Annotated in this window: 48 protein-coding genes, 1 tRNA gene and 1 pseudogene (1 of these 50 running past the window's edge); 23 read left to right on the top strand and 27 right to left on the bottom strand. The window is 60.5% G+C overall.

Translation table 11 applies throughout. The annotated features are described in order from the left end of the window. The 3 genes from B3547_RS09370 to B3547_RS09360 form a co-directional block, all read left to right on the top strand. Nucleotides 1-404 carry the 3' portion of an amino acid ABC transporter ATP-binding protein gene (locus tag B3547_RS09370; protein ID WP_292962407.1) on the top strand. Its footprint begins 322 nt before the window's first position, so only the last 404 of its 726 coding nucleotides appear in the window; its start codon lies off the left edge, out of view; the stop codon is at nucleotides 402-404. A 102-nt stretch (nucleotides 405-506) separates the two neighbouring features. Then, nucleotides 507-869: a cupin domain-containing protein gene (locus tag B3547_RS09365; protein WP_292962405.1), complete on the top strand. Its 363-nt coding sequence runs from the start codon at nucleotides 507-509 to the stop codon at nucleotides 867-869. Beyond that, nucleotides 866-2,281: an NAD(P)/FAD-dependent oxidoreductase gene (locus tag B3547_RS09360; protein ID WP_292962403.1), complete on the top strand. Its 1,416-nt coding sequence runs from the start codon at nucleotides 866-868 to the stop codon at nucleotides 2,279-2,281. The genes B3547_RS09365 and B3547_RS09360 overlap by 4 nt, the downstream gene beginning before the upstream one ends. 125 nt (nucleotides 2,282-2,406) lie before the next feature. On the opposite strand, the gene B3547_RS09355 is transcribed toward B3547_RS09360, so the two are convergent. Beyond that, nucleotides 2,407-4,518: a PQQ-dependent dehydrogenase, methanol/ethanol family gene (locus tag B3547_RS09355; RefSeq protein ID WP_292962401.1), complete on the bottom strand. Its 2,112-nt coding sequence runs from the start codon at nucleotides 4,516-4,518 to the stop codon at nucleotides 2,407-2,409. Nucleotides 4,519-4,859: 341 nt separating this feature from the next. Here B3547_RS09355 and B3547_RS09350 point away from each other — a divergent pair, with 341 nt between their 5' ends. Continuing rightward, on the top strand, nucleotides 4,860-6,524 hold the full coding sequence (locus B3547_RS09350) for an amidohydrolase (protein ID WP_292962399.1): 1,665 nt from the start codon (nucleotides 4,860-4,862) through the stop codon (nucleotides 6,522-6,524). After that, nucleotides 6,521-7,030 (top strand): hypothetical protein, encoded by a 510-nt coding sequence (locus tag B3547_RS09345; RefSeq protein ID WP_292962397.1) that lies wholly within the window; start codon nucleotides 6,521-6,523, stop codon nucleotides 7,028-7,030. Before B3547_RS09350 ends, B3547_RS09345 begins: the two co-directional genes overlap by 4 nt. 141 nt (nucleotides 7,031-7,171) lie before the next feature. Here the strand turns inward: B3547_RS09345 and B3547_RS09340 are convergent, their stop codons facing one another. Both B3547_RS09340 and B3547_RS09335 read right to left on the bottom strand, forming a co-directional pair. Then, on the bottom strand, nucleotides 7,172-9,505 hold the full coding sequence (locus B3547_RS09340) for a TonB-dependent receptor (protein WP_292962395.1): 2,334 nt from the start codon (nucleotides 9,503-9,505) through the stop codon (nucleotides 7,172-7,174). Between the two features lie 353 nt (nucleotides 9,506-9,858). After that, a complete protein-coding gene (locus B3547_RS09335; protein WP_125956787.1) occupies nucleotides 9,859-10,227 on the bottom strand; it encodes a hypothetical protein in 369 nt (122 codons plus the stop codon). A 223-nt stretch (nucleotides 10,228-10,450) separates the two neighbouring features. On the opposite strand from B3547_RS09335, the gene B3547_RS09330 reads away from it, so the two are divergent. Next, nucleotides 10,451-10,915 carry a DUF983 domain-containing protein gene (locus B3547_RS09330; protein ID WP_233497848.1) on the top strand — a complete coding sequence of 155 codons (465 nt, stop codon included), beginning with the start codon at nucleotides 10,451-10,453 and terminating at the stop codon, nucleotides 10,913-10,915. A gap of 81 nt (nucleotides 10,916-10,996) precedes the next feature. On the opposite strand, the gene B3547_RS09325 is transcribed toward B3547_RS09330, so the two are convergent. The 3 genes from B3547_RS09325 to B3547_RS09315 all read right to left on the bottom strand — a co-directional run bounded on the left by B3547_RS09325 (nucleotide 10,997) and on the right by B3547_RS09315 (nucleotide 13,446). After that, a complete protein-coding gene (locus B3547_RS09325) occupies nucleotides 10,997-11,650 on the bottom strand; it encodes a Crp/Fnr family transcriptional regulator (RefSeq protein ID WP_124811331.1) in 654 nt (217 codons plus the stop codon). A gap of 136 nt (nucleotides 11,651-11,786) precedes the next feature. Next, on the bottom strand, nucleotides 11,787-12,500 hold the full coding sequence (locus B3547_RS09320; RefSeq protein WP_292962390.1) for a Crp/Fnr family transcriptional regulator: 714 nt from the start codon (nucleotides 12,498-12,500) through the stop codon (nucleotides 11,787-11,789). Between the two features lie 97 nt (nucleotides 12,501-12,597). Then, entirely contained in the window at nucleotides 12,598-13,446 is an 849-nt protein-coding gene (locus tag B3547_RS09315) for an SDR family oxidoreductase (protein WP_370449729.1), read from the bottom strand. Nucleotides 13,447-13,983: 537 nt separating this feature from the next. Here B3547_RS09315 and B3547_RS09310 point away from each other — a divergent pair. After that, on the top strand, nucleotides 13,984-16,125 hold the full coding sequence (locus B3547_RS09310; protein WP_292962384.1) for a glycosyltransferase family 4 protein: 2,142 nt from the start codon (nucleotides 13,984-13,986) through the stop codon (nucleotides 16,123-16,125). Nucleotides 16,126-16,153: 28 nt separating this feature from the next. After that, nucleotides 16,154-17,395 carry a glycoside hydrolase family 130 protein gene (locus B3547_RS09305; protein ID WP_223806867.1) on the top strand — a complete coding sequence of 414 codons (1,242 nt, stop codon included), beginning with the start codon at nucleotides 16,154-16,156 and terminating at the stop codon, nucleotides 17,393-17,395. 44 nt (nucleotides 17,396-17,439) lie between these two features. Here B3547_RS09305 and B3547_RS09300 read toward each other — a convergent pair whose 3' ends face one another. Further along, nucleotides 17,440-17,709, bottom strand: a complete 270-nt coding sequence (locus B3547_RS09300) for a hypothetical protein (protein ID WP_255504612.1) — start codon at nucleotides 17,707-17,709, stop codon at nucleotides 17,440-17,442. A 172-nt stretch (nucleotides 17,710-17,881) separates the two neighbouring features. Here B3547_RS09300 and B3547_RS09295 point away from each other — a divergent pair, with 172 nt between their 5' ends. From B3547_RS09295 to B3547_RS09270, 6 genes and pseudogenes are all read left to right on the top strand, one after another. Further along, on the top strand, nucleotides 17,882-18,514 hold the full coding sequence (locus B3547_RS09295; RefSeq protein ID WP_292962380.1) for a PRC-barrel domain-containing protein: 633 nt from the start codon (nucleotides 17,882-17,884) through the stop codon (nucleotides 18,512-18,514). Further along, on the top strand, nucleotides 18,511-18,921 hold the full coding sequence (locus B3547_RS09290) for a low affinity iron permease family protein (protein ID WP_124811325.1): 411 nt from the start codon (nucleotides 18,511-18,513) through the stop codon (nucleotides 18,919-18,921). Before B3547_RS09295 ends, B3547_RS09290 begins: the two co-directional genes overlap by 4 nt. A gap of 221 nt (nucleotides 18,922-19,142) precedes the next feature. Then, the gene (locus tag B3547_RS09285) at nucleotides 19,143-19,754 is read left to right on the top strand and encodes a DUF4142 domain-containing protein (protein WP_292962377.1); all 612 of its coding nucleotides are present in this window, start codon (nucleotides 19,143-19,145) and stop codon (nucleotides 19,752-19,754) included. A 39-nt stretch (nucleotides 19,755-19,793) separates the two neighbouring features. After that, nucleotides 19,794-19,949: pseudogene (locus B3547_RS09280) on the top strand (plasmid stabilization protein); the annotation flags it as partial. 767 nt (nucleotides 19,950-20,716) lie between these two features. After that, nucleotides 20,717-21,085 carry a PRC-barrel domain-containing protein gene (locus B3547_RS09275; RefSeq protein ID WP_124811141.1) on the top strand — a complete coding sequence of 123 codons (369 nt, stop codon included), beginning with the start codon at nucleotides 20,717-20,719 and terminating at the stop codon, nucleotides 21,083-21,085. Between the two features lie 740 nt (nucleotides 21,086-21,825). Continuing rightward, nucleotides 21,826-22,242 carry a hypothetical protein gene (locus tag B3547_RS09270; RefSeq protein WP_292962372.1) on the top strand — a complete coding sequence of 139 codons (417 nt, stop codon included), beginning with the start codon at nucleotides 21,826-21,828 and terminating at the stop codon, nucleotides 22,240-22,242. Between the two features lie 149 nt (nucleotides 22,243-22,391). Here B3547_RS09270 and B3547_RS09265 read toward each other — a convergent pair whose 3' ends face one another. Together B3547_RS09265 and B3547_RS09260 are read right to left on the bottom strand one after the other, a co-directional pair. Beyond that, nucleotides 22,392-23,294, bottom strand: a complete 903-nt coding sequence (locus B3547_RS09265) for a hypothetical protein (RefSeq protein ID WP_292962370.1) — start codon at nucleotides 23,292-23,294, stop codon at nucleotides 22,392-22,394. A 375-nt stretch (nucleotides 23,295-23,669) separates the two neighbouring features. After that, nucleotides 23,670-24,863 carry an HNH endonuclease gene (locus B3547_RS09260; protein ID WP_292962367.1) on the bottom strand — a complete coding sequence of 398 codons (1,194 nt, stop codon included), beginning with the start codon at nucleotides 24,861-24,863 and terminating at the stop codon, nucleotides 23,670-23,672. 417 nt (nucleotides 24,864-25,280) lie between these two features. On the opposite strand from B3547_RS09260, the gene B3547_RS09255 reads away from it, so the two are divergent. Further along, on the top strand, nucleotides 25,281-29,285 hold the full coding sequence (locus tag B3547_RS09255; protein ID WP_292962363.1) for a helix-turn-helix transcriptional regulator: 4,005 nt from the start codon (nucleotides 25,281-25,283) through the stop codon (nucleotides 29,283-29,285). A 100-nt stretch (nucleotides 29,286-29,385) separates the two neighbouring features. On the opposite strand, the gene B3547_RS09250 is transcribed toward B3547_RS09255, so the two are convergent. Next, nucleotides 29,386-29,961 (bottom strand): recombinase family protein, encoded by a 576-nt coding sequence (locus B3547_RS09250; RefSeq protein ID WP_292962360.1) that lies wholly within the window; start codon nucleotides 29,959-29,961, stop codon nucleotides 29,386-29,388. Nucleotides 29,962-30,537: 576 nt separating this feature from the next. Here B3547_RS09250 and B3547_RS09245 point away from each other — a divergent pair. After that, complete coding sequence (locus B3547_RS09245) at nucleotides 30,538-31,383, top strand: hypothetical protein (RefSeq protein WP_292962358.1); 846 nt, start codon at nucleotides 30,538-30,540, stop codon at nucleotides 31,381-31,383. Between the two features lie 466 nt (nucleotides 31,384-31,849). On the opposite strand, the gene B3547_RS09240 is transcribed toward B3547_RS09245, so the two are convergent. The 12 genes from B3547_RS09240 to B3547_RS09185 form a co-directional block, all read right to left on the bottom strand. After that, a complete protein-coding gene (locus B3547_RS09240; RefSeq protein WP_292962356.1) occupies nucleotides 31,850-33,580 on the bottom strand; it encodes a UvrD-helicase domain-containing protein in 1,731 nt (576 codons plus the stop codon). Continuing rightward, complete coding sequence (locus tag B3547_RS09235; protein WP_292962354.1) at nucleotides 33,577-35,658, bottom strand: ATP-dependent nuclease; 2,082 nt, start codon at nucleotides 35,656-35,658, stop codon at nucleotides 33,577-33,579. The genes B3547_RS09240 and B3547_RS09235 overlap by 4 nt, the downstream gene beginning before the upstream one ends. A gap of 812 nt (nucleotides 35,659-36,470) precedes the next feature. Continuing rightward, nucleotides 36,471-37,421 (bottom strand): hypothetical protein, encoded by a 951-nt coding sequence (locus B3547_RS09230; protein ID WP_292962352.1) that lies wholly within the window; start codon nucleotides 37,419-37,421, stop codon nucleotides 36,471-36,473. 146 nt (nucleotides 37,422-37,567) lie between these two features. Beyond that, the gene (locus tag B3547_RS09225; RefSeq protein ID WP_292962350.1) at nucleotides 37,568-38,521 is read right to left on the bottom strand and encodes a hypothetical protein; all 954 of its coding nucleotides are present in this window, start codon (nucleotides 38,519-38,521) and stop codon (nucleotides 37,568-37,570) included. Between the two features lie 109 nt (nucleotides 38,522-38,630). Then, on the bottom strand, nucleotides 38,631-38,897 hold the full coding sequence (locus B3547_RS09220; RefSeq protein ID WP_292962348.1) for a hypothetical protein: 267 nt from the start codon (nucleotides 38,895-38,897) through the stop codon (nucleotides 38,631-38,633). Continuing rightward, nucleotides 38,897-39,076 (bottom strand): DNA-binding protein, encoded by a 180-nt coding sequence (locus B3547_RS09215; protein WP_292962346.1) that lies wholly within the window; start codon nucleotides 39,074-39,076, stop codon nucleotides 38,897-38,899. Before B3547_RS09215 ends, B3547_RS09220 begins: the two co-directional genes overlap by 1 nt. Nucleotides 39,077-39,215: 139 nt before the next feature. Next, on the bottom strand, nucleotides 39,216-40,076 hold the full coding sequence (locus B3547_RS09210) for a hypothetical protein (protein WP_292962344.1): 861 nt from the start codon (nucleotides 40,074-40,076) through the stop codon (nucleotides 39,216-39,218). A 158-nt stretch (nucleotides 40,077-40,234) separates the two neighbouring features. After that, the gene (locus B3547_RS09205) at nucleotides 40,235-40,627 is read right to left on the bottom strand and encodes a hypothetical protein (protein WP_292962342.1); all 393 of its coding nucleotides are present in this window, start codon (nucleotides 40,625-40,627) and stop codon (nucleotides 40,235-40,237) included. A gap of 79 nt (nucleotides 40,628-40,706) precedes the next feature. Continuing rightward, the gene (locus tag B3547_RS09200; RefSeq protein WP_292962340.1) at nucleotides 40,707-41,192 is read right to left on the bottom strand and encodes a hypothetical protein; all 486 of its coding nucleotides are present in this window, start codon (nucleotides 41,190-41,192) and stop codon (nucleotides 40,707-40,709) included. Nucleotides 41,193-41,213: 21 nt separating this feature from the next. Beyond that, the gene (locus B3547_RS09195) at nucleotides 41,214-42,494 is read right to left on the bottom strand and encodes a hypothetical protein (protein ID WP_292962338.1); all 1,281 of its coding nucleotides are present in this window, start codon (nucleotides 42,492-42,494) and stop codon (nucleotides 41,214-41,216) included. Between the two features lie 340 nt (nucleotides 42,495-42,834). Beyond that, nucleotides 42,835-43,188, bottom strand: a complete 354-nt coding sequence (locus tag B3547_RS09190) for a DUF3768 domain-containing protein (protein ID WP_292962335.1) — start codon at nucleotides 43,186-43,188, stop codon at nucleotides 42,835-42,837. Between the two features lie 103 nt (nucleotides 43,189-43,291). After that, nucleotides 43,292-43,930: a hypothetical protein gene (locus B3547_RS09185; protein WP_292962333.1), complete on the bottom strand. Its 639-nt coding sequence runs from the start codon at nucleotides 43,928-43,930 to the stop codon at nucleotides 43,292-43,294. 1,067 nt (nucleotides 43,931-44,997) lie between these two features. Here B3547_RS09185 and B3547_RS09180 point away from each other — a divergent pair. After that, nucleotides 44,998-46,851: an ATP-dependent nuclease gene (locus B3547_RS09180; RefSeq protein WP_292962331.1), complete on the top strand. Its 1,854-nt coding sequence runs from the start codon at nucleotides 44,998-45,000 to the stop codon at nucleotides 46,849-46,851. On the opposite strand, the gene B3547_RS09175 is transcribed toward B3547_RS09180, so the two are convergent. The 3 genes from B3547_RS09175 to B3547_RS09165 form a co-directional block, all read right to left on the bottom strand. Further along, complete coding sequence (locus tag B3547_RS09175) at nucleotides 46,844-47,194, bottom strand: tyrosine-type recombinase/integrase (protein WP_292962513.1); 351 nt, start codon at nucleotides 47,192-47,194, stop codon at nucleotides 46,844-46,846. The two genes, B3547_RS09180 and B3547_RS09175, sit on opposite strands and share 8 nt — an antisense overlap. Before the next feature lie 64 nt (nucleotides 47,195-47,258). Next, on the bottom strand, nucleotides 47,259-48,434 hold the full coding sequence (locus tag B3547_RS09170) for a tyrosine-type recombinase/integrase (protein WP_292962328.1): 1,176 nt from the start codon (nucleotides 48,432-48,434) through the stop codon (nucleotides 47,259-47,261). Between the two features lie 183 nt (nucleotides 48,435-48,617). After that, nucleotides 48,618-48,710: transfer RNA gene (locus tag B3547_RS09165), tRNA-Ser, on the bottom strand. 252 nt (nucleotides 48,711-48,962) lie between these two features. On the opposite strand from B3547_RS09165, the gene B3547_RS09160 reads away from it, so the two are divergent. The 6 genes from B3547_RS09160 to B3547_RS09135 all read left to right on the top strand — a co-directional run bounded on the left by B3547_RS09160 (nucleotide 48,963) and on the right by B3547_RS09135 (nucleotide 55,903). Further along, nucleotides 48,963-49,766: a DUF1134 domain-containing protein gene (locus tag B3547_RS09160; RefSeq protein WP_124808378.1), complete on the top strand. Its 804-nt coding sequence runs from the start codon at nucleotides 48,963-48,965 to the stop codon at nucleotides 49,764-49,766. 158 nt (nucleotides 49,767-49,924) lie between these two features. Further along, entirely contained in the window at nucleotides 49,925-51,097 is a 1,173-nt protein-coding gene (locus tag B3547_RS09155) for an aromatic amino acid transaminase (protein WP_124808379.1), read from the top strand. Next, nucleotides 51,084-51,653 (top strand): GNAT family N-acetyltransferase, encoded by a 570-nt coding sequence (locus B3547_RS09150; RefSeq protein WP_292962324.1) that lies wholly within the window; start codon nucleotides 51,084-51,086, stop codon nucleotides 51,651-51,653. The genes B3547_RS09155 and B3547_RS09150 overlap by 14 nt, the downstream gene beginning before the upstream one ends. A 15-nt stretch (nucleotides 51,654-51,668) precedes the next feature. Continuing rightward, a complete protein-coding gene (locus B3547_RS09145; protein ID WP_292962322.1) occupies nucleotides 51,669-52,748 on the top strand; it encodes a glycoside hydrolase family 76 protein in 1,080 nt (359 codons plus the stop codon). A 95-nt stretch (nucleotides 52,749-52,843) separates the two neighbouring features. After that, nucleotides 52,844-53,329, top strand: a complete 486-nt coding sequence (locus tag B3547_RS09140) for a MarR family winged helix-turn-helix transcriptional regulator (protein ID WP_124808382.1) — start codon at nucleotides 52,844-52,846, stop codon at nucleotides 53,327-53,329. Nucleotides 53,330-53,488: 159 nt separating this feature from the next. After that, complete coding sequence (locus B3547_RS09135; RefSeq protein ID WP_292962319.1) at nucleotides 53,489-55,903, top strand: TonB-dependent receptor; 2,415 nt, start codon at nucleotides 53,489-53,491, stop codon at nucleotides 55,901-55,903. Between the two features lie 46 nt (nucleotides 55,904-55,949). Here B3547_RS09135 and B3547_RS09130 read toward each other — a convergent pair whose 3' ends face one another. Next, complete coding sequence (locus B3547_RS09130) at nucleotides 55,950-56,465, bottom strand: hypothetical protein (RefSeq protein ID WP_292962317.1); 516 nt, start codon at nucleotides 56,463-56,465, stop codon at nucleotides 55,950-55,952. Continuing rightward, the coding region (locus tag B3547_RS09125; protein WP_292962315.1) for an aminomethyltransferase family protein at nucleotides 56,458-57,671 on the bottom strand (1,214 nt) is incomplete at its 5' end. The genes B3547_RS09125 and B3547_RS09130, both read right to left, overlap by 8 nt.

Below are 57,671 nucleotides of genomic sequence, written 5' to 3'. Positions count from 1 at the left end.
GCGATGCGGCCGAGGCCCATGCGATGACGCTGCTTTCCCGCGTCGGCCTAGAGGACCGGGCAAGCGCGCTGCCATCGGAATTGTCGGGCGGACAGCAGCAGCGGGTCGGCATCGCGCGGGCGCTGGCAATGCGGCCGCAGGCGATCCTGTTCGACGAACCCACGTCCGCGCTCGATCCCGAACGCGTGGGCGAGGTGTTGCAGGTGATGCGATCGCTCGCCGAAAGCGGCATGACGATGATCGTCGTGACGCACGAGATCGCGTTCGCGCGCGAGGTGGGCGATCGCGCGATCTTCATGGCGGACGGTGTCGTGGTCGAGGACGGGCCGGCGCGCGATGTGTTGACCGCGCCGCGCGCGCCGCGCACGCAGCAGTTTCTCGACCGCGTCCTCAACCCGCTCTGAACCGCGGTGATCGGGGCACACCGCCAGAGCATTGCAACACAACTATTTCCGGGCCCTGCCAACGCGCAACGTCGCGCCAGTAACGAGGAGACCCGCAATCCCATGAAGCCAGTAATCTTCCAGCCCGATGCGTTGATTGCCACAGCGACGGGAAATCCGGTGCCGGCCCCGCTGGGTGAGCCGATCTCGATCGTGCGTTCGGCATCCCTGACATCCAGCGCGCGCGCCACAAACAGGGTTGGTGTATGGGAATGCAGCCCCGGCCGGTGGCGGCGCCAGATCGTACAGGCCGAGTTCTGTTACTTTCTCGAAGGCCGCGCGACATTCACCCCCGACGTCGGCGAACCTATCGAAATCACCGCTGGCGATGTCGTCCATTTCCCGGAACGCAGCCTTGGCGTGTGGGATATTCACGAAGCCAGTCGCAAGATATTCATGGTGTTTGACGAGGAGCCAAGCGCGTGAACCATATCGGGGGGGTGGCCGCCGACCGGATCGAGACGATCTCCGGCGACCACTGGATAACGAGTTCGCAGGATGACCTGCGCTTGCGCCGACCGCTGGAAGGCGACGTGGCGGTCGACGTTGCCATCCTGGGGGGCGGCTTCTCGGGGCTTTGGACCGCGTTTCACCTTCTGTCCGGCGATCCTTCGTTGCGGGTGGCGATCGTCGAGCGGCGATTCTGCGGCTATGGCGCGTCAGGGCGCAATGGCGGCTGGTGCTCCCCCCGGTTCCCGGTCGATCCCGCGCCGCTGATCCGCCGATATGGCGTGCATGTGGCCCGGCGGGTTATGGAAGCACAACAGAACACCGTCGGAAATTTCGGCGAAATGCTGGCGAAAGCCGGCATCGACGCGGAATTCCGGCATACCGGCCTGCTCAGCATCGCCCGGGGCGAACAGCAGCTCGCGTCGCTTCAAAAGACCTTCGCCACGTATGAAGCCCTTGGCCTGAACGAAGGCAATCGCCTGATGGGAGCGCAGGAAGCCTTCGAACAGGTGCATGTCACCAAGATTTCCGGCGCGCTGCATTCGGTACGAGGCGCCACGGTCCATCCCGGAAAGCTGGTGCGCGGATTGGCCCATGCCGTAGAGGCCCTTGGCGCGCGCATCTTCGAAGGGACCGACGCGCTATCGGTCCGCCGCGGTCAGGACGCCGCGATCTGCTGCGAGACCGGCATCGTCCGTGCGTCGCGCGCCGTCGTCGTCGCGGGGGAGGCTTATCTTCCCGGCCTTTCCGGTTTCCGCCGCGACCTGCTGCCGATGTCATCGATGATCGTGCTGACCGAACCCCTGAGCGACGCGCAATGGGAGGCTGTCGGATGGCGCGGCGGCGAGTGCCTGAGTTCGCAGGTCCATACGAAAAACTATCTGACCCGCACCGGCGATGGCCGCATTCTTTATGGCAGCCGGGGGGCGCCCTATCATTTCGGTTCGGCCACGCGGGATGATGCGCTGCAGGACGATGCGGTCTTCGAAACCATGCGCGACACCGTCCGTGAATGGTGGCCCGCCTTGTCCGACATCACCTTCACCAACGCCTGGGGCGGCTATCTGGGCGTGCCACGCGACTGGATGCCCACGGTCCATTTCGATCCCGACAGCAAGCTGGCCGTGCTCTACGGCTATACGGGCCGGGGCGTATCGACCAGCGCGATGTGCGCGCGCTTGACGGCGGGTCTGGTCGGCGGATGGCAGACAGGGCTGGAAGGCTTGCCGTTCCACCGTGCCCGGCCGCGCAAGTGGGAACTCGAACCGTTCCGCTGGGGCGGCGTGCGCTATGTCCAGAACGCGCTGGCGCGGATCGATGCTGCCGAGGAGCAGAGCCGGACCCGGCCGATCGACGCGCCGCTGGCCGAATACCTGAGCGCACAGTAAAAGCGGCGCCTACGGGAGCGCCGCCTCGGGCACGAGGCCGGCCGCTTCCCGTGGTGCGCGGTCGGCGGAAAGAACGTGGCGATCCAGCCATGCCCGCCATCGCTGGCCAAGATCGCCGGCCACGATCAGCTGGCGTGCATCACCGGCTCATCGGCGCCCTTCTGCTCCTTCGTGCCCTTTTCGCCCTTGATCCGCGTGCGCTGCTCCTGCGCCTTCGCGATCAGATACTGGCGGATGGCTTCCGCCTGGTCATGGTCGAGCACCTTGGAAAAGCTGACCATGCCCGCGTTCGCCAGCAGCCCGTCAAGCACCACGGAGCGCCAGTTGTCCGGATCGGCGATGAACGGACTGTAGCGCAGATCCGGCTGATTGCCGGTGCTGACGGCACGATAGCCATGGCATACGGCGCACCGGAGGGCGTACTGCCGTTCGCCCTCCGCGATCGTGGCGGCATTTGCCGTGACCGCCGGCGGATCGAGCACCATCGCCTGCGCCGCTGGGGCATCTGGCAGTTTCGCGCGGCCATCGAGAGCAAAGACGAGCACCCGGTCGAGATTGGCGTGTCGGCCATCCTTGCCATAGAGGTTGCAAGCCGAACCATAGACGCCGCCGCAACCGGCGAGCACCGCGACATATTGCTTTCCGCGGACCATATAGGTCATCGGCGCGGCAAGAATGCCGGTCTGTCCCCATAGGGAAAACAGTTCCTTGCCGTCGGTGGCCCGGACAGCTTTGAAGAAGCCGGTGCCGGTGCCCTGAAACACCACGTTACCCGCCGTGGCCAGGATACCCCCGTTGCCGAACGTGTCGCGCGGCGCGCGCCATACTTCGCGCTGGTTGACCGGGTCCCAGGCCATCAGATAGCCCTTCGCCTCCTTCAGCGGCGAAGTCAGTTGCGGAACAGAAGCGCCCAGCCGGTTGCCCGTGTTGTAGCCGAGCGGAGCCTTTTTGTAGGCCGGGTCCGACACGTAGGGCAGGGCCAGTTCCTGGGTGGGAATGTAGACGAGGCCGGTCCGTGGGCTGAAGGCCATCGGCGGCCAGTTGTGCCCGCCGAGTGAACTGGGCGTGCCATAAAAGGGTTTACCCAGTTCACTATAGCGCGCCTCCGGGTTTTCCACGGGACGGCCGGTGGCGAGATCGATCTTCGAGGCCCAGTTGACGGGCACGTACTTTTCGGCGGAAATGACTTTTCCGGTCTCGCGGTCGAGGATGTAGAAAAAGCCGTTCTTCGGCGCCTGCATCAGGACTTTGCGCTGCTTCCCGTCGATGACCAGATCGGCCAGCACGATGGACTGGGTGGCGGTATAGTCCCATTCGTCGCCAGGCACCTCCTGATAGTGCCACACGTATTCGCCCGTCTCCGGCCGAACCGCGACGATCGAGGAAAGATAGAGATTGTCGCCCTTGCCCTCGCTGCGCGCCATGCGGTTCCACGGTGAACCGTTCCCCGTGCCGATGTAGAGCAGATCGAGTTCGGGATCGTAGGCGAAGGCGTCCCAGGCGTTGCCGCCCCCGGCCTTCTGCTTCCACCAGGCGTCCCCGGACCAGGTTTCCCGCGCCATCGCCATTTGCGGATCGGATACCTCGCCATCGGGTTTGCCGGGTTCACCGGGTACGACATAGAAGCGCCAGACCTTTCGGCCGGACATGGCGTCATAGGCCGTCACGAAACCGCGTGCGCCCAGCTCCGCGCCGCCATTGCCGATAATCACGCGCCCTTTGATCACGCGCGGGGCGCCGGTAATGGTATAAGGCAGATCCTTGGGCGTGGTCTGCACGCTCCACGCCTGCTTGCCGGTGCGGGCATCGATGGCGATCAGCCGCCCATCCAGCGTGCCCACGTAGAGGCGCCCCCGCCACCAGGCGACGCCGCGATTGACCGCATCGCAACAGGCGTTGACCAGCTGCGAACGCGGCACGGCCGGATCGAATGTCCACAGCGGCTTGCCGTTGGTCGCGTCGAAGGCCCTGACCACGCTCCACGCCGTGGAAACGTACATGACGCCGTCAACCACCAGCGGCGTCGCTTCCTCGCCGCGCGACATGTTGAGATCGGCATACCAGGCGAGGCCAAGCCGCGACGCGTTGGAATCGTCGATTTGCGACAGGGGGCTGAAGCGCTGCTCGTCATAGCTCCTCCCCGTGGTCACCCAGTTCGCATCGTCGGCGGCAATGCGCGCATCCCCGCCCGGAAACGGACCCGTCGGCGCGGTTTTCGTGTTCGCCAGCAGAAGCACGGCGCATGCGGCCGCAAGCGCTCCGCGAGAAACCAGGCTGCCCTTGGGTGAGCGACCAGAAGCCATTGAAACCCCCATCTCTATCGAACCGCCGCGCCCGCTTGAGAGCGATGGACGCTCACCGGCGAAAACCCCTTATGGCACATGCGGTCACCCCTTGGGCCAGCCGACTTTTTGCCGGTGTCATGTTGTCTTGCCATCACCACGTCGCACCAATTTTCCGCTTTCTATCCAGCGCGTCAGGCGCGACCATCGCCGGACGCTCTGTGCGGCAGCTTATGATGTTGGAGCCAAGGATGAATCTACTGCGAACATCGGCACTTTGCTCAAGCCTGATCGTGATGGCGGGTCTTGCCGCGCCCGTCACGGCGGGAGTGCCTCATCGGGAGGCCGACCTGGTGCTCACCAACGCGAACGTCATTACGGTCGATCCGCAAGAGCGTGTCGCGCATTCGGTCGCGGTGCGCGATGGCCGTATCGTTGCCGTCGACGATACCAAAGACTGGATCGGGCCGGAGACGCGCGTGGTCGACCTGCAGGGGCGCACCGTGCTGCCGGGCTTCATCGACAGCCACACGCATGTCGATGGCATGGCGGATGTGGAAGCGCATACGGTCAATATCCAGGTTCCCCCGCTGGCGGGACCGGATGCCATCATCGCCCGGCTGAAGGAGTTGCAGAAGAAGCTGGGGCCTGGAGCCTGGCTCCACGGCAACGGCACTTACAACCAGGTCATGCCAACGCGCGAGCAACTGGACGCCGCCTTCCCGGACAACCCGGTCCGGCTCGACTGGAGCGTCCACGACAATGTGATCAACCACGCTGCGGCGGTGGCGCTGAAGCTGGACAGCACCTATCCCGATCCGCCTGCCGGATCGACCGGCCGCCTGGAGCGCACGGCCGATGGCGAGGTGAAGATCATCCGCGACTATCACGTTCCCTTTCCCGTCGAGACTTTCACCCATGCGGAGAAGAAGCAGGCGCTGGAAGACATTCTCCAGAAATTCTATCTGGAACGCGGCGTCACGACCGTTTCCGACATGGCCATTACCGGGCCGGACACGTTCCAAGCCTATCAGGAACTTCGGGACGAGGGCAAATTGCCTGCCCGGGTCAGAATGAACCCGCTGTTCAACAAGCCCGGCCAGACCGGCGGCATGCTCTCCACGGGCTGGCACACCGGGCTGGGCAACGACATGCTGTCGATCGGGGCCATCAAATTCGTCCTCGATGGCGTCTGGGGAACGACCGCGGCGGTCTACAAACCGTTCTGGAACGGTTCCGGCACCACATGGATCGCGAACAACAGGGGCGGCACGTCGTTCACGCAGGACCAACTCACCAGCGAGGTCGTCGCCGCTCACAAGGCCGGATGGCAGGTGCAGATCCACGCCAACGGCGATCGCGCGCAGGATATGGCGCTCACCGCTTTCGAAGCGGCGCAGGCGGCGGCCCCCCGGCCCGACGCCCGGGACCGCATCGAACATTTCGGCCATTTCCTGGTGCAGGACGAACGCACGGGACAGCGTCTGGCGCGGATGAAGGCGGATGGCGTGATTCCGTCGATGCAGCCGGCGTTCCTGTGGCGTCTGACGAACGTCAATGTGAAGGAACCGGGCGTGAAGTTCTTCGCGCTGCGGACGCTGATCGATGCCGGGATGCACCCGCCGGGCGGCGTCGACACGATCGGCACCCAGAATTTCGCGACCTACCCTTTGTTCTCCATCCAGCGCGCCGTGGTGCGTGACACCAAATATGGCACGATAACCCAGCCCGAAGAGGCGATTACCGTGATGGAAGGCATCAAGATGTTCACGATCTGGGGCGCGGAAGCCAATTTCATGGAAAAGACGCGTGGCAGCATCGAAACGGGGAAGCTCGCCGATTTCGTCGTTCTCGATGCCGATCCGCTCAAGACGCCGAAGACCCGGCTGAGCGAGATCAAGGTCGATATGACCATTCTGGGCGGTCGCATCGCCTATGACCGCAAGGAGGCCGTACAATGAGCCTGTTCCGGCAACGCGCGCCACGCGCGGCCCGCACCGGTGCGCTGCTTTCCCTGGGAGCCGCGGCCCTGGCGCTTGCGGTTCCCGCCGGCGCGGCGTCAGCGCAGGCCGCCTCCGGCTTCGACGGCCGCTGGGTCTACGACAAGTCCAGTTCCGGTCCTCACCGCGAACTGGAGGAAATCGTGACGATGAGCGATCACGATGGCAAGCGTGCCTACAGCGCTGAGGTCGTGGTCAATGGCGTGCATTCGGGCGGGCGCTTCGAAGCGCCTCTCGATGGCACTTCCGCTCCGCTCTACGATTTGATCAGCGGCCGGGAAGTGGGCACCGCGACGCTGGAAAGAAAGGGGCCGCAGGTGGAGCATATCCGCATGCTCTTTTCCGGCAACGCCCGCCCGCCGATCAACATCGAACATTGGCTTACCAATGACGGTACCGCGTTCATCGCCGTTCTGAAGGACGAGGATGGGCGGGTGACCTCGCTGATGACGTTCGTCCGGCGTTAGCCGGGGGAGGGCGCAGCCCCTAAATGACCAGAGGCCGGGCAACGCGTGCTGCGTGCCCGGCCTCTTTTTTTGCTTCAAACTGTTCCGGCTGCATTTCGGGCAACCGATGGCGGCACGCGCGGCGCCGCCATCGGTCAACCATCACATCGTCAGCGTGGCCATCAGACCGATCGTCCGGGGCCGGATCGTGCGTTCGGTGAAGAACGGCGCATAGGCATAGAGGTTGGCCTTGTTGAGAATCGGATGCGCGTTCAGCAGGTTCTCGCTGAACAACGTCCAGTTCACCCCACCCGCCTTGAGCCCGAGACGCACGTCGAGCTTGTTCATGGCCTCGTTCGTGACGCGGGTGGGATCATAGACCGACGAGATCGGGTTCTGGAATCCGAACGGGCCTTGCGGACGCGAATTGTACGTGTCCTGAACCCGGATGTAGGCATCGTGACCGCCATAGACGAAGCTGTATTCGAAGAAGCCGTTCAGGGTCCACGGCGTGCCGTCGATCTTCTGCCCGGCGAAGACCGTGGCCTTCGTGCCCGACTTCAGCGTATCGAGGTATTTCGCGTTGTTGTAGCCTACCGTCATCCCCAGACGCAGATTGTTCGTCGGGCGCATGTTGAGGTTGATGTCGAAACCGCGGCTGCGGGCGCGGCCGGTGTTGAGCGTCACCGGATAGGCGCAGGTCAGCCGGATGCTCTGCTGGATGTTGTTCCAGTTGATCTGGTAAACGCTGGCCTCGAAGCTGAGAAGGCCGCCGCCGATGCGCCCCTTGCTTCCCAGTTCATAGCTGTCGGTCGTGTCCGAATTGTAGGTCGGCGGCGTGCCGTTGAGGCCAAGCGCGGCGAGGCCGGCCGAGCAGGCGGGCATGGGCACGGCCTTGTTCACGCCACCCGTGCGGAAGCCGCGCGCATACGTGGAATAGAACATGAGATTTTCGCCGGCATCGTAGGACAGCGAAACCTTCGGCGTGAACGGCGTTTCCTTGATCGAACCGGCATTGTGCGAAACGCCGGTAACATAAGTCGGGCTTCGTTCGGTGATGTCGTAAACCAGCTTGTTGCTGGAGTAACGGCCACCCACGGTGAGCTTGAGGTTTTTGACGAACTCCCAGTCGACATTGACGAAGGCAGCGAACTGCTCTTCCGTCGTATTCTCGACACCGGTGTAGCGATAGAGCCCGTCCACCAGGCCGGTGCCGAAATATTGGGCGACGGTCTTCCCGAAATATTGCTGAGTGAAATCGTTCAGATAGGCGCTGTTGAGCACCGGATCGGAAAATATCTTGCTGTGGGAATAGTATCCGCCGACCAGCCAGTTGAAGCGAGACGGATTGGAGTTTTGAATTCGGATTTCCTGAACGTAATCACGCTGCTTGGTATGGGAATACCAGGTATCGATGACCTGATTATAGCCGTTCACCGTCGTGAAGAGATACTTCGGGCCGAACGTGGTGAGGTTGTTGGTCTGGCTCTGGTCGCGTATTTCGTTCACGTCGCGGGCGTAATGGGACGTAACCGACGTGATGTTGATCCCGCCCGTATCCGCGACGATTTTCAGCGAGGGCAACCAGAAGCGATCGTGCGAAGGCTGGGGGATCGATGAGCCGCTGCGGAATACGCCGGCATGCGTGTCGGACAGCGAACTCCAGTAGTAGGAGGTATCGTTGATCTTCTGGTCCTGGAAATAGATCGAAGGCGTGATTGTCAGCCATTCGGCCGGCTTCAGGGCCAGTGCCGCGCGCAACACGTAGGTGTTGCTGCTGTCCGCGTTGTCCTGGACGCTGTTCTTGTCCTGATAGCTGGCGCGATCGACGTAGCCGCCTTCGTGCTGGTACCACGCGCTGATGCGGAAGCCGATCTTGTCTTCCACGATCGGCGCGCCGATCGCCAGGCCGACTTCGCCGCCCGGGCTGCCGCCGTCGGTCGTGACAAAGGATGCGCGGCCATAGACGCTGGTGCCGGAGAGACTGGGCGCGGGCGTGATGAAACGGATCGCGCCGCCCATCGAGCTGGCGCCGAACAGCGTGCCCTGCGGTCCGCGCAGCACTTCCACGCGGTCAAGATCGAACACCCGCGGGAAGGTGGACAGGGAGTAGTTGAGCGCCGAGTTGCGCGACTGCACCGGCGTATCGTCGATATAGGTGGCGGTGGTGGAAGCGCCTGCCGTGGAATTGATGCCACGGATCGAAGCGCGCATGCCGCCGACGCTGCCCGCGCTTGCCGCGATGTTCAGGCCGGGTGTCTGTGCCGCGATGTCCTGAATGGTGCGGATGCCGCGATCATCGAGATTCTGCTGGCTGAGCGCGGCGACGCTGACCGGCACTTTCAGGACCGATTCCGAGCGCCGCGTTGCGGTGACGACGATCGTATCCGATTGCGCTGTCTCGGAAGCGTCGTCGGCTGCGGCTTGCGCCATCGCGCTCGTCCCGCTGGTCAATGCCGCCAACGCGATGGCCAGGCTGCCCGCCGACGCCGCCAATCTCATTTTCCCTGAACTCATCGGTTTCACCCCCTTGTTTTGGCTGTTATCTCGGCCCGAACTGGTCCGATCCGCATGGGAAGCTGACACAGCTGCCCATGCTCAAGGAGGTGCCAAAGCCCGAATATCTGTTGCAGTGGAGTCACCGGTGATCGCGGTTGAGAATGGCGTGTCCGGGCGCACTTGGCATTGGCGCGATCATGAACGCGGGTGCTCCGATCAAGCACCAAGGCGAGGCGTCCAGCGACAGCCCGTTGCGTGATTTCGCCAAGACCCTGTGCTCAAGGGCGGCGTCATCGTCCGGCTGTGGCTCTGAATGGTTTGCCCCGGAAAGTCAGCGCCGCATATGCGGATCAGACCGCGGCACGGGTCGCGATAACGTCCTCGTAGCGGGCATCCGCCAGGTCGAGTTCCGGCCATGGCGCCGCCGTTTCGGTGGTCAGCACCAGCTTGCCAAGTCCGGACAGGCGGAAGCTGCCGAGTTTCGGTTCCTGCACGGCCGCGCCATCCTGCTCCATGGCGACGGCGTCGCAGTAGAACTTGCCATTGCGGCGATAAAGCAACTGGGGCGCCACCTGTGTCGCCGTGCGATTGTAGGTCCAGCGCAGGCACAGGCCAAGGTGCAGGGCCTGCAGGATCATGTGCAGCGCCTCGGCTTCCCGATCATCGGCGACGGGGAGATCCTGTGGATTAAGCGGGGGCGTCTGGCTCGGCTTTGTCATGTCCGTCCCTCTTGCCGCTCCGCTCGCGATCCGCAACACCTTCTTTGATGGGGAATGTTTCCATTCCCGTCCATAGCCGGCAAGCGATGCTACCGTATCCTGCCGCAGAGATCGAATCCGGCGCGCGGCGTTGCCATTGTCAGGTCCGGGACGTACAGCGCGAGCATTCTCCCCTGTTGCGCAAGGTTGCCCGGCTTGGGGAGACGAGAAGGGGAGCGCTGACTTGACAGGTTCTTCGTTGGATCATGCCTCCGCAGACGGCAGCGGCATGCCGGGGCTGGTCCGCCCGTCGCTGGCGCAGGCGATCAAGCGCGGATTTATCGGTCGCTGCCCCCGCTGTGCGCGTGCGAAACTGTTTCGGGCTTTCCTCAAACCCGTGGACCGCTGCCCCGATTGCCAGCAGGATTGGTCGTGCCAGCGTGCGGATGATTTTCCCGCCTATCTCGCGATCCTGTTGACGGGCCATCTCGTCGCGCCGCTGATCATCGCGGTGGAACTCGATTTCGCGCCGCCGGCTTGGGTGCAGATGACGTTGTGGCCCGCGATCGTGGCGGCGATGGTGATTGCGCTGATCCAGCCAGCCAAGGGCGCGGTGATCGCGGCCCAATGGCGACTGGGCCTGCACGGTTTCTCGACATCCGACATGCCGGCTGCGGATGCCGACGCCAGCGGTGGCGCCAGCAACTGAGGTCTTGCGCCATCGGAAGCCCCATCCAGTAGGCGACGGCCAGGATACCGATACAGGCGCCGTGCGCCGCAAGCCGATCCGTCAAGCAGTGGCGCGCTGCGAATTGGGCATGACGGCCAGCCGGCGCAGTCCGTCGATGTTGAGAACGGTCAGCCTTTTGCCATGCAATTCGATAAGTCTTTCTGCCCGCAACATCTGCAGCACACGATTGACGTGAACGGCTGACAGGCCAACGATATCAGCCAGATCATATTGGGTTAGGGGCATGACGTAGCGATTTTCTATGACGTGGCATGTGCGTTTCAGCCGCTCGAACAGTTCGCACAGCAGGCTGCACAGGCGCTCGGTGGCCGATAGGCGGCCAAGATTGAAGATCCACTGTTCGCGGCGGTTCAGGACCGTGAGCAGCGATTCCAGTATGCTGGTCATTCCATCGGCCTCTTGCGAGGTTCTGCGGTGAATACCCGTCAGGGACAGCGATCGAGCGCGTAGCCGCGTCAGAGCGACAACGGGCAGCGTCGCCGTTCCTTGGAAAAGCCATTGTGGTTCGCAGTATTCACCGGGAAGAAACAGCGTAATGATTTGCCGGCGTCCATCGATCAGCAACCGGTACTGACAAGCCCATCCTTCCTCAATCTTGAAAATATGGTCCGTTTTCTGGGCATGACGCGCGAGATATTCGTGCCTGTGAAAGACACGATTGCCGTCGCGCGTGGATAAAGCTTCTTCTATCATCAATACTATCCCGGATTTTTCTGATTTGCACAGTGCGCCACCGGGATGTTGGGGGATTCACATAAGTTTATTGGCGCGATAAAGTCCGACCAAGCGTTCCGGGAAGTCGACGGACGCCCTGCGGGCCGCTTGCCTGTCAGCGCCCGAACTGCAGATAGCTTGGCCGGAAATGACAGTAGGCCTCCAGCGCGGCCGGGTCCGGCATGGTGATGCGCCCTCCCTGCCAATGGATGAGGTCACGCGCGCGCAGATCCTGGATCACGCGATTCACATGCACTGTGGAAAGGCCTGTGGCTTCTGCGAGGTGGATCTGCGTGAGTGGCGAGTCGAACCCGTCGGATGTAGCGCCCCCTATCGCCCGCAGACGGTGCGCGAGCTCGCAAAACAGATGGCCGATGCGCTGGCGTGCGCTGCGCGCTGCGACGTTGCGCGTCCATTCGCGCTGAATGGCGAGCGTGGCGGTTCCTTCGATGCCAAGGGCCAGACGGATTCTGGGTGACTGGGTCCGGACGAGTTCGACGGCATCGGACAGAACCAGGGCGCAGTGCATCTTGTCGATGGCGCCAATGGAATGATCGATCGTTCCAGCCACCGGGAAAACCGGATTGCACAGGTCGCCGGGCAGGAGAAAGGCCACTATCTGGCGGCTTCCGTTTTCCAGCAGTTTGTACCGGCATCCCCACCCATCAAGCACGATCTTGAGGAAATGGATGTGATCGCCTTCGCGCACGAGATCGCCGCCGGCTTTCACCGTGCGGATTTCGGTGTCTACGAGATCATCCACCAGCGCCATGTCCGTCGAGGACAGGTCGGCATATTGCAGGAGTTTCAGGGCAAGTGGGCCTGACATGCTTGCTGGTCCCTTCAGCTGTTCCTTGAGCGTCGCGCCGATGCAACGCCGACGGCGTCGGCTGGTTTCCGGTTGCGATCATGCAAGGCCTTTCGGATCACCCGTTGACGATCGTTCCCCCGTTGGGATGAAGCACCTGACCGCTCATGTAGCTGGAATCCGCGCAGGCGAGGAACAGGAACGAGGGCGCCACCTCGTTGGGTTCGCCCGGCCTTCGCATCGGCGTGTCTTCTCCGAAAGACCTGACCTGTTCCGGTTCAGCGCCGCCGCCGGGGTTCAGAGGAGTCCAGATCGGGCCTGGCGCCACGGCGTTGACCCGTATGCCCTTTTCCACGAGGTTTTCGCTCAGTGACCGGGTGAAGGCCGTGATCGCGCCTTTGGTCGCGCTGTAGTCGAGCAGGTGGCGCGAGCCTTTGTAGGCCGTCACGCTGGTGCAGTTGATGATCGCCGATCCAGGTTCCAGATGATCCACGACGGCCTGCACCATATGAAACATCCCGAAGATGTTGCTGCGGAATGTCTGCTCCATTTGCGCGGAGGAGATATCGCGGATGTCGGTTGCTGGGTGCTGTTCGCCGGCGTTGTTGACGAGAATGTCGATCCTGCCAAAGCGGTTGACGATTTCGGCCACGCATTGTTCGCAGAATTGCGCGTCGCCGACATCGCCCTGCAAGGCGACGCCCCGCCGGCCTTCCGCCACAACCATTTCAATCGTGTTGCTGGCGTCGGTGCTATCGTGACGGTAGACGATCGCCACGTCCGCTCCCTCGCGCGCGAACAGGGCGGCAACCGCGCGGCCGATGCCGCTATCCCCGCCGGTCACCAAGGCCACCTTTCCCGCAAGGCGATCCGATCCCGCAAAGACGGGCTGCCACCGCGGCGCCCGCGCGAGCGCTTCCTCCTGGCCCAGTCGTCCCGTCGCACGTGCTCCCTGATTTTCGGCCATGTGGGCCGCCGATGCCTTGCCCTGTTGTTCGGCAGTGCTTTCGCCGACCTTGCCTTCGTTGCTCGTGGTATGCCGTTGCATGATCCTGCTCCAAGGTTTCGCCGGACCGGAAGGCAGATCCGGGTCGACCATCAATCACAACGGAACGCGGGAATTTCCCGTTTACTTACATGTGTGTTTGAATTGCGCATTGACTTGCAAAAAGAAGAACGGGCGATCGCGCGATTGGCGGGGCCGGTACTTGCAAGCGCGCTGAAGCGTTGTTTTGGCGCCGTGAGCCGTTTCTTTCCCTGGAAACACTCGAGGGGGAATCCGCTTTCATAAACAGTTACAATGAAAGGCGGATAGATGCTGAAATATGCCAAAATCGAAGAACTTCGGGCTGCCGGCGATATTTCGGTAGAAAGCTTCTGTCAGGGCCATCCGGACCAGCACCGGTATCGCGTGGCCGCCATTGGAACATATCCGCCCCGCCGGTGCGGTATCGCGACCTTTACCAGCGATCTCGTGGATAGCCTCAAAGCGGCCGATCCCGGTATGTCGATCGATATTTTCGCCATGGATTCGCCTGGGGCGCCCCAGCGTTATGGCAGCGAAGTCTGCATGGCGATCGGGGAGGGCGCGAGCGAAGACTTCGAGGCGGCAGCGAACAGGATCAACGCCAGCGGCACCGACGCGGTATGGATACAGCACGAATACGGCATATTCGGCGGCGAGGATGGCAACTACATCTGCAATCTCGTCGATCGCGTCGCCGCGCCCGTGATCCTGACGCTGCATACCGTTCTGCGCGATCCCACTCCCGGCCAGCGCTCGGTCCTGCAACATCTTATCGATCGTGCCAGCGCGGTCATCGTGATGTCGCACGAAGCGCGCGACCTGCTCGCCAGCCTGTACGATGCCCGCAACGTGACCGTGATTCCGCATGGCGTTCCCGATCGTCCGTTCGGCCGCGAGCCGGCTGCCAAGGCATGTCTGGACCTCGCTGACCGGCGCGTTCTGATGACGTTCGGCTTGCTGGGAAGCGGCAAGGGGATCGAGCAGGTGATCGAGGCGATGCCGGCAATCCTGGCGCGGCATCCGAACACTGTGTACCGCATCGTGGGTGCGACCCACCCGGCGCTTGTGGCGCGGGAGGGAGAGGCTTATCGCCACGCCTTGCAGGCACTGGCGCAGCGGTTGGGCGTGGCTGACCATATCCAGTGGGATGACCGGTTTCTGGAAACGGACGAGCTTCTCGACCAGCTGGAAGCCTGCGACATTTTCCTGACTCCCTATCCCAATCTTCAGCAATCCACGTCGGGAACGCTGAGCTACGCCGTGGCCTTGGGCAAGGCCGTGGTGAGCACACCCTTTTCCCATGCGCGCGAATTGCTGGCCGACGGTGTGGGTACGCTGGTCGAACCGGGCTCGGCGAACGCGATCGCCCAGGCCGTGATCGATCTGCTGGCCGATGCCACCACCCTGGAAACGATCAAGCGGCGCGCCTATGCCAAAGGGCGCGATGCGATCTGGCCGCGCGTGGCGGAAATGGCGCAGGCTGTGTTGCGCGTTGCCGCGCCGCCGGCCAAGCCGCTTCAGGTCGCGCCGGGCAAGAAGCCGGCCCTTGCAGGCGTGTTCGCCATGTCGGACAGCACCGGCATCTACCAGCATTCGCTCGGCATCGTGCCCGACCGCCGCCACGGATATTGCCTGGATGACAACGCGCGCGCGCTGATGCTGATGAACGTGGCGCGCGATCTGCCGGCGGGCGAACGGCTGCGCTGGTCGATGACCTACGCCAGCTTCATCGCCCATGCCTGGAACGAGGAAGAACGCTGCTTCCGCAATTTCATGAGTTTCGATCGCCGGTGGCTCGAAGATCGGGGATCGGCGGATTCCAACGGCCGGACGCTGTGGGCGCTGGGGCATACGGCGGAATGCGCGCCCGACGCGGATATCCGCGAATGGGCTGTCGAGACGTTCCTGCGATCAAGGCGTTGCGTCTCTTCCGAAAGCCCTTTGCGGACCCTTTGCTTCGCGATGTTGGGAGAAGCCGCGCTGCTGCGCGCGGGCGTCCCACACCAGCAGGCCGGTGATCTTCTGGATAAGGGCGGTCCGGTGCTGATGGCGATGCTGGAACGCACGCGGCGTCCCGAATGGGTGTGGTTCGAGCCGGCGCTGGCCTACGACAATCCGAGGATTTGCGAGGCGCTGATCGAAGCCGGCCTTGCCCACCAACGCGCGGATTGGGTGCAGGCGGCGCTGGAAGCGCTCGACTGGCTTATGCGATGCCAGACGGGCAGCCGGGGCCATTTCCGCCCCGTCGGTTCGGAAACCTTCGGCAAGCCGGCAACGGTCTTGCCGTTCGACCAGCAGCCTCTGGAAGCATGGGCGGCCGTCGACGCGGCCCGGACGGCCTATTTCATCGGCGAGGACGTGAAGTGGATTAGGTCGGCGCGCACCGCTTTCGCGTGGTTCGAGGGCGCCAACGACCGCAACGTGGCATTGGGCGACGCGGCTTCGGGCCGGTGCCGCGACGGCGTGACTCCGCGCGGGGTCAACCGCAACTGCGGGGCGGAGTCGGTTCTCGCCTACCATCTGGCGAGCCGTGCGCTCTCTGATCTCATTGCCACAGTGGAAGGACGAAATCTTGCAGGCAGGACCAGTACCGAACCGGCTTCGTATCAGCGACATTAGACTTCATCCCGATCCTGCGCGCGTCGTCTTGCGTCCATTCCATCTGGGATGGCAGGCCAGCAACGCGCCGCAGGACCGGGCCATCCGGCTGGTAGCCAACGTCCTGGCGCTTCCCGGCGACCGGGCGAAAGCCGAATACGAGCGGGTTCTGGCGGATTTCTCGGCGCGCCACTGGCACATCGAGAACGTCCTTGATGAACGGTACGCCCAGCTCGAAACGTCTCTGGGGCTGCCCGCCATTGCCGAGGGCTATCGCCAGCGGCTGATCGCGGCGTACTTCTGCCATGAATATACTTACGCCGCCGCCGCGCTGATGAACCCGTCGATCGTCCCGCATCCCGATCAATCGGGGCTGGAGGAGGGCGCCGTTCGCTTCGTGCTCAGCCTGCGCGCCGTGGGCGAAGGCCACATCAGCACGATTGCGTTTCGCGAGGGGATCGCGAGGCCCGATGGATCGTTTGCGCTGTGGCCCCAGGGCGATATCGCGACGGCGATGCGGCAGATCACCGGAGAGGGCAATCCGCCCCCTCCCGACACCCCAGGCGCGCGCGCGTGGATCAGTCGCGATATGGACAGCACGCTGACAAATTCGGTTATCTTCCCGGTCACCGAGCAGCAGCGCAACGGGCTGGAGGATCTGCGCCTGGTGCGGTTCGAGGATGATGACGGGAAAGCCGAATGGATCGGCACCTACACCGCCTATTCCGGCCAGTCGATCCGGTCCGAATTGCTGAGGACCAGTGATTTCAAGACCTTCTCTCTTGAACCGGTGGAGGGGCGCGCGGGGCGCAACAAGGGGATGGCCCTGTTCCCGCGGCGGATCGACGGGCAGTACATGATGATCGGCCGCCAGGACGGCAAGAATCTCTACCTGCTGCGTTCACCCCAACTGGATCAGTGGGACGATGACGGCGTGCTGCTGATGGAGCCGCGCTTCGCCTGGGAATTCATCCAGATCGGCAATTGCGGGAGCCCGGTGCTGACCAAGGCGGGGTGGTTGGTGCTGACCCACGGCGTTGGCCCGATGCGCAAATATGCGCTGGGCGCGGTGCTTCTGGACAGCGCCGATCCATCGAAGGTGCTGGCGCGAACGCCGGAGCCGGTACTAACCGCCGAAAATTCCGACCGGGCGGGCTATGTTCCCAATGTGGTCTATACGTGCGGCATGATGCCGGTGGGAGATCATCTTCTCATACCTTACGGGATATCGGACAGCGTGGTTGGCTTCGCGACCATCGCTATCGACGATATTCTGGCCACGATGGCCTGACCTTTCGGGTCAGGCCATCGCCCTCCGCAAAACTGCGGCGTTCCTCAATAGGCGGGCGGGTCGCTGGCCGGGAAGCTTTCATCCGCGGCCTGGTCCACCTTGTCCCAGTCATCCACGTCACTGCGCATGCTGTCTGGGCCGGCGTTGCGCACGTCGGCAAAACGCGATGACGAAGTATCGCTGGTTTCGCCCGGCGCGAACGCCGCCGGTTCGGTCTGTTCCTGCCGCGCCGTGAACATGCGGTACACCGTGTAGCCGACGGCCAGTGTCGATGCGATTTTCAGTACCGAGAACATCATCTTGAAGGCGAGCATGATCAATCTCCCATGCTGTTTGATGCTTCAAAGCAATTCGTGGCGGCGGGTTCCCGGTCATAACGCATGACAGTCTTTCCGCGCCCGGTTCACTGTCTTGGGCGTTAGGGCGGAACCGGTGTCACCAGCCGTCGTTGCATCTATCCGAACTTCATTCGACACGGGATGCGCAATGGCAGAGCTTGCGAGTTGGTTAGCGCCCATCGCGACGATGATTGCCGCGGTCATGACTGCGGCCAACCTGGGGCCGCGCCTGACCGGTGCGGGATTCGCCGTGTTTGCCGTCGGCGCGTGCGCCTGGTGCATCGTTGCCCTGCAGGCCGATCAGACGGGGCTGTTGCTCACCAACGTATTTCTGCTCGTGGTCGATGTGATCGGCGTGTGGCGATGGCTGGGGCGCGCGCGGTACGCGGAAGCGGCCCGGCGCGCGGCAAAGGCCAGCGCGTCGCGATCCGATGCCAGCCTGTTTTCCTTTCAGGATCTGCTCAGTGCTTCGGTCGTGGACAGCGGGGGCACGGCGCTCGGTCCCGTGATCGATGCCATGGGCAGCGTCGAGGATGGCAGCATTGCCTACCTGGTGGTTTCCGATGGTGGTGTCGCCGGCGTGGGGGAAGTCCTGCGCCGCTTCCCGGTTGACCGTCTGGCCTATGCGGAGGGGAAGGTGATCGCTTCCATCCCGCGCGCTGCCTTCGAAGCGCTACCGGCCATCGAGGCCGATCGCTGGCCGTTGGATGCCCGTCACGCGCGGTCCGGCATTCCCGAGATAGAGGGCGATCCGCGTCCATCTGCGAAAGGGGAACGATGAGCAAGTTCTTCACCCGATGGTCGTCCGCCATCTCCGCCGCCATGGGGCGTCCCGTGGCCTTTGCGATAGCGCTGGGCACCATCATCGTATGGGGTGTTTCGGGGCCGGTATTCGGCTGGTCCGACACATGGCAGCTCATCATCAACACGGGCACCACAATCGTGACGTTCCTGATGGTGTTCCTGATCCAGAACAGCCAGAATCGCGATGCGAGCGCCATGCAGGCCAAGCTGGACGAATTGCTGCGCGCGCTGGACAAGGCGCGCGAGGGGTTCGTGGGCATCGAACACCTGACGGATGAGGAAATCACCGCCCTGCGCGATGCGCTGGAACGCGAGTGCGGATTGCGCGATGGGAAACAGGCGACGACCGAAGATACCGTCGACCATCTGCTCAAGCGGACCTAGCGGCGGACGCCGCAGGCCGTCCAGACGCTCCTGACGAAGGACCGGCCACCGGTTCGCTTACCTGTGACAGGTTTGGGGACATAACGGAGCCTTCGCACCCTTTCCTTCCCACGAGAGGCGCGCCGCACGGGGCGTGCGCGCCAAGGCGGGCAATGCTGATGGAAGGGAAGAGACATGGCTGACAGCAGCAATACCATCGCTCCGACCTCCTCTCGTCCTCAATGCGCTGGGCCGGTGTCCTTTCTCGAAACCAGGAGTTTTCCATGACACGACTTATCCTTGCACTCGTTCCCGCGCTTGCGTTGGCCGCGTGCGACAAGCCCGCCGTCGTCACCACCGAACCGGCCGACGATATGGCGGTAACCACCACGCCCGCCGAAAGCGGCGTCCCGGCCGCGGCGGCGGTGGTCGATACCGCCGATTATCTGGCAAGGGCGGCGGCGGGCGACCGGTTCGAGATCGACAGTTCGAAAGCGATCCTGGAGAAGACCGGCAACGCTGACGTCAAGGCGTTCGCGAACATGATGGTCGCGGACCACCAGAAGTCTTCGGATGAACTGAAGGCGGCGGCCAGGAAAGCTGGTCTGGAAGTGCCGCCGGCATCTCTCGATCCCGATCAGCAAGGGCAGATCGATGCGATCCGCAAGACCTCCGGCACCGACGCGGACCGGGTCTATCTGAACGCGCAACGCACGGCCCATGCAATGGCCTTGAGTCTTCACACGGATTACGCGGCCAACGGCACGGTTCCGGATCTCAAGGCTACCGCTGGCCGCATCGCCACGGTCGTGCAGCACCATAGCGACAGGCTCAGCACTATCAGCGTCAAATGAGCATTGCCGGCACGTCCGGCAGTCTCGGAGGAGAGGATCATGCCTCAGGGTGACAAATCGAGCTATACCGACAAGCAGAAGCGCCAGGCCCGCCACATCGAAGAGGGGTACGAAGAGCGCGGAACGGATCGCGACGAGGCCGAACGGCGTGCCTGGGCAACGGTGAACAAGCAGACCGGTGGCGGGCAGAAGTCTCGTGCGAAACACAAGGGGGCGGACTGACGCGTCCGCCATGGTGGCGCGCCGGGCACGCCCGGTGCGCGGGGCCGGCTGGTCCACGAGGGCGAAACCCCCCGTGAACCAGCCGGGTCATCGCATTGGCGGCTGCGTGCTTGTTATGGCTGCGCCGGAGGAGGGGCCTCTGGCGGCTGGACGCCCGGGTCTATCCTGTCCGGTTGTTCGTTGGGTACTTCGCCCGGAACCTGATCGGGCGGCGTTTCCGGGGGAGATTCCGGGATATCGGTGTCGGGTGGGGATTCCGGGACTGTCGCCATTCTGGCCTCCTGCGCTCGGCGTGCTTGTTGCAATTTCAAACCCGGCACCGCGCTAAGGTTCCTTCAATTCCTGCTTATGTTTGCATCGCGCGGCGAAACGAAGCGAGATCGCGCCGTGATGCAGAAAAGCGAAACGGGGAACTTAACTTTTATCCGCACGTATCGATTTCACGTCTTTCCAAAGGAAATGCGATATCGAGGAGATTACCATGCGAAAGCGCGGGGATGAGGTTCATCTGAATACAGAAGAGGTTCGCAGCGGATCGAGCCCAAACATAGTACGCTGGGTGCTGGGGATCAGTCTTTTTATGGCAATAATTGCTCTTTCGGCAATATGGATCACCGGAGCGATTTCAGTATGAGAACAGGAACTGCAACTGGTCTGACACAGGCAACGATATGGCGATAGAGCGGGATAAATACCGCACTTGAAGAGTTTAAATATTTGGCTCTTATGGAGAAATTGCCATGGAAAACCAAATTGAACTCGACGAGACCAGCGATATCATTTCCTCGAACAAGGTCGAGGGGACTTCGGTTTACGATAGCGAGGGCAATAACCTCGGGTCGATCTACAACTTCATGGTCAACAAGCGGTCCGGCCAGGTCGAATACGCCGCGTTGCGGTTCGGCGGCTTTCTGGGGATCGGAAGCGACTATTATCCCATCCCCTGGGACATGCTGACCTACGATACCGACAAGGGTGGCTATCAAGTCGATATCTCGAAGGATTTGCTCGAGAACGCTCCGCGTTACGACGAGAACAGCGAACCGGTGTTCGACCAATCCTACGGCCGTGATCTCTACGGGTACTACGGCGTGCCCTACTCGTTCTGACCTGCTCCGGCGCGGTATTTCCCAGATACCGCGCCGGGCGTCGGCCGCTGGCCGTACGGCAAGGAATGTCGCGTCTTATCGGTGCGCCGCCGCGCCGCCATGCCTGCCTGGCAAAGGCCGTGCTATGCGCGCGGGGCACCCAAGGTCACTACCGGTGACGAACCCGATGCCATCCACCTCGCGATTCGCGCGGAGTTCCATGAAATCGCACACCAGAGCGGCGGCATGAGCCGCTTAAAATCTCTGACATTGTCGTCGGGGAAATTGCTGTTTTGAAGAATGGAATGGCGGAGACGGAGGGATAAAATTTTATTTGAAATAAAATGATAATCTGAAAATAATGACGATTGCCATAATTAGAGCCATAATATTTGATGCGAACTTCAGCGCATCAATATGAACCGCTCAGGCCAACCGAACCCCGACGGCCTCGCTTGCCTCGATTTGAAAGTCGATCACGACTGCATAACCCGTCTGGGCTTCATTTCCACTCGATGTATCGCGCTCCAGCCGCTGAAGGGGGCGAGGTGCCACCGACCTCAATATGCAGGGCTGCAACGGCCATCGCCTTCACAGCAGTCGTGCATATTCCAAAATCTCGTCCCCGAAACCCCACCTTCGTTCATAACGTTAGGCTAGCGAGGCTAGCCTGCAAGCCGATGACGGTGTTGCGACAGACCAGATAAGATTGTAGACATTTTTACGTCAAGCGCGGCGCGAAGCATGTGTTCGGAGCGAAAATGGCAAATGAAGCAAAGCCGTCGGAAGTCGGCGTCATTCCGAGCAGTAAAGATATTCAAGTGAGCCTGGATGATATTGCCGAGGTAGCTTCCGGAGCAGCTGGCGTTGCGTCGCCCCTTGCGGGTGTTGCGAAATCGCTGAATTCCACAAGCAAAGGTATGGAATCGACTCAGAATCGGTTCTTTGAAAGCTTTGATAAGGGTACCGACTTCTACACGAAGGCCATGGAAAATGCAGAAAACTCTGAGGAGAGAGATAGGATAAGAAAAGACTTCAAAGATCATATTGAACGCGGTGCCCAGATAGCGAAAGACAACAATGTGTCTTGGATCAAGATCGGTCTTTTTGGACTTGCGGCGGTTGCGCTTTTTGTTGCTGGTCCGTCTGCTGCGGCTCAAGTTTTGAAAAGGCTTTGATCGCCTCCACGCCGAACGCTAGATAGAAATGAGTAATTCTGCGATCACCGCGGCACCCGACGCTTCCGTGTTCGACGCAGTCCATCGAAGTTTGTTATTGGTTCATCTGGCCTAGACCTTTGGTGATCAGCTAGTATTTGGTAGGTGACTTAACGCGCTGGTGGGCGAGGAACGGTGATTTCCTGTCCTTGGACCTGCGTTCCGGGTGGCACCCGCTTCATCTGATAGTTGCTGCCACCGACCGCTAAAGCATTGTATGCCGTGCAAACGAAGTCCTGCACATCCTCTACTTCATTGCCGAATATGTCGAATGCGCGGGAAAATACCTTCAAAAAAACCGTAAGCCCTTCCTGAAAATGCAAAGCAGAAATTGCCGCCATTTCCGCCTGGCTAAGTGCTGGGCCCACAACGTGTGGTATCATATGTTGTGGGTCAGGTGGAGGGATATCGACGCCTCGTGCACCCCGCTTCAGCCAAGGAGTGAGAGGGACTACCCGTTCTTGCTCAACATCAGGCAGGCGAAAGCGAATGTGCCCCTGCCATTCCCAGCCATAGGCGGTGTACTGACTGGCATTGCGAACGACCAGTTTGATGGCGGGCTTCGGAGGTTGATTATCGAAGTTGATCCAGGCTTCTTCCACGTTAACGTGTGGCCGGACTGCTGCCGCGTTCATTCGCTTGGTTTCTTCCAGGGTCTCGATGCTTGCTCTGGCCCCTATAGCCGCCTGTTGGGCTGCGCGAACTGCCGCCCGAACCGCAATTGCTGAAAATGCGAGCGACGCGATCAAACCAAACGCCTGAATCCAGCCGATGACCACCTGACTGTCTGAGTTGCGCGCTTGAATCGCATCGCAAGATAGCCGACTCTGCTCAACGCCGACGCAGGGCGATGGCAGGCTGGAAGGTTTAGGTCCTGGTTGAGTAACGCGCTGTTCTTGTAGTGTTTTTTCGGCAGGCGCAGATGCCGTCAGCAACAGGAGAAACAAGAACACAAGAAAATGTCTAAGGCGCATTGGGCAGATATCTCCCGAGACTTTTATTTCATCTTCCATTCGCGATGACTTGTCGACCCGTAATGGTGCAGATGAATATCACCTTGTGCGGGGGGCCTCACTTTCGCCTTGATTCCGGAGTTCGGGACCCTTGGTGAGGGCATCGGAACCGGCCATACATTCATCCCGGCCGCCCCACTGCTGAAAGACGAGGGCTGGGATACTTGCGACTGACCGAAATCGGAAACACTGCGATAAGCGGACATTGAGCACTTCAGTAAGCGGGGTCTGGCGGCTACCATGAGCCACCACCGTTCGCCGGGATGATTGCAGTTCTTTGAGCGGAGTGGCGGTTGTCGGACGAGATCGGGGTTTCAGCGAGCGGTGCAGCGACTACTCATACGAGCGGTCGTATGAGTAGTCGGATAGAGATCGTTAGCCGTGTGTAGGATCGGGGCGTGTCAGGAGAAATTTTCGCTCTGTTGCCACCTGCATCAGAGTGACCGTGAGTGCGCGGCTGACCTCAGCGATGGCTGCCTTTCCTTTCTCGTCCATTGTGATCATCTCGCCCTCGGCGTAATATTTCCCGAAAGTCTCGGTGATGACTTTACGGATCGTTCGCTTGCGGCTCACATCCTGATAAAGTTCCATAATCGCAGAAAGACGCGCCAATCCTGTGCCGACCTGATCGCTGTCGTCAGGCTCATTCAGCCAGTCGAAATCGAAATGGGCCTTTGGGGCGACCTCGTCATCCCACTGAGCTGGCTCCAGCGGGTTGGAGGCTAGGGCAATCCCGACATTTGTTGGACCATCTGCCTCAGCCAGCACGATCTGCCACGAGAAGAGATTGAAAAGGTGGAAATAGGCTAATGTTCTCCCTCGACCGTCACTTCTGACATAGATGAGGTTGAACATCGGACCATGGGCAGTGACAAGATGCTCATAAGCAGGAGATGGGAGCTGGCGCGCATCTATCGCTGTGCGGTGCTCGAGAAAATCCCTGCTTCCCTGCAACACGAAATCGCGGGAGGCTGCAAATGAGGGTCCGCGCAGTGGCTTCGTTCCAACCAGTGTCGCCAGCAAAGCTAGGCTGGATTTTGTCATCGAGCGTAGCGCTTCGGCCCCACCACACTGGAGCTGGGCGTGGACCGGTTCAAGGAATTCGGTTTTGATCGAGGCCTCGCGCCCTTCAATCTGTGACCAAAGCCGATCTTCGCTCATCCCCATAGCCGCAGCCGCGTGAGGGACATATTTCCTCAATTGCGCTGGGCTCGAGACGTTGAGGCTCAAATTCCATCTTCCATTCGAGATCGGAACAGCCGTAAAGGGCTTACCACCGACGCGCTTAGGTGTGCCGTCAGAATCGAAGCTGACTGACCCCGTGACCGAGCTTATCCTGGGGAGGCCGGGCGGAGCTTGTCCGCTGCCGGCATGCATCTGGAACATGTTTCGTAATACCCGCAACTGATCGGGGAGCGCGCCGTCGATCTCGCTGCCGAATGTTTGATTGCAACTGCTGCAGACGGCCTTCTTTGTCGTCTTCCGGCCGCCCAGGGCATCGAGGAGAATGTGTTCGGGCTTGGTTCCTGGGCCGACATGATTGTCGCAAAAAATGCAGAGGGCTGTCACCGAAGTAGTCTTGGCCTTCCTATTACCCATTGCCCTATGTGTCCCGAGTGTCTCACCCCATTAACATACGACATATTCCATAATTTGCGAAGCAGGCTGAACGGGCTCCAACCGACGCCGCATTCTCGTGACGGATCACGACTGGCAGCTTCGTCCCACAATGCGCCCGTTTCCGGCGGCGCCCGCCATAAAAGCTGCCAATTGCGGCCTACTAAGTGATCGTTAAATCCTGCCTTTCGTTCACGCCCGTTTACATTGAGCGCCGGGACCAGTCATCTGGCATGGGTGCTCCTCCGCCCACCGGTTGACGTCCTCAAGAATCGGCGTAGTGTGTCATGTTGACATGACACAGGACGACATGCGGTGAGATACTCTTCAGTTGGCGCTTACGTTAAAGCCGAAGTCATACCGGCAGGGATGGCAGTCGCTGAGGCCGCACGCCGATTAGGGATAGCCCGGCAAACTTTGCATACGTTTCTGACGGGTAAGGCAAAGCTCTCGGCAGATATGGCAGCACGGTTGGAGCGGTGTTTTGAAACGACTTCGGCAGAGCTGCTTGCCTTACAGGCGCAGATAGATGGCTCAACCGAGGTGGCGCGACAAGCAGCCAAGAACTCCGCCGGATACCTGACCATTGGCGCAACGGATATTGAAAGTTGGTCTCTTGCTAAACGTGTTTCGTCCCGAGCTGCGCTGCCTCTTCTCATTCGCCGGTTAGCCTTCGCCACCACGCCCGATTTAACAGGGCTAGATTTTCACGGCGAAGAAGAAGTCGAACGGCATGGCTGGGATGGCGAAACCACTAGCTCGCTAGGCTCAGAAAAGGTGCCCGTTGGCAGGTCCTGCTGGGAACTGAGTAATTCAGCAAACCTGCCGGGAAAGCCCAACGACGATATTCGCGCCCGAGAAGCTGCGCTCAGTCCGCAGAAACGCAAGGATATCACCTTTGTCTATGTGACTCCGCGCCGATGGGCCGGAAAGGAAGCATGGGCGGAAACTCAGCGTGCCTCGGGAAAATGGCGGGATGTGCGTGCATATGACGCCGATGACCTTTCTCAGTGGCTTGAATTGTCCGTGGCGACACAGATTTGGTTTGCGGAACAAATTGGTCGGTCCACGGATGGCGTAAGGTCGCTTGATCGCTGTTGGGTAGAGTGGGCGAGCGCAACGAAACCTGAACTGTCGCCCCGCCTATTTGAAGGCTCAATCAAAGCGAACGCATCAACAATAGATCGCTGGCTTGCAGATACAGGCGGACGACCGCTTGTGGTGACGGCGGACTCAATAGCTGAGGGCTTGGCGTGGCTGGCATGCGCCCTTAGCGGGCATGTAAGGGAAAGTGCCGTAGTTGCTTCGACCCCTGATGCGCTTCGCCGCACCGCCGCTGCGACCATGGGAAGCGTAATAGCCATCGACAATGAAGAAGTCGAAAAGGGTGCGGGGCCCTATCTGGCCTCGCATCACATCGCCGCGGTTCGCACTAAGAAAAGCATCGAGAAGGATACAGATATAGAGCTAGACCAAGCTGACTATGACTCTTTTAGATTGGCCCTTGAGGATATGGGTTATGCCCATGAAGAGGTGTCCGCGCTGAGCGCACAGACCGCCCAATCTCCGACAATTTTGCGTCGGCATCTCTCCACGCTTCCCGCATTGAAAAATCCCGATTGGTCCAAGGAGGGAAGTGCTCTCACACGCAAGCTCATCCCGATCTTGCTCGCGGGGGCCTGGAACAAATCGAATGAATGGGACCGAACGATCGTATCGAGTTTAGCGCAAGGCACGCCTTACGAACAGGTTGAACGGGACATGCTCGATCTCTTGGCATTGCCTGATGCGCCCGTCTGGGCGATTGGCAATTACAGAGGCATCGTATGCCGAAGAGATGCTCTCTTTGCGGTGCATTCCAGCCTGCTGGACGCCGATATTGAGGTGTTTCTCAAGGAAGCTGAGTTCATCCTTTCAGAGGACGATCCGGCCCTTGATCTCGAACCTGACAAGCGATGGTCGGCAGGCATTTACGGAAAAAAGCGCGAGATTTCGGGTTCACTGCGTCAAGCGATTGGCGACATGCTGGTGCTGCTTGCAGTATATGGCGACGAGCTAATTAAAGGCAGGCTGGACAAGATCGCCCCGCGAGTTGACCGGCTTGTGGAACGGTTGCTCTTGGGAAAGCCATACCGGAATCTGGTTGCGCTCTCCTCAGACATGCGGTCACTAGCCGAGGCATCTCCAAGCAGTTTCTTGACCGCTATCGAAGCCGATCTCGCCAAGGCGGATCCCCAAACTCTTTTGATGCTTCGACCAGTTTCACCGGGGGGCTTCGACAGCCCAGACCGCACTGGCCTGCTTTGGGCTCTGGAACTTCTTGCTTGGGACCCCGTCCATTATTTGCGGGTTGTGCGGATTTTGACGACACTGAGCGAAGTGCCGATCAACGACAACTACATGAATAAGCCGGAAAACTCGCTAGAATCCCTCGTGAGTTGCTGGCACCCAGAAACTTGCGTGGAGATTGATGGACGCATCGCGGCGTTGAAAGTGATTGTCGCTCAAAGTCCCGAGGTTGGGTGGTGCATTTGTCTGGCTCAGGTTGCCGAGCATCACCGTATGGCAACGCCTAATTCACGTCCAACCTATCGTTCGATCATGCGGTCAGGGCCACGCCGCATGACCGACGTCGAGATGTATAAGATGTGCGATGCTGCGCTGGACCTCATGCTTTCGTGGACCGCGCCAGACACAGAAAAGATCGGAGAATTGTTGAAGATCGCTGATCAACTGAGTGACACGGATCAGCAGCGGCTAACTGTCAAGATTGAGGAGTGGTTGGCGGCAAAACCCGGCGACGATGCCAAATCTGAACTTAGCGAGACGCTTCGATTGCTGGGATACTCTACTGGCAAAAAGCCGCCCAAAAACGCCGGCAGGATTTCAAAATATTTGTGCGATCTCGCCGATCGGCTTCAACCCGATGACCCGGTGCAAAAACACCGATGGCTTTTCGCGGAAAGTTGGGTTCACGAATCTCGCGTCGAGCTCGACGATGAAAAGTTTGACTACGAAAAGCGCGAGAAGCGCATCGCTGATATGCGCGATGCTGCGATGGCTGAAGTTTTTGCCGCCCGAGGTATCGTCGGCATTTTGGACCTTCTGAGCAACGGGAACGCTAGCTATGCAGTCGGCTGGCATCTATCGAAAGCAATAAATGCTGAGCAGACCATCGACTTGATTCGTGAGTTAATCTCGAACGACGACACGGAAATGCGTGCCAAGCGAATGACCTGTGCAAACGGCTTGTTGAACAGAGATGGGGAAGCTGGAGCACTCGAATATGCGTCGCAAGTGATGGCAACAAAGGACGGTATTTTGCCCGTCAACGACGATGCAGCAATTCGCCTGTTCCAGATTTGCCCCGTGAACAGTGCAACGTGGCGAATGCTGGAGGAGCAAAGGCCAGATCTAATCGCACGATATTGGCGGGAATTGGTCCCGAACGCTTGGCGGCTTGAAGCTGATGAGATGCAGGAGATGGTCGACAAGCTGCTAAGGGCAAATCGGCCTCGTGCAGCCTTTTGCAGCATCCGCTTCGAGGTTGAAAAGTTGGGTGGACCGACCTTGGCGAAGTTGATGCGATCACTGGTCGCTGGCGGCGATGAGGAAGAAGGAACCTACCAGCTTGATGGATACCGCCTCTCTGACGCGATGAAGCATCTGAACGCATCTCGCGAGCTGACAATAGATGAAATGGCTTCGCTTGAGGTGGCGTTGGTCGATCCTCTGACTCACAACGATTATGGCATCCCCAATCTAGAGAAAAAGATTTCGAGTGAGCCGGCCTCATTCGTCCAGCTAATCGCGCTGATGTATAAGCGGAAAGATGAACGAATTGATCCTGAACAGTTTCAAATACCGGAAGACGCGAACAAGGAAGCCATCTTCCACAACGTATATCGTGTCCTAAATTATATTCGGAGAACGCCGGGATCGAACGATGCGGGAGAAATCGACGTCGCTGCCTTGATACATTGGATCAAAGAGGTTCGGGCGCAATTGGCCGACCTTTCTCGCGGCGAAATAGGGGATCAATGCATCGGCCAACTTCTAGGCAGGTGTCAACCTGGCAAGGATGGCATTTGGCCGCATGAAGCGGTTCGAATCGCCTTGGAAAGCGTAGGCACAGAGCAAATCTCACGCGGCATGGAGTTGGGCGTCTATAACTCTCGTGGGGTCGTTTTCCGAGGGCATGGCGGCGATCAGGAGCGCGCTTTGGAAAGTAAATATCGAGCTTGGGCCGATGCTCTTGCGCCAAAGCACCCGTTTACTTCGCGGATGCTCTATAATATCGCTGACGGATACCGCCGCGATGCTGAGTGGCATGATACAGACGACAATGTTCGTCGACGAATTGGCAGAGCATAAAGGCGGGCGAACGCTATCAGGGTATATCAATGTCCGTTCTTCGCATTACACCGCCAGAAGCGGACAGTCAGGACCCAACAAGTTGTCGCGTAGTCGCTTCTCATTGCGTCCGTTCAACACGCTGAATTGCGGAACGGCTAACGCCGAACTCCTTGGCGAGTTCACCGAGCGACGCCCCCTCCTTGCGTCGCCGGCGGACCGTTTCCTGCTGTTCGCCCGTCAAGGCACTGGGACGTCCAAGTTTCTTCCCTTGTGCCTTCGCGCGCGACAAGCCCGCTTGTGTTCGTTCGACCAAAAGGTCGCGCTCGAACTCCGCCACAGCGGCGATCATCGCCATGGTCATTTTGCCGGCAGCGCTGGTAAGGTCTACACCGCCAAGCGCCAAGCAGTGAACCCGAACTTGCATCTCAGCGAGCTTTTCAACCGTGGCGCGCACATCCATCGCGTTACGACCCAGTCGGTCGAGCTTGGTTACGACCAACACGTCATGCCAGTCGAGTCGATCGATCAGCTTGCGAAAGCCCTCCCGCTCCATTGCTGGCGTCGAACCGGAAACCGTTTCTGCAATGACGCGTCTCGACTCGAGCTTGAAGCCGGCAGCCTCAATTTCGAGAACCTGATTTTTGTGGGTTTGGTCAACCGTGCTGACACGGCAATATGCAAATACGCGCGACATGACACACCTGTATCGAAAATGTGCCTCGAATTATGCGCTGTATCGAAACTGAGAGCAAGCTACTTTTCGAAACGGCCCAAATCCCTGTATTGAAAACGCTCATTTTCGAAACACCGGTCTCGGTAGTAGGCCAACTCGCCCCTTCGATTGCTGGGCGTCGCCCGAGGGGGCGATCCGGTAAGTCCGTTTCGGATCACTCGCACGGCCTAAGCCGCCGTACATTCACCAACGCAATCTGTGACCCGGATTGACCGAAGTTGGCGGACACTTCGGAATGACAGGTCACGAAATACAAATGGCGGAAAGCTGTCGCTCCAGCATTGAAATGCAAGGGGCAAACCCCGACCAGATTTGGCGGTTCACACCTGATCCGCGAATGGTCCGATCCCTCCGAAAGCGGCCCATCCCCAATAGTATGAAGCCGCACGCGGGCTCTGAGGAGCACCAGCGACATTTAGCGCGGTACCGACCCCTTCCGGGTGACATACCGGCAATTTGGAACGGACCCTTCCATAGACGTTGAGTTCGCGCGCGGCGTGCACATATGTCTTCCACCAACCCACCAATGGACTGAACATGGCCAACGAAGAACCTAAACGATTAGCTCACTCTAAAGAGGTTCTGCGGGAGCTCTTTGCCAAATCCGGCAACGTCTGCGCGTACCCGGGTTGCCAGCAGATGATGATAAACAAAACAGGGCAATTCATCGGCCAAATATGCCACATCGCAGGCGTACGTGGCGAGCGTTTCGACAAAGATATGTCAAACGAACAGCGGGCCGCGGCAGCTAACCTTATCCTGATGTGTTACGCTCACCACGTCGAGACCAACGACGTCAACGCATTCCCGATTGAGCGTTTGACCCGCATGAAACAGGAGCATGAGGCGCATTTCAGCGACCCCGGAATGCGGATGTATCGCGCCTATGTTGATCAAACGAGCCGCAAAACACTCGGGAAGGCGTCGACGGTACAGAGGCTGTGCCGCGTTCTGGGCTGGTCGTACACCCCCAGCGAAACGCGGGAGCTTGTAGACGATATTAACATCGTCGGTGAGCGGCTTAGTCGGCTCGACATTCAGAGTCGGTTATTCATCTGCGCAGTTATCGAGCGAGCGCGATGCGTTAAGGACTCGTACAACGCTCGTTCGATGGGTTGTCTATGGTTGAGATGGGACGACTTCACTGCGGCTACGACAGTGACGAATGAAGAGGTGCGTCGACATCTTGAGGCCCTTGAGGCTCATCGCCTTGGCAGGGAGGATCAGATCGCTGTGGGCGAGTATGAGGTGCCGGCGATCATGCTCTACGAGACGCCGATAGGTGGCTGGGATCTTTGGACAGCGATCGCAGAGTTTTGCGAAGTAAGCGGTGAGTCGCTTAGGACGATGATCGTCGATCTACAGTTTGATCGACTGGACTAGGCGCTCGGGGGCACGGACCGCGGGTCAGAATATCACGCGACTGGCGTCAAGGTGTGAGTGCCCCCGCATCGACCGCAGGTTGGCAGACGTCCGACAGCCGGACTGTCTCGCTTGGGATAGCAAGAAGGCATCGCTGTCGAGCTTCGAGTTCTGCCACCAGCAGACATTCGATTTACCGTGCCGGAATGACTGCAATGTCCCACGAATCCGCGTTCGCTGCTGGCGGCGGCCGACCAGAGTCAGTCGTTAAGCGTCGCCCCAGTGAACAACACCTCGCGCCGGAAGCTGCTGCTCGGACTGATCGTCACGGACAGTCGGCATACGCTTCAATTCCGACCATTCGGGAAGCAACTGGCTATTCCGAAGCTGCCTCTCGTCGGCTGCGGATGCAACAGAATTGGCAATAGGGTTGCGCGCATAAATTTTCCATGCTGATTTATACCCGTCGAGGAGCTGGCGTTTCCGCTTACACGGCCAGAGCGATAACGTTGCCGTCCCCGAACAATTGGGTAGCAGCATGCATTGCAGGATCGTTGAGAGCTTGCGTCGCAAGTACGGCGAGGCGCTTCTTCGGCCGCGATATGGCGACATAAAAGAGGTTGCGGCAGCGGTGAAAGCCGCCCGTGTTCTTGCCGGTGAATTTGGCGGTGGTGAGTAGCTCGAAAAACTGCGGCCAGTTGTAGTGATTCCAGCCACCGCTCAGGATGACAAGTACGTTTTCGAACTCGGCCCCCTTCACACTGTGCTGGGTGGCGAAGGGCGTGAAGCCGTTGATAAACTCGGTGACGGCGATAAGCTCGCGATATGGGGCGTTCCGCAGCTCACGGTAGCGCTTAAGCGATTTCGGCTCGTCCTCGGTCGGCTCGGGACCCAGCTTTGCGATATCTTCTTCTCGACCGACTATACGATCGCTCAACCGCGGCCGTCGTGTGCCTTTCAGATGGTCGATCAGTTCGCCGATGGTCCCGGTTTCCCGAAGCAAGATCAGCGCATCCATGTCGGCCTGCCATTGGGCCTTATCGGCTGTCTTCCGGATGGTCGGGATGCCGCCCATCAACCGGAACATCTCCCCGTAATTGCCCGCCTTGTAGGCGGCGCAGATCGGCTCGACGGTATCGGCCAGGAAGGCAATCGCGGCGTCTTCCTTCTTGGCGAAAGCCTCATTGCGGTCGAAAATCTGGGCGATATTCGGATAACCGCGCTCGGCCGCGATAGCGTTGTGGGTGAGCATCAGGATCTTCGTCCGTGCGGGATCGAAATCCCAGCCCTCGTCCTGTAGCGTCTGACGGACGCGCTCGATCGAAGCCGCGTGCGCATCTTCGGGCAATTCCTGTTTGCCGTTGCGGGAATCGACACGCGCGCCGGCAAACCCGTTAGTATGGAAAAAGCGAGCTTCGCCTTGCCCGTCAACGTCGTTGACTTCCTGCACAAGCTCCGGGCGCAGGCGGTTGAGCACATCCACGATGACCGGGACCGAGCGAAAGTTCGATCCCTTGGCGATGCCCTCGACGTTGGGAAGATCGAGGAGTGCATGGTCCTTGCGGTAAATCGTTTGCCAGTGATCGCCGAACAGCCCGGTGATCGGACCATCGCCCGGCGTGAAGAAATGATCGGCCAGCGCCGACATCACAAGCGGATCGGTGTCCTGATACTCGTCGATGAAAAGGACAGGGTACAGGCTTTTGAAAATTCGTTTGAATTTCGCGTTTGCTAGCAACGCTGCGAGGAAGCGCGGAACGTCGTCATGGTTGAGGGTGATCCGTTTCTCGTCGATCCCGAAGAACCCGAGATTGTAGTCCACCTGCTGATCCTGAATCCCGCCCGCCACCTCGATCGCCTCTTTGTAGGGCTCATGCGCGGCGACGAGTTCGCGCAAGGTCTTTTGAAAGCGCGAGATGAAAGCCCAGCCGAACCCGTGGATGGTATTGACGAGGATCGCCGGGTGTTCCTCGATCTCGTTGGCGATCTCCTGCCGAGCAACCTCCGTATAGGTGATGCAGGCAACCTTCTGCCCGGCGTGCATAAGTGCCGGACCGCTTTCTGCGATGATCTTCTTGAGGGCCGTTACGAGCGAATAGGTCTTGCCGGCTCCCGCGCCTGCTTCGAGCCGGAAATTCTGGCCGTTGCCGAGGCATTCGTCGAGCCGGGCCTGTGCCTTTTGGGCGGCTGCAACGGCCGGCGACGGTTGCCCGGTCACGCAACCCCCTCGGCCGCTGGCGCGTCAGCCCCACCCGGCGCTGGCGGAATGTCTTCGGGAACGATCGACGGCGGCGCCTCTGGCGGCGGCGGCGGCTCCGAGAGCCAAACGAGGCCTTCCTTGATGTATTTGGGAACGTTCCAGTCGGCCTCGATGATCGCGAAACGGATGGCCTCCTCGGATTTCTTGAAATCCTGTGCGGCATCAAAGGCGTTTTGCGCGGCAGCCGCATCGTCGGCGATGTCGAAGCGATCGAGGTTGGCAAGGATCAGCGCGTCTTCGTAACTCCGCGCGGTATGAACTGAACCGTCCTCGGGCATCTGGTAGGCGACGCGACAGAATCGACGTGTCTTTTCGGCGGGCGTCTTGGCGGTGAGCGCGGCGATCGAGATCATGGTGTCATCGAACCACGTTTTTAGGGCGTTATTCGAAGTCCGCTCCGCTTCCGCGCATGGGCATTTTCGGAGCTTGCCATCTAGCAGGCGCACGGCGTCGATGTCGGTGACGATGAGCGTCTTCAACTCGAGGAAGTCCAGCAGCGGATAGAAAACCTGCGCGTGCGCGCCACCTACCTCCATCGTCGTGATATATTGCCGGCAAAGCTTCGCTTCTGCGGGAAGCGTGTCGTCCACCAGTTTCAGGATGCGAGGCATCAGAATTTTTTCTGTCGCGCCTTCGACGAGGATCACCTTGTCGGCGAAATAGAGGTCGCACTTCGTCAGCGTCATATACTGCTGAAGGAAGTTACGATCGTCCGGCTCGATGGCAGCCGCGCCCTTGCGGAAATCCTTGACCTTCGTCCGCCGGACGCCTTGCGCGGCGGTCGGCTCGTTGAGGAAATACCGGATGGCGTCAAACTGCGCCGCGTTCGCTAGATGCGAGGAGTGCGTGGAGACGATGAACTGCACCTGCCAGACGGGCTCTCCGGGATATTTCTTCGAAAGCGTGGCTATGGCCTCGTTGAGCTGTGTGATGAAAACTTCCTGCATCTGGGGGTGCAGGTGCGCTTCCGGTTCCTCGATGAAGACGAGATGCGTCCCCGGGCGGGTGGCTGTGCTGCGATAGGTTTTGTGCAGGGCTTCGAGTTGAAGCAAGATATAGATCAAGTTGCGCGTTCCGAGGCCGTTGTAGCCTTCGGGCAGATGGACTCCATCCGTTCCTGTGTAGACAATCCGGGTGTTGTCGGTCAGTAGGCTCTCAACGTCGATCTGCGTTTGCGGGCGTAGCTCCGTGTCGTTGAGGCTCGGGAATCCGAATGAGTTCAGCGCTGGCAAAAGCCCATTAAGCTGATCGTCGAAATCGCCCTGCATGGTCTGCTCGATACCCGCGACGGCGGCCTTGAGCTGACTGGCGATTTCCTGATCGCCCGGTGATGCGTTGAGGTTGCTCGCGGTGCGAAAAAGCTTGTTGAGAAGCTTGCCGATCACGTCTGTGTCGCCTCGCTTGCCCATATCCAAGGTGCGCTGCGCCTTGACGAAGCCGGTCTGCAAAAGCGCCTTAAGTTCGGCGGCGCCGTCGAACGCCCGCCGATTGTTCGCGTCAGTCGGGTCAATCGCGAAACACTTGATCGAATATGCGGCGGAGATCGCGTCACGGAGGTGTCGGAACAGCACCTCGTTGGCGTTCTGCGCTCCGGCATCGTAGTCGGGAAGATCGAGCAGCGGCGCAAGTTTGTTGAGCGAGCAAGAGTATTCGATCATGGCGATGGCGCTGGTGCAGGCCGGGTCGAGGTCGATTATGAAGGGAGACAGGGGGCCGAGGTCGGCCTCTGTGCCATCATAGGTGAAGGTGAGGGTCAGCGCGATACGCGGGAGAGCTGCAAGGACCGCTTCCGGCTGACTGTCCGCCGCATCCCGCGCCGCCTTCGCCGTGATAAAATGCGCGCGGACGGCGGCCGAGAAGTCCTCCAGACGGAACGCGCCGACATGCTCCCCGAGAAACTTGTCGAACACCTCGGTGAGTGAGGTTTTCCCGCTATTATTACGGCCGACAATAACTGTGGTACCCTGCTCGATAGCGATATCCACGCTTTCAAGCAGGCGGAACCCTTCGACGCGCACGTTTGATAGCTTGAGCATGCCACCTCCTTTCGCAATCGTAGAGTCAGGCAAGATTTACTTCCACCAGAGATTGAAGCGTAGCACTCCGTCGCTCCCCAGAGGGCTATGGCGCAGATGTAGTTCTCCCGGTCATCGACCGTGGCGCACCAATCTACGCTGTAGCGCGCTACAGCGCGCCACGGCTTCCAAGGCTGCGATAGCCTGCTATACAGGGGTATTCTGTCCAGTGTGTCCAACGGCCTGGACATGGGAGAAAGGGCCTTCCCGGCCCGCCGAATGGCCGGTTTCGGCCTAGCCGGACATTTGCGGACTGGATGCTGTACGGCGGCCGGACCTTCATAAAGCGTGTCGCAGAAACAGGTAGATTCATGGCCCATAAGCGGGACGGTACGCCGTTTAAGGGGGTCGCGCATGAAGTTGATGGCCGCAAAGTGCGATAAAGGCGTCGGCGACTAATTCGCGTCCCGCAGCGACCAGCTGGCTTTGATCGGTCGCTGAGTATGTTTGGTGAACTTCAGATTTCCTCGGACGTGGGCTATCGCGTTGTTCGGTTCGCGCACACGGCCGCCTCAACCTACATCGGGAATTTTCGTGAGCATAGAACGAAGCATGCTGAGGGCACTGATCTTTCGGCTGGAACTTTCACCACGATCTACCCGCACGTTGAAAAAACGGTGGGGGTAGGAATCGGCATGAGATGCAGGCGGGGTGTGTCGTAGACCTGTAGACGGGCATGAGTAGCGTGTCATGTTGACATTAACATGGCCACACGAGCCACATACCCGCCGACCGACGAAAATTTTTCGTCGCACAGGTGATGCTTTTTCGCGCTAGCGCCGCTGGTGCGCGCGGGTAACAATCGTGCAATCTCCAAATGTCTTGTTGCCGTTGGTCTGGCGAATGCTCCGCCAGCGCCGTTCGATCTCGCTATGGATCGGGGCAGAAATCGCGCCACGCTGGCAAGCGCATTTCATTCTGACCTGATCGCGCACTTGCGCGGCGATGTGCTTGCCCTCGCCAATCGAGAACATCACGTCTCCAAGCTCCATGAATGACAACATCTCGATCAGGCGCGTCACGCTGCCCGGCGCATGGTTGACCTGCACCAGATCGTATCCATTCCAAACCCGGCTCGGCACAGGGTTTTTGGCGTAGGCAGGCAGCTTGCTCATGTAGCAACCCAACGTCGCCAAGTCCTTCGGGGTCTTGCCGACTTCCTTCACTACCACGCTTGGCGCTCCAATCGAGTTGGAAAGGGCAGAACGGCTCCGCATGGATTCCTGCAGCGTTTCGGCATCGATCGTTTCGCCTTGCCGTGCATGACCGAGAAAGTGGATGTGCGGTGTGACGCGCTTTCCGCGCTCACCGGCGATGTTCTTCCACGTGTCGAACTCCAGCACTCCGGTGCCTTCCACACGAGACCGCCGTAGATGCTGGCTTGCCATGTTCCGACATGCAACCGTGTCAATCTCCGGCTTGCGTTCCCACGTTATCGGGGCGTCCCAAGCCATTGTGATCCAAACACGCTCGCGGTCAGGGTATTGCTCGAAGTCCGCGAGCAGCGCATCGATCCATGCATAAGCCGCCCACTTCCGCACGAACATGTTGCTGAGCAGAGCGCGATCTGCCAGCTTTCCTTTGGTGACCAGATGCAAGAACCGCTGGTCGCCTTGTTCAAGGCTCCAGCGGCCAATATCCATATGGTGTCGGTCGTAAAAGGTCTTGCGGATGGTATCCGCCTTGTTGCGCAGTTCGCTGCGCGCGATTTCGATCTCGGTCATGTCGGGCTCTCGGCTTTTTCGCGGTAGCGTCCGCTGGCACCAGTTTACGGGTTTGCCGCTGGACCAAGTTCTGCGCGGCATCTGCGCCTCGCCTTCACCGCGCAAAATAAATGTTGGGGCGGCACTCTGCACCGCCCCGTTGTGGCTTAACGCAGCTTGATCAGCGGAACCGTCACATCGGTGAGACCAAGGCGGCGCTGTTCTTCAAACCAGAAGTGAAGCAAGCCATCGGGGTGAACCGGGGGGCGGCTCGAGCGACAGGCCTTCTTCATTGCAACCTCAGCGGCAGTGATCGCGCCGACCATCATCGACTTTCCTTCGCCGACGAACCCCAGTGCCTTCTTGGTCGGCAGCAAGGAGCGCGTCATCAAGGTCATCAGTCCCCTGAGCCGCCGGGCTGATGCCTTATTCCAACCATCCGGGACACGGGCCTCATGCGTACCCTCCAGAAAGGGAAGGTGCACCATGGAGGGGCGGAACATGTCGTGGAGGGCCTTCTTGAGCGCCGCCTGATCGTTAGGTTCGTACCACACGGTCGAAATCGGGCCGCAAAACCCCGTATTGCTGATACGCGACTTGGTACTGACGCGCTGCACCATCGCGCGCGCGTTTGCGCCAAAGATGAGCGCTCGCGCCTCGACAGCCATGCCAAACCCGGTCGGATCCGACGACCGCGGCACCGGCGCACAGGATATGGTCATGATCGTGTTCACATCCGCCTTTGCGTAAAAGCGCAGGGCCGTACGAGCCTTCGGAACGTCAATCACAACCTTCGATCCGGGCACGACGTCGACAATCGTTGAGCGAACCGCCCACTGTTCGTTGGCCTGCGCGATACGGGCGGACAAGGCTGTCATCACCGTCTCTTCAGTACGCTTCATTTGGCCGAAATTGGCCATGCTCAAATCGGTGATGGAACCCTCCAGTCCAGTGATGGCCGAATAGACGGCGCGCATGTGGGGGTCGTCGGCGCAAGCGAATCCGAGAATGCGATCGATCTCGCTCTTCGCGGTGATGGGATTGCTTTGCGGCATGGTGGTGCCAACAACGTTGTTTACCTTGCGGCGCTTCTTGCCGCGGAGATGCTTCGGCTTAGGCAAAGTGAATTCCTCTAATGTTTAGGCCACGGCCGAGCACGATTCCTCGGGCGGTGGATTTTTCGATGGGATAGGGGCGGGGCAGTGAAGCGAATCCCGACCTCAGGTCTGGCTAGCGCAGCTTAGTGGGCATTAGATGCGCCATCGGTCCTTCAACTTCGGCAGAATTATCGGCAGAAGAATGAGGATAAAACTGCTCTAGAAAGCGGCTGATATGGTCCGACAGCGGCACGGAAAACATACCGTGCCATCGCCGTGGCGGATAAGCCTCGCCCTCAGCCTGGCTCGCCTTCTCGGTCTCGAATTCGCTGTTCGCCGCCCGATCAACCCGATACGTCGCTGCGGGGAGGCCGATGTCGCCAATGTTGCGCCTCGACATCACACGTCTCCCTCCCCAGCTAAACGTTTGACACTCTCCATCGTGACGCCCGTGAAGCGCCCGATTTTTCGCCTTGCCAAAACGCCACTTTTGAGGTGCTTGAACAGGGTGGTCCGGCCGACCCCCAGCAGACGGCATGCGGTTCTCGTATTGACGAGAAAGGGTTGAAAATCAGACATTTACTTACACTCCGCCGCGCCTCAAGCCCCATTGGCTTTCTTCGTAATCAGCGCGGTGGAGAGATCTAAAACACCAGATTCGTGCCGGAATCCAAGGGAAATCCGGAGAAATTCAGAGAAATTACCACTTTGAGTGTGTCTAGCCCATTTCGTTTATGGCGCGCGCCTCCCTGCAGCGATTACGGATTGCCGAAATAGCAGATTGGACGGTTGAAAAATCAAGTAATACTTGATCATCATCTCTTGTAAATATTCTCTCATTAATAATGTGATGAAATTTCTCAGCACTTAGATCAAGATTCATCTCATTTTCTTCAATAAAAACTGCAACCTCCGCAATCCATGCGTCCCACGCCGGCAATCTCTTTCTACCTTTTGTTGTCTTTCTTATATTTTCAAAATAGTTGATGGGTTCCTCATCAATAACGGAATTTTCACCAGCCGCGCGCACGTCATGTGCCTGCTCGGCGGACGAGAGTGGAAAAATAGCCAGATCGCGCATGATCTCGACGCCATTGGCAGCTCTGCAAAGCGCGCGATCCGATGACGTACCGGCCTTCACAGACTTTACGCCCACAAGCGCACCAGCTACCCAATCTATCTTGGACGCATCAATGTTCCAACCGTCGCGTTTTTGCCAATGATCCGCTGGCAGGTGCTGCGGCCGGAATCGTTTCTTAATCGGAGGTGGTTCTTGAGATCGCCGTTCGCGCGCAGCCTTTATGAGCGCAGCCTTTTCTTCTGGGGTGCATGATCGAGGAACCAGCACCCATCTTGAGGAATTCCAAACAACATTATCCACATCAGTTGGATTAAAGTGCCTTTGGCAGCGGAGCTGCAATCTCCCATCGGAAAGCAAATCCAACACGCTCTCTTTCGCCGCAGCATGCGAGAGCGAATTTGCAGCGGCCAACAAGTCCACCGCTTCCAACATAGACAACCACTGCTTGGGAACATCCTCCCCCTTTCCGTCGTCGTGGTCCCCCCATTCGTCAGTCATAGAAGCTCCATGGATCAGCAATCGGGCTATATTGGGTATTTCCCAGGAGCCCGGTCAAGGATCAATGGATTTCAGAGAGCTTTATCCGGTCGAGCCTTTGCAGTGATCCATTGTTGCGCTGACTGGAAGGGGGCGAGAGTCTGCCACCAAGGCCCCGATCACATCTCCCGGGTTTCGCCGTCACTTCGAGTTTTGCCTGACGCGATGCTTCTTTGCCGGTAGCGATGGCACGCGACTTCGCCAGCCAGAACGATGATGCCGACGCCGACCGGCCCCATCACCGAACGCACGTGGCGCGATGTCGTCGGGGCCAAGGCAAGGCCATCAACGAACACTTCGAGGGCGATGACGGCAATGCCGGCAGCCAGAATCTTCCATGCGGGAGTGCCGGTGGCCACAGCGTGCAAGTCTGCTCCCAGATGACCTTCGCGTGCCCATCGGGCCGTGAGGAGAGGTATGGCCAAGATCAGGGCAAATCGTGCAGCGGCCGGACTGTCCATCTGCAGGGAGGCGAGGCCTGCTATCAACGAGGCGAGGATGACATAAGGCATCGATACTGCTCCTTCGTTGGGGCATCGTGGATGGCACGTTCGCGGCTCTGCGCTTTGGCGTCAGGCCCACTGCCCGGGATCACTGCCTTCTCCCTTCGATGTGCCGCTGGTTCTCCGCCAAGATGTCGGCGTAGGGTCTACCGTCGATCTTGAAGCGCCCAATCAATTCCCGACTGGTCATGCCGGTGCCCTCGAGCGAGTCCGGGAGATCCTCGAGGCTGACCTGATAGCCCTCACCGGTGTCGGTGATACGGAAGTAGAAGCGATCCATGGTGACGCTGTAGGACCGGCCATCACGGCCGACCTTGATCAGATTGTACGACGCCGCGCACACAACAAAGTTGGAACCCGTCACGGCAGGGTGAGGCACGCCCAGATCGCCATACTGTCCATCGCTGCCGATGATGACGCGGGCGAAGGGATAGTTCTGCGACCACGTGCCGACCAGATCGGCGGCCATCTTGCGCATGCGGCTATCGAGACAGAGGTCAGTTGCCTTGGCGGGACTGATGGCGCTGGCCGGTTGCAACGCGGAGGCTAGAACAGCCAACGAAGTGGTGAGCATCGGCGAGTCCTCCAGCGCCGGTCAGTTACTATGCGGCGCATAGAGATCGTCTTCGGTGGGAGACGTCTGTTTGCGCTGGGGTGTATCGGCGGCAGCGGCCTCTGCGGCTTCCGCTGCGGCATCGTCCACCGGTGCCGCTTGCTCGGCTTCGGATCGCCCGGCAGGTGCGGGCGCAGCCTCGTCCTTGTTGCGTGCGGCGGGAGGGTGGCCGTTGATGAGGATGCCGTCGTATATACTGGCCTTGTCGACCTCGATGGTGAATCCGCCCGTATCCGGGTCCTGCGTGGGCTGGGCAAAGTTGATGTTCCAGCGCAAATTCGGAATCGTCACGATATCCTGACCGGCCTGCGTGGAACTCGCATCGATCTGGAAGTTGGCGCCGCAGGTAATCTGCGTGATCGGCAGCGGTGACGCTGGATCGCTGTAAAGCCCCACGTCGTGGAATGTCACGTTGGCGTCAGCTATAGGCTTGACCATGTCGACGCCAAAGAGCGCGGCCATGATCACCCCGTCAGCGTTGGCTTTCAGCATGATGTTGCGGGTTTCCTTGCCCACGACATCCTGCACATCTTCTCTCTGGCAGGCGCGATAGGCCGCCGGAGCATCGGCTTCTCCCGTTGCAGCGGAAGACGCCTGCTCGCTCGCATCCGATGTGGAGGTGTCATTCTTCGCGCAGGTCACCAGCACGGTGACAAGCGTAACCGCGATCAGGATCACCTTGCCGGCCAGCGGCAAGTCCTGCCACCATCCGCCGGTTGGAAGATTCGCGATAGGATCATGGGAAGGCGTCTTCTGGCGCGGGGCTTCCTTGTCATAGTCATAGGGGCCGGAGGAGCCGGCGTTATCATACCCGGTCCCATGATAGCGCGGAGGGCCGTCGATCCGCTCGAGCATGTTGGGCGTTGCTCCGGACGCGGGGCGTGTCTGGGATACGCGCTCCTGTCCCCGGTTGCGCTGCGCCGCCATGGCCAGTTGCTCGAGCGAAGGGGTGGCGATCGTATCGCGGATGGCATGCACGATCTGCTTGAACTGGTCTGCTTGACCCTTGGCGAAGAACACGGTGTTCTCGTCGGATTCGGTGCCGGGGTGTCGGGACGGGTTACCCGCAAGCGTGAGGATCATCCGGCCCCGCGCCACCAAGCCGGCGGGGTGGAATTGTACCGACTTGATGCTCGAGAGCGGAATGAACTGTTCCGAGGCCGCCGCATCGAAGAGCATCCCGCCGCGTCGACGCGTGATCACCAGATGATGATCGAACAAATCGACGGCGGCGTTGTGGCCATAAGCGCGGATCAGCACCATGACAGGTCTCCCCCGTTGGCATTGGCGTGGGGGCCGTCAGGCCTGATGGCGAATGAACTGGATCGGGAACGATACCCCTGCTGCACACGTGCCTCCCTGTTCAACGGAGGCACCGGGCAAAGCCGGGTGTTCAGAACCCTGCGTACACACAAGGCGTCGCCGCCTTTAGGCGAGCCTTGGACATGCGCGACGACCACCCGGCCGAGGAATCTCGACCGGCGTGTACGATTTGAGGTTCTGACGCCTCCCCTGCGGGACTGACCGCAGGTAACGGTGCTATGCGGCGAAGGCCGCGATTGTTCAAGACCGCGTTGGTCTTCAAGACGATGCCGGCCCATGGTCACAGGTCCATCGCGGTCATGATGGTGATGACCCGGCACGTGGCCGTCTCGTCAGCCGGATCGGGTGAGCCGAACTCGAGGTTCACGTCGTAGGCATCTATCTTCCAAAAGAAGCGTTCCCCGTTGAGCACGACCTCGCCGAAGTCGTGTTCGCCCCACGGATCGTTGCCGGGTCGGAAGTCGTCGAACTCCCGGATCAGGCGAAGCAGTTCGGGCAATTCCCCGGCGGCTTGCACCGTCACTGCCCGGGTTAGGACGTATTTTCCTCCAAGACCGGTCTTGCGCAGCCGGTCGTTCAGTTCCTGTATCCTGCGCGTCTTCGGATCGCGCGTCACATCCTCATGGCGGACCATGTCAGGGATTCCCTCTTTGATGGTGGTTGGTAGGTAGGGCGCACCGCGCAGCGGAACCGAGCCAACATTCGGCGTTGGTTCCGTTGCACGGCATCCCTAATCCCTACTTGCGCTTGCCGGCGGCGCGGACCTGTTCGAGCAACGTGTCGAGCGCGGGCTTGGCGGCGATGGCCTGCGCCATGGCCTTGCCGAACGGAGCGACGGTTGCCGTGAGGTCGTTCTGCTCGAATGCCTGCGCCAGCTTTTCGGCCGGAATGTGGATAGGCACGAACAACGCAAGGCTTTCCTCGTCGCGGGCGAAGCCCTGCTGCCACAAGGCCCCCACCGCCTTGTCATCGCGGATGATCGCTTCTGCGTATTCCTGCAGGCCCCGGCGGAACACCAGTTCGACGCACAGGAACGAGGGACCGGTCTTGGTCGCGGCGGCAATCCAGGTGTGTTCGTTACCTTCCTCGTCCGCCGAGATTTCCGATATCTGCAACCACATGTCGCCGGTGCCGACGCCACGGGCCATCTTCCAGTCCGGACAGACCACTTGCGTCATCCAGTCGTTCTCGATGATCTGCCACGGGTCCTTCACCACCTTCTCGATCGCCAGATGGCCTTCGGTCATCATCCGTTCGCTCAAGGGACCGGCGGCGTGGAAGAAGTCGGCTTCGATCTGGCCAATGGTCCGCACCACCCGGGCCGCCCATTCGTGATCCTGCTGCTTGGCGACTTTGGCGCGATGATCGTGGTTCATGTCTTCAATCCTTCTGCACAGAGGGAGGGCCACCAAGGGGACCTCCTCCGGTTCGACACCGGTCTTGCAGCAGGTTGCGATCATCGTGGGGCTCGGTGTCCCCGAACGATGGCGCGAACAGTCACCCGGTCAGGACACCCCTGACCATCCCCTTCGCGGAACTCGTTTCGAGAATGCGCCAACACCGGATCGGGCAGCGGCATGACCCGCAAGCCACACCACCGGCCAACGCGGCTGGCGCAGCACAATATTAGCGGAAGGGGGCAAAAATGTCAAAAATGGCCAGTTTGCTGGCGCTGAATAGGATATTAAAATCAGAAGTTTAATGCATTTTGTTGTGGTGCTTACCGCGCGCGGCAATTCAGGGCTTGCAAAGCCGAACATGCTGCGTCGGTCGCAATGGGAGAGCTACACTTCTTATTATCGTCGTTCGGAGCTCTGGCTGCCGACCGTGGCCGTTAATGGAAATGTCCGTGTACGCCTAAACCGAACTTTCCGAGGACAAAATTCCACCCGTTCAAAGCTAGTTTGAGTCAAAACCGCTCAGTTAACGCCCAAAAATCGCTGTTTCGCGACGTTCAAGCAAAATGTTTCGGTAAGTTGAATCTCGAGGCACTTGATACCGCTTGGCCAGTGCGATAAGCCTAAAAAAGTCCCTCAACCAAGGAATGCCTTCGCAACAAAAGTCGTCACCTCATCGTTTTGAATGGTGAGTTGGGTTTTTGGAAACCGAGTGCGCTGATGTGGCGCAGTCAGTTTGTATGCGAGGTTGGCATGAATCGCTGGCAAGCACTGGTAGACGTCGTAGAGTCGTTCAACAGCCGTGGCCGCTCTGGCATGGCCCTTTGCGCTGTGTTGGTCATTGTGGCCATTCCTGCGCTCTGCTGGTTGTGTGCGGGAATTTGGGGAATTAAGCTTTCCCATTGACCGCCTTGATCCCCTCCGTGGAGATGGTGGGTCAATCTCCTGACTGCTGCAGGCTGATGCTCCCCTTGCGCCATTCTCCAACGAATTGTGTCTGGATTTTGCAGACTATCCGCGATTAGTTGGGTTTGGAGGGTCTAAAAATGCGCCTGCAAAAATTCCGCGTCGTCGGTTTCCAATCTTTCTCCGACACTGGTGATCTCGAATTTTGCGAAGGAATCAACCTCATCATTGGTCAGAACAATGCGGGCAAGAGCGCATTGTTGAGGGCTATGAAGCAGATTACCGATGATCGTCATAGGTCTCCGGAAGCTTGGGATAATATTTTCATTCCAACACCTGAAGCCCATATGAGCTTCATAATGGGCGGTCGGGAGTTAATGCCTTTCTTTGTTCGTCATGCCGGTCATCATGTTCCTGTTCCGATGGGGCAAGATGTGAGTAAATATTCCCATAGTTTTTTTGAAAAAGAAAATATTTCTATTTCGGTGAAAAGCAATACCAATTCATTCATCGGGGAATATCCTTCCCATGGCATGTTCAAAAGTGAAAATGATAGTGAATCATTGTGCGCAAAATTATTTTATCAAAATGGTTCTTTCGTTTGTCACGCACAGTTTACAAAATCTGATGATATTCCCATTGCCGTCAACAATATTTGGATTGAGAAAGCATTCTATTTCTCTGCTGAGCGAATGAAGGTCGGGGAATCTTCGCACTCACATGCTAACAGACTTGAACCAGATGCAAGCAATTTACCGGCAGTTTTACTAACTCTCAGCGGGGATCGTGGCAGCATATTCCGAAAGCTCGTTGGGCATCTGCGCCAAATTTTTTCAACTGTAGGAAATATCAGTGTCCGGCCGAGACCGGGGCTCAACACCATTGAAATCCGAGTCTGGCCCACGGAAGAAATGGAACGTGTAGAGCTTAGCTTTCCTCTGAACTCGAGTGGCACTGGCGTCGCTCAGGTAATCGCCATTCTTACAGCGATAATGACATCTGAGGATGCTGTCATAATTATAGATGAAATCAACAGCTTCCTCCATCCCGCCGCCGTCAAGGCCCTCCTACGGATCATTCAGACCGAATACAGCCATCATCAATACATCATATCGACCCACGCACCTGAGGTCGTCAGTTTCAGCAACCCTAGCACTATCCATCTCGTCAAACGCGAGGGTTATGAAAGCTCGGTGACGGCGCTGGAACTCAAACGGGTGGAGGAATTCCGCGAACTGGCCGATCACCTAGGCGTGTCGATGTCGGACGTATTTGCAGCAGACAGCGTGATATGGGTTGAAGGGCCAACTGAGGAGCTATGTTTTCCCTACCTCTATGAATTTCGGACAGGGAAGCCTCTGCCAAGGGCCACGGTTTTTACATCAGTTTCGGCAACCGGTGATTTCACTACAACCCGTCGCGACGCCAATCTCATTTTGGATATCTATCGACGACTTACCAGTGCGGCGAATCCGTTGAAGGTCGCGGTAGCCTTCAGCTTCGATAGTGAGGAGTTAAGTGAAGCTGAGAAAGGGGACCTGAGGCGAGCGTCGAGAAACCAGATGTATTTTTTGCCTTGGCGGCACATCGAATGCTATTTCATTTCCCCGGCCGCTTTGCGGGATTTCATTGAAACAGGCGATCTTGGGCGAGATGCTTCTCAGGGTGAACTGAATGTGGACGTAGTAGCGTCAAAGCTGACTGACCTTGCGTCATCCCAAAGATTCCGCATCCAAAGTTGGAACGGAAATTTGTTCGATGCAAAATGGGCTTCAGAGGTGGATGCTGCAAAATTAATTGCGAATGCCGTTTCGGATCTAACTGAAACGCGGCTCGAATTTCGAAAAAAGAACGATTCCTTGGCACTCCTAAAGCTCGTTCAGAGGCATAATCCCGAGCTGATTGAGCCTCTTTCAAACTACGTGTTGGAACTCGTCAGTGCGGTAAGTCGGCGAAGCGACTCCAATCCAATTTCATCCATGCCCCCTAAATGATTTCAATCGTGGCCGAGGTCCTTTTGACCCGTACCTTTGCTTTGGTCCGCTTCTTTGCGGGAGTGAAAGCGGTTGAAATGAAACTCCCGATCTCGTTCGCAGCTTTGAGTGCTGGGTCGGAATCGACGTGGGCATATCGCTGAGTGGCTTGGGCCTGCGAATGACCGAGGAGGCGGCCGATGACGGGAAGAGATGCGCCCTGCGAAACCGCGATGCTGGCGGCTGTGTGCCTCAAATCGTGCAGTCGCACTTCATTGATCCTTGCGTTCATGCATACACGGCTGGCGCAATGCCATGCTAGCGGAAATGGCCGGTTTGACTGGCTTTGAAAAGGATATTCAATTCAGTAATTTACGTAAATATCCTTCGTCTATGCCACATCCGTTCGGCATGGGTTGGCTGGCGTCCTATCGGCCGCAATAGGTCGCCCACGCCGCCATCAGCTCTCGCCGCTTCTCGAGCGCACGACCACGCCGGTAAGCGCGTTCAACGGCAGAGGCCACGGTATGGGCCAGCGCCATCTCGACCTCTTCGCGGCCGAACCGGGTCGTCTCGCCAGCCCAGTCGCGGAAGGTCGAGCGAAAGCCATGCACCGTGATGTCCTTGCGCTCCATGCGCTTGAGCAACTGGGAGAGCGCCATGTCGGAGAGGGAACCTCCACGCGGTGCGGGAAACACAAAATCGGTGGGCTTGAGCCCGTCTTCCTTCACGGCCGTCAGGACCGCGAGAGCGGCGTCACTGAGCGGCACCTCGTGCTGGACCTGCGCTTTCATGCGGCTGGCCGGCACGGTCCACAGCTTGTCCTCCAGATTGACTTCGCCCCACGTCATGCCCCGCGCTTCACCGGAGCGGGCGGCGGTGAGGATCGTGAACTCCAATGCCCGCGCCGCGACAGCCGGACGTTCGCCCAGGTCCGTCATGAACGCGGCGATCTGCGCGAAGGGCAAAGCCGCGTGATGCTTGACCGATGCCTTGCTTCTCTTGGGGAGCAGCAAATCGAGATGGCCGCGTCCCCGTGCCGGGTTCTCGCCGGTACGCAAGCCCTTGACCTTGGCCGCATCGAGAATGCGCTCGATCCGCCCGCGCAGCCGTGAGGCGGTCTCGGCCTTGCTCAGCCAGATTGGCTGGAGCACCGCCAAAATCTGTTCGGTCGTTACCTCGTGGATCGGCACCTCGAAGAGGGGCTTGGCGTAAGTCTTGAGCGTGCTGCGCCACTGCTGGCGATGCTTGGGGTTCCGGAACCCGTCTTCGATATCGTCGACCAGACCCATGGCGAAGGGGCCGAACGTGACCACCGGCTTTGCCGCGATCTTCGCCTTGGCGCGTTCGACGCGAGGATCGATGTCATCGAGCAGCATGGTCCGGATTTGGGCCGCACGCTCCCGCGCCTTGGCCAGCGTGACATCGAGCGCCGAGCCCAAGCCCAGTTCGATTCGCTTGCCGTGGAGTGTGCCGATGAAGAACCACGAACGACCGGAGGCGCGAATGCGCAGGTAGAGACCCCCACCATCGGAGTAGATGTTGGGCTCGGTGAGCGTCGCCACCTGCCTAGCCGAAAGTTTGTTACGCGCGCGCGTGGCCATGGTTTTGCTGAAATAGCGGGTCTAAACCGGCGCAACAAGCCATAGTTTCAGCCATAGTTTTATGGCTGGCTTGACCCGAACTTCGGCGGTCGGTCGTGAACGCGAAATCCGCCAAAATGCCCGTAATCCCTTGAGTTTTTGGCGTTCGCGGCGGTTCGGGGAGGAGTGCCAAAATACATGTTCTGGCGGAGACGGAGGGATTCGAACCCTCGGTACCGGATTTACCAGTACGACGGTTTAGCAAACCGTTGGTTTCAGCCACTCACCCACGTCTCCGGATCGCAGCGGCGAGGGCGGCCTATAGCGGCGGTTCACCAAGGCGGCAAGGGGGGACCGGCGGCCGCCTGCAATTCCTGAACCGGAAGGTGGAAAAGCGGCAACCGTCGCTTGGTTTCGTCGGTCCGGCGTATTTCCGACTCGACTCATCGCCCGTTCATTGTCGCGGAGCGACGACTGGATTCTGTGCTTGAAGGTTAACCGTGGCGGCTGCGGCCGGGGGCCGGGCATGAACAGGATCGGGATGGACGTATGAATATCTACCGCCGGATTATGCAGGCCGCCGCCGGGCTGGCGCTTGTCGCGGGGCAAGCCGCAGTGGCGCAGGTGCAGACGATCGATCCCAATTCGGCGATCGACGGCGATTTGTCGCACGGCGCGGCGGCGGCGCGTGCCACCCCGGTCACGCCGTCTTCGGGAACCTATGCCACGCCCGTCGGGCAAGAGGTGGGCACCACGCCGGCCCTGCCAGCTCCGTCCACCGTGCCGGCACCGGCGTCCGATCCGTCTTTGCCCGCGACGACGACCGCGGCGCCCGTGCCGCCGCCGGCCAGCGCGCAGGCCGCGCCGGGCAATACCTATCACGAAGACGATCTCATCGGTGCGGCGGAAGGCGTGTTCGGCAAGGGCGCCAAAGGGCTGGCGCTGATGATCCGCGATATTCTGGGCAAGCAGGGCGAACCCAACGGGTACATTACCGGACGCGAGGCCGGCGGTGCGCTGGTGGTCGGCCTGCGGTACGGGTCGGGCACGTTGCACCACAAGGTGGAGGGCGAACGGCCGGTCTACTGGACAGGTCCGTCGATCGGCTTCGATGCCGGCGCCAATGCCGGCAACACGTTCGTGCTGGTTTACAACCTGTACGACAGCGAGGATCTCTATCACCGCTTCGGCGCGGGCGAGGGGCAGGCTTACCTCGTCGGTGGGTTCAACGTCAGTTATCTGCGCCGGGGCGATGTGGTGCTGATTCCGGTGCGCATGGGCGTTGGCCTGCGGCTGGGCGTGAACGCCGGTTACATGAAGTTCTCGCACAAGCAGAACTGGCTGCCGTTCTGACGCGGGTCCGGCGGGGCGCCTGACCGGAAACGGCCTGCGCGCCGGGCGGGCTCCTCTTTGGTCGACAAATCAGGCCAAAGGCCAAATCAGGGGTTGCCCCGAAGGCATAGCGGCGGCATGGAGCCGCCGCGTTTTCCGCAGCTTTCAGGACACACCCCATGCTCGAAAATCTTGCTCCCCAGCCCGCCGATGCATTGCTTGCGCTGATCAAGCTGCACAATGCCGATCCGCGTGCGGACAAGATCGATCTGGGCGTGGGTGTCTATCGCACGTCCGATGGCGCGACTCCGGTTTTCGCGGCGATCAAGGCCGCCGAGAAGCGGCTGCTCGATACGCAAGACTCCAAGGCCTATCTCGGCCCTGAAGGCGACATGGGCTTCGTCCATGCGCTGATCCCCTATGTTTTCGGCGCGGACTTCGATCGTTCGCGGGTGGAAGGCATGCAGGCGCCCGGCGGCACCGGCGCGGTGCGGCTGGCGGTGGAAGTGGCCAAGCGCGCTGGCATCAAGCGCCTGTGGATGGGCACGCCTTCGTGGCCCAACCACGCCCAGATCGTGAACGCGATCGGCCTGGAACTGAAGACTTTCCCGCACATGACCGCCGATGGCGCGGCCGATCTCGATGCGCTCAAGGCCGCGCTGGCGCAGGCGGAGGCGGGCGACGCCGTGCTGCTGCACGGTTGCTGCCACAACCCCACCGGCGTCGACTATACCGATGCGCAGTGGGACGAGATCGCCCCGCTGCTGCAGGCACAGGGCGTGCTGCCGATCCTCGATCTGGCCTACCAGGGCCTTGGCGCGGGCATGGAGGCCGATGCCTATGGTCTGCGCAAGGTGCTGGCGACGGTGCCGGAAGCGCTGGTGGCCTACAGCTGCGACAAGAACTTCGGCCTTTACCGCGATCGCGTCGGCGCGTTCTATGCGGTGACGTCGGATGCCGATGCGCTGGCCAAGGCGATGTCGAACGGCGCGACGATCGCGCGCGCCAGCTGGTCGATGCCGCCGGATCACGGCGCGGCCGCCGTGCGGCTGGTGCTGGAAGATGCCGAGCTGACGAAGCTGTGGCTCGCCGAACTTGACGAGATGCGTGACCGGATGCGCTGGGTGCGCGATCGCCTCGCCGCCGCGCAACAGGTCGGCACGGTCAACATGGCGCCGCTCGGCACGCAGCATGGGCTGTTCTCGATGCTGCCGCTCAACGGCGAGCAGATCCTGGCCATCCGCGAAAAGCATGGCGTGTACATGGCCGGTTCCGGGCGCATCAACATTGCCGGGCTGACCAATGGCAATATCGAGAAGTTCATCGAAGCGCTCGGTGATGTCGCGGCCTGACCCGGCCGGGACGGAGCTGTTCGACCGGCAGGCGGTGCTGGAGGGGGAACGCATCCTCCTGCGCCCCTACCGGCCCGAAGACTACGAGGCGCTATACGCCGTCGCGTCCGATCCGCTGATCTGGGAAGTGCATCCGGCGCATGACCGGTGGCAGGAGCCGGTGTTTCGCGCCTTCATGGCCGACGCGGTGGAGAAGGGCGGAACGCTCGTCGCCATCGACCGGGCAAGCGGGGAGATCGTCGGCTCCTCCCGCTTTCAGGGACTGGACGCGGCGCGTTCGCAAGTCGAGATCGGCTGGACCTTTCTGGCGCGCAAATGCTGGGGCGGCGCGTACAATCGCGAGATGAAGCGGCTGATGCTGGCGCAGGCCTTCACCGGCGTGCAGCGCGTGGTATTCCATATCGGCGCGGACAACATCCGCTCACGCAAGGCCTGTGAGGCGATCGGCGGCCGGCTGACGGACGCGACCGACGTGGTCGAGCGAGGCGGCGCGATGGTGCTGCACGTGATCTACGAGATCACCCGCGATAGCTTCGCCAGCGGTCCGCTGGCCTGAATGCCCGGCCGTGCCGTGAAAGGCAGGCGCCGGCTGCTGTCGCTCGCGATCCGCCTGGGCATCGTGGCCCTTGGCGCGGGGTGTGCCGTGCCGCTTCATGCGGAGGATGCGCCGTGGTCGGCGCGTGCCCGAACGGTGGCGGCCTATCTGGACCAGCAATGGGGCCAGCCCGCGGGCTGGGGCGCAAGCGAACCCTGGCAGCGGTTCGTGATCGTGGACGCGCTGATCGATTACGAACGGCGCACGGGCGATCGCGCGTGGCGCGGCCGGGTGGATGCCGCCGTGCGCAACAGGGCCGGCCTTGCGCTTAACGATGATGCGCTGTGGGCGGTGATCGCCAGCGTTCACGCGTGGAACGGCGATCACGATCCGGCGTTGCTCGACTATGCCAGCGATACCTATCGCCGGCTCGTCACGACCTATTGGGATGATCGTTGCCAGGGCGGGCTATGGTGGGACCCCGCGCGATCGTACAAGAACGCCATCACCAACGAACTGCTGCTCTATGCCTCCACGCAATTGTATCTGGCGACCGGACAACAGGCGTATCGCGAGTGGGCCTTGCGTATCTGGTCCTGGATCAGCCAGTCGTCGATGATCGGACGCGACGGGCTGGTCAATGATGGCCTGAACGCCTCCTGTCGCAACAACGGGCAACCCTATTTCACTTACAACCAGGGCGTACTGATCGGTGGGCTGACCGATCTGACCACGATCACCGGCGATCCGGCCTATCGCGATCTCGCGGTGCGAACGGCCCTCACCGCCACGCGCCTGCTCTCCACGCCCGGCGGCATTCTGCGCGAACCGGTTCCCTCGATCGGTTCGGACGGCTTCATGTTCAAGGGCGTGTTCGCTTATCATCTGGGCCATCTGCTCGACGACATGCCGGCCGGCCCGGACCATGTGGAACTGCTGCGCTGGAGTCAGGCCAATGCCGAAGCCGTATGGCAAGCCAGCGACGCCGGCATGCGCGCGATCGGAAGCGACTGGTCCGATCCCGCGTCGGCAGCCGGTGCCGCGTCGCAGGTATCCGGCCTCAACATCCTGCTGGTGGCAGGCGCATCCACTGATCCCGGCGGCCTCCACCTTTGAGAACGCGTTGACAAGTCACCGCTTCGCAACACACTGACGCTTCGATCCGGCGGTCAGACCAGCCGGTGTTCGCGGACCGATGCGGCGGAGATGGCATGAGCGAGGACAGTCAGGATGCCGGATTGACCGGATGGAAGATCGACCAGCTCGATTTCCCGACGTTCCGTATCAGTCTTCTGGCCAAGATCATGGATCGCGTCACGATCCGCACCCTCTCGCAGCAGACCGATCTGTCCTATGCCCAATGGCGCGTGCTTGCCCGGCTGGGTTTGATGCCGGGCGGCGGCACGGTGCGCGATATCGCGACGCTAGCCTGGGTCGATCGTGCGGAGGTCAGCCGCGCGGTGAGCGCGCTCGAAGAGTTGGGGCTGGTGGCGCGCAAGGATAACCCCCGCGATGGGCGCGCGCCGATCCTGACGCTGACGGCGGAGGGCGAACGGGTCTATCGCGATGTGCTGGGCAAGCGCACCGCGTTCCATGAACACCTTCTGGAAGACCTTTCGACGGAGGAAAGGGCCACGCTGGACGCCCTGCTCGTCCGCATCGGAGACCGTTTGCTGGGCGAATTCGACAAGGCATGAATGCCGGGCCGGCGGATAGCGCGGAGTCTAGGGTGATCCGCGCGCACCATCCTAGACAGTTGGAGAATAAGTGCTTGACGATTGTCTAATTGCATGAAAACCTCCCCAACAAATTCGATAAGCATAACGTGATTGCGACAGGGCAATGGGGAGCTGGCCATGCGGCGTAGCGACGGTCGTGTTTCGGGTTTGTGGTGGCGTGCGGGGGCCTTGCTGGGTTCCACCGCGCTGGCGGGAACAGGGGTGGCGGGAAGCGGGGTGGCCCACGCGCAGCAGGCAGCGGACCCGAACCAGCCGGTGGATATCGTGGTTACGGCCACCAAGCGCAGCGAACGCCTGCAGGACGTGCCGATCAGCATCCAGGCGCTCGGCAATACCGAGCTGGACCAGCGCCAGGTGCAAAGCTTCGACGATTACGCGAAGCTGCTTCCCAGCGTCAGCTTCCAGTCGTTCGGTCCCAGCCAGAGCCAGATCTACTTCCGTGGCGTGACCAGCGGTGGTGACGGGCTGCACGGCGGCTCCACCCCGGCGAGCGGCCTCTATCTCGATGAAGTGCCGCTGACCACCATCGCCAACAACGTCGATTTCCATGTCTATGACATCGAGCGGGTCGAGGCGTTGTCCGGCCCGCAAGGCACGCTTTACGGCGCCAGTTCGCTTTCAGGCACGCTTCGCCTGATTACCAACAAGCCCGATGCGTCAAAGTTTTCAGCCGGTTATGATCTTGACCTCAACAAGTTCGGCAAGGGCGCGGTGGGCGGCACCGCCGAAGCGTTCGTCAACATCCCGCTGGGCGAGCGCGCGGCGATCCGCCTGGTCGGGTTCTACGAGCACGACGGCGGCTATATCGACAACACGCCGGCGACGCGGACCTACACGCTGAACGACGGTGACCCGACGACCAACGTCACCATCAACAACGCGAAGTATGTCAAGAAGGACTTCAACGACGTCGATACCTGGGGCGGCCGGGCCGCGCTGAAGATTGATCTGGACGATGACTGGACGGTGATGCCGGGCATTACCTATCAGCATCAGGTCGCGCACGGTGCCTTCCTCTATGATCCGCGTGCCGGCGACCTGCAGGTTCACGATTTCACACCCGATCTCAACAAGGATAGCTGGTATCAGGCCGCGCTGACCATCGAGGGCAAGCTGTCCGACTGGGACGTGACCTATGCCGGCGGCTATTTCGAACGCCATACCAGCAACCAGACCGACTACAGCTATTACACCGTCGCCTATGACGGCGGCTCGCATCAGGGCGGCTTCTATTACACTTATTTCCCGACAGGGAACGGCGGCTTCCTCGATCCCACGACCTATCAGGTACTGGCCGACCGCTATACCAAGATGACGCACGAACTGCGCATTTCCTCTCCCGCCAAGGAGCCGTTGCGGTTGACGGCCGGCCTGTTCTTCGAACGGCAGACCGACTACATCGAGGCGGATTATATCATTCCCGGCATCTCGCAGATCCCGCAGGACGGGTTCTTTTATCCCAAGCCGATTCCGGGGTTCGGGGATTCGACGTTCCGGACGCGCACCAACCGCGTGGACCGCGATTACGCCGCCTTTGCCGATGTCGCGTGGGACATTGTGCCCAACCTGACACTCGACGTCGGCATCCGGGGTTTCATCACCAAGAACACGCAGATCGGCTTTTCGGGCTTTGCCTTCAATGCCGCAGATCCGAATTGCGTGCCGACGACCTCAACCGACCGGCCCTGTACCAACATCAACGGCAAGTTCGTCGATTCCGGGGAGACGCACAAAGCCACGCTTTCGTGGAAGTTCGCGCCGAACAAGATGGTCTATGCCACCTATTCCACGGGCTATCGCCCCGGTGGCCTCAACCGCAGGACCGGCATCCTGCCCTACAAGTCCGATACGCTCGACAACTTCGAGATCGGCTGGAAGACAAGCTGGTTCGATCGCAAGCTGACGATCGGCGGGGCCGTGTTCATCGAGAAGTGGAAGAAGCTGCAGTTCGGCCTCAGTCCGGTCGGCCAGGCGGGCGTCACCAACATCTACAACGCCGGTGACGCGCGCGTGCACGGGATCGAGGGCAACTTCGACTGGCGGATGGGCGGATTCCAGCTTTCCGGTTCGGGGACGTATGTCGATGCCAAGCTGACCACGGACTTCTGCCAGTTCGATGCGGCGGGCAACAGCGTGTGCGTGCCGGGCGTTGTGCCGGCGGCGGCGCGGGGCACGCGCCTGCCGATCCAGCCGAAGTTCAAGGGATCGGCCACCGCGCGCTACAACTTCCGGCTGGGTTCGATCGACGCCTACGTACAGGGATCGGTGCTGCATCAGAGCAATTCGCGGACGTTCCTGACCGACGCCGAATATGCGGCGGTCGGGCCGACGCCGGCCTTCACCACGGCGGATTTCGCGGTGGGCGGGCAACTGGGCGACATGACGTTCCAGATATACATCCAGAACGCCTTCGACGCGCGCGGAGAACTGAGCCGCAACACGGCCTGCGCGCCGTCGTTCTGCGGGGCTTACTACCGTGTCTATCCGGTGAAACCGCAACTGTTCGGGATCAAGTTCGGACACCACTTCTGACGGAGGGGGATGGCGGCCGTTCTCTCGATCCGTCGAGGGGCGGTCGCTAACTCGCCGGCATCTCCACCGCATCCCAGCGGTCCAGCAGCCATTGCCTGACATAGGCGGCATGCGAGCGGTCCACATGGAGGCGGACGGTTTCCTCCCGCCACACCGCCGTCACGCGCAGCGCGGCGAAGCGCATCACGCGCGAGCACAGACCGGGGCCGGGCCGATCATGGTCGAGCCGTGCGGCCACGCCCGGTCCCGAAAGCGTGAAGGAGACCAGCCCGGCGCCCGCGTCGCCCACCAGCGCGGACTTGCCCGCCACGGCCTGTTCCAGCGCCGGCAGGAGCGCGCCGGGCGTTTCGATCAGGAAGTCATGCGGCCCTTGCCAGATCAGCAGGGCGCCGCCGGCTTGCGTGGCAACGGGCACGGTCGGTGCGGGAAGCGGCGCTTCCAGCACGGCGGTGATCGCGCGCGTCAGCGCGGAATCGCGGTCCGGATCGAACGTAAGCCGGGCGATAGCGGGCGTACTGTCGACGCGGAAATGCACGGCCTCCGTGGCCACCGGTTCAGACATGGAGCCGGGCTCCTTCGGGATCGAGGAAGCGCGGCGTCACCACGCGGGCCGGGAAGGCGCGCCCTTCCGACCATACCGTTACTGTTTCGCCATGGCGCTGGCGCCCGTCGGCAAGCAGCCCCAGCGCGATCGCACGGTCGAGCGTGGGGCTGAAGCAGCTGCTGGTGACGAAGCCCTGGCTGGGATGCGGCGAGCCGCCCACGACATGGGCACCCACGGGCAACGGTTCCTGCCGCTCCAGTGGCTCCAGACCGACAAGCTGGCGGCGGCCGGCCTTGGTGGCGGACGGATGGAGCAGCGAACGCTTGCCAAGGTAATCACCCTCGCGCTGGCCGGGCTTGCCCCAGCCGATGTCTGCCGGGATCGTCGCGCCGTCGGTATCCGTGCCGACGTGGATGAAGCCCTTTTCGATGCGCAGGATGTCAAGCGCCTCCAGCCCGAACGGCACCATGCCGAACGCCTGCCCGGCTTCCCACAGACGGTCGGCCAGCATTCCGGCCTGTGGCGCGGCGATCGCGATCTCGTAGCTGAGTTCGCCGGTGAAGCTGACCCGCTGGATGCGGACACGGTGGCCATCGAGCGAGGTTTCGGCGACGGACAGGTGCGGGAAATCGGCCGAGGCCGGGGGAAGGGCGCAGCCCGCCGCGCGCACCACGTCGCGCGCCTTCGGCCCCGCGACGGTCAGCACCGCCCATTCCTCGGTCACGTCGCGCGTCACCAGATCGAGCGGCCACTGGCACTGGTGCCAGTCCTCGATCCAGCCGCGCACGCGCGCGGCATGGCCGCTGCTGGCGTTGAGCAGGAAGTGATCGTCGGCCAGGCGGGCGATCACGCCATCGTCGAGCAGCACGCCGAGCTCGTCGCACAGCAGGTTGTAGCGCGCGCGCCCGACCGGAATCGTGCTGGGGCGGCCGAGCGAGATCAGGTCGAGGAAGCGGCCGGCCTCCGGTCCTTTCAGCTCGATCTTGCCGAACGAGGAACTGTCCATGACGCCCACGTTGCCGCGCACGGCCAGCGCCTCGCGCCGGGCCGCCGCCTCCATGCTCTCGCCGGCAAGGGGGTAGTGCGACGGGCGCAGATGGCCGAAGTCCTCGAACACAGCCCCCCGATCGACGTGCCAGTCGTGCGTCGGCAGGTGCTGCCACGGGCGGAACAGCGCGCCGTTGGGGCGGTCGGCGGCAAGCGCGGCGATGGCGACCGGGGCGA

This window comes from Novosphingobium sp. UBA1939 (assembly GCF_002336885.1).
GTDB lineage: Bacteria > Pseudomonadota > Alphaproteobacteria > Sphingomonadales > Sphingomonadaceae > Novosphingobium.
Note: the sequence above shows the minus strand (reverse complement) of the source record. Positions and strands in the feature narration are given on the sequence as shown.

What these genes read in the sequence shown, in the direction of transcription:
- B3547_RS09365 (WP_292962405.1), top strand. Translation starts at nt 507, where the DNA reads ATGAAGCCAGTAATCTTCCAGCCCGATGCGTTGATTGCCACAGCGACG.
- B3547_RS09350 (WP_292962399.1), top strand. Translation starts at nt 4,860, where the DNA reads ATGGCGGGTCTTGCCGCGCCCGTCACGGCGGGAGTGCCTCATCGGGAG.
- B3547_RS09345 (WP_292962397.1), top strand. Translation starts at nt 6,521, where the DNA reads ATGAGCCTGTTCCGGCAACGCGCGCCACGCGCGGCCCGCACCGGTGCG.
- B3547_RS09335 (WP_125956787.1), bottom strand. Translation starts at nt 10,227, where the DNA reads ATGACAAAGCCGAGCCAGACGCCCCCGCTTAATCCACAGGATCTCCCC.
- B3547_RS09325 (WP_124811331.1), bottom strand. Translation starts at nt 11,650, where the DNA reads ATGATAGAAGAAGCTTTATCCACGCGCGACGGCAATCGTGTCTTTCAC.
- B3547_RS09320 (WP_292962390.1), bottom strand. Translation starts at nt 12,500, where the DNA reads ATGTCAGGCCCACTTGCCCTGAAACTCCTGCAATATGCCGACCTGTCC.
- B3547_RS09315 (WP_370449729.1), bottom strand. Translation starts at nt 13,446, where the DNA reads ATGGCCGAAAATCAGGGAGCACGTGCGACGGGACGACTGGGCCAGGAG.
- B3547_RS09310 (WP_292962384.1), top strand. Translation starts at nt 13,984, where the DNA reads ATGTCGATCGATATTTTCGCCATGGATTCGCCTGGGGCGCCCCAGCGT.
- B3547_RS09300 (WP_255504612.1), bottom strand. Translation starts at nt 17,709, where the DNA reads ATGCTCGCCTTCAAGATGATGTTCTCGGTACTGAAAATCGCATCGACA.
- B3547_RS09295 (WP_292962380.1), top strand. Translation starts at nt 17,882, where the DNA reads ATGGCAGAGCTTGCGAGTTGGTTAGCGCCCATCGCGACGATGATTGCC.
- B3547_RS09290 (WP_124811325.1), top strand. Translation starts at nt 18,511, where the DNA reads ATGAGCAAGTTCTTCACCCGATGGTCGTCCGCCATCTCCGCCGCCATG.
- B3547_RS09285 (WP_292962377.1), top strand. Translation starts at nt 19,143, where the DNA reads ATGCGCTGGGCCGGTGTCCTTTCTCGAAACCAGGAGTTTTCCATGACA.
- B3547_RS09275 (WP_124811141.1), top strand. Translation starts at nt 20,717, where the DNA reads ATGGAAAACCAAATTGAACTCGACGAGACCAGCGATATCATTTCCTCG.
- B3547_RS09270 (WP_292962372.1), top strand. Translation starts at nt 21,826, where the DNA reads ATGGCAAATGAAGCAAAGCCGTCGGAAGTCGGCGTCATTCCGAGCAGT.
- B3547_RS09265 (WP_292962370.1), bottom strand. Translation starts at nt 23,294, where the DNA reads ATGGAAGATGAAATAAAAGTCTCGGGAGATATCTGCCCAATGCGCCTT.
- B3547_RS09255 (WP_292962363.1), top strand. Translation starts at nt 25,281, where the DNA reads ATGGCAGTCGCTGAGGCCGCACGCCGATTAGGGATAGCCCGGCAAACT.
- B3547_RS09250 (WP_292962360.1), bottom strand. Translation starts at nt 29,961, where the DNA reads ATGTCGCGCGTATTTGCATATTGCCGTGTCAGCACGGTTGACCAAACC.
- B3547_RS09245 (WP_292962358.1), top strand. Translation starts at nt 30,538, where the DNA reads ATGGCCAACGAAGAACCTAAACGATTAGCTCACTCTAAAGAGGTTCTG.
- B3547_RS09235 (WP_292962354.1), bottom strand. Translation starts at nt 35,658, where the DNA reads ATGCTCAAGCTATCAAACGTGCGCGTCGAAGGGTTCCGCCTGCTTGAA.
- B3547_RS09230 (WP_292962352.1), bottom strand. Translation starts at nt 37,421, where the DNA reads ATGACCGAGATCGAAATCGCGCGCAGCGAACTGCGCAACAAGGCGGAT.
- B3547_RS09220 (WP_292962348.1), bottom strand. Translation starts at nt 38,897, where the DNA reads ATGTCGAGGCGCAACATTGGCGACATCGGCCTCCCCGCAGCGACGTAT.
- B3547_RS09215 (WP_292962346.1), bottom strand. Translation starts at nt 39,076, where the DNA reads ATGTCTGATTTTCAACCCTTTCTCGTCAATACGAGAACCGCATGCCGT.
- B3547_RS09210 (WP_292962344.1), bottom strand. Translation starts at nt 40,076, where the DNA reads ATGACTGACGAATGGGGGGACCACGACGACGGAAAGGGGGAGGATGTT.
- B3547_RS09205 (WP_292962342.1), bottom strand. Translation starts at nt 40,627, where the DNA reads ATGCCTTATGTCATCCTCGCCTCGTTGATAGCAGGCCTCGCCTCCCTG.
- B3547_RS09200 (WP_292962340.1), bottom strand. Translation starts at nt 41,192, where the DNA reads ATGCTCACCACTTCGTTGGCTGTTCTAGCCTCCGCGTTGCAACCGGCC.
- B3547_RS09195 (WP_292962338.1), bottom strand. Translation starts at nt 42,494, where the DNA reads ATGGTGCTGATCCGCGCTTATGGCCACAACGCCGCCGTCGATTTGTTC.
- B3547_RS09190 (WP_292962335.1), bottom strand. Translation starts at nt 43,188, where the DNA reads ATGGTCCGCCATGAGGATGTGACGCGCGATCCGAAGACGCGCAGGATA.
- B3547_RS09185 (WP_292962333.1), bottom strand. Translation starts at nt 43,930, where the DNA reads ATGAACCACGATCATCGCGCCAAAGTCGCCAAGCAGCAGGATCACGAA.
- B3547_RS09180 (WP_292962331.1), top strand. Translation starts at nt 44,998, where the DNA reads ATGCGCCTGCAAAAATTCCGCGTCGTCGGTTTCCAATCTTTCTCCGAC.
- B3547_RS09170 (WP_292962328.1), bottom strand. Translation starts at nt 48,434, where the DNA reads ATGGCCACGCGCGCGCGTAACAAACTTTCGGCTAGGCAGGTGGCGACG.
- B3547_RS09160 (WP_124808378.1), top strand. Translation starts at nt 48,963, where the DNA reads ATGAATATCTACCGCCGGATTATGCAGGCCGCCGCCGGGCTGGCGCTT.
- B3547_RS09155 (WP_124808379.1), top strand. Translation starts at nt 49,925, where the DNA reads ATGCTCGAAAATCTTGCTCCCCAGCCCGCCGATGCATTGCTTGCGCTG.
- B3547_RS09150 (WP_292962324.1), top strand. Translation starts at nt 51,084, where the DNA reads ATGTCGCGGCCTGACCCGGCCGGGACGGAGCTGTTCGACCGGCAGGCG.
- B3547_RS09140 (WP_124808382.1), top strand. Translation starts at nt 52,844, where the DNA reads ATGAGCGAGGACAGTCAGGATGCCGGATTGACCGGATGGAAGATCGAC.
- B3547_RS09135 (WP_292962319.1), top strand. Translation starts at nt 53,489, where the DNA reads ATGCGGCGTAGCGACGGTCGTGTTTCGGGTTTGTGGTGGCGTGCGGGG.
- B3547_RS09130 (WP_292962317.1), bottom strand. Translation starts at nt 56,465, where the DNA reads ATGTCTGAACCGGTGGCCACGGAGGCCGTGCATTTCCGCGTCGACAGT.